The 46,973-nt window shown below is 41.6% G+C and carries 44 protein-coding genes and 1 pseudogene; 19 read left to right on the top strand and 26 right to left on the bottom strand.

What is annotated here, in order from left to right; genetic code table 11:
- Nucleotides 1-140: 140 nt before the first annotated feature.
- Nucleotides 141-377: pseudogene (locus JUI58_RS12000) on the top strand (DUF4343 domain-containing protein); the annotation flags it as partial.
- 83 nt (nt 378-460) lie between these two features.
- Here JUI58_RS12000 and JUI58_RS12005 read toward each other — a convergent pair.
- The 3 genes from JUI58_RS12005 to JUI58_RS12015 form a co-directional block, all read right to left on the bottom strand.
- A complete protein-coding gene (locus tag JUI58_RS12005; RefSeq protein WP_204104025.1) occupies nt 461-778 on the bottom strand; it encodes a hypothetical protein in 318 nt (105 codons plus the stop codon).
- A 144-nt stretch (nt 779-922) separates the two neighbouring features.
- Complete coding sequence (locus JUI58_RS12010; RefSeq protein ID WP_204104026.1) at nt 923-2,020, bottom strand: sodium-dependent bicarbonate transport family permease; 1,098 nt, start codon at nt 2,018-2,020, stop codon at nt 923-925.
- A gap of 115 nt (nt 2,021-2,135) precedes the next feature.
- Nucleotides 2,136-2,306, bottom strand: a complete 171-nt coding sequence (locus tag JUI58_RS12015) for a hypothetical protein (protein ID WP_204104027.1) — start codon at nt 2,304-2,306, stop codon at nt 2,136-2,138.
- A gap of 14 nt (nt 2,307-2,320) precedes the next feature.
- Here JUI58_RS12015 and JUI58_RS12020 point away from each other — a divergent pair, with 14 nt between their 5' ends.
- Nucleotides 2,321-2,983: a glutathione S-transferase family protein gene (locus JUI58_RS12020; RefSeq protein ID WP_204104028.1), complete on the top strand. Its 663-nt coding sequence runs from the start codon at nt 2,321-2,323 to the stop codon at nt 2,981-2,983.
- A 66-nt stretch (nt 2,984-3,049) separates the two neighbouring features.
- On the opposite strand, the gene JUI58_RS12025 is transcribed toward JUI58_RS12020, so the two are convergent.
- Nucleotides 3,050-3,427, bottom strand: a complete 378-nt coding sequence (locus JUI58_RS12025; RefSeq protein WP_204104029.1) for a DUF423 domain-containing protein — start codon at nt 3,425-3,427, stop codon at nt 3,050-3,052.
- A gap of 32 nt (nt 3,428-3,459) precedes the next feature.
- On the bottom strand, nt 3,460-5,082 hold the full coding sequence (locus JUI58_RS12030) for a SpoIID/LytB domain-containing protein (protein WP_239121421.1): 1,623 nt from the start codon (nt 5,080-5,082) through the stop codon (nt 3,460-3,462).
- Nucleotides 5,083-5,328: 246 nt separating this feature from the next.
- Between JUI58_RS12030 and JUI58_RS12035 the strand changes: the two genes are divergently transcribed.
- Both JUI58_RS12035 and JUI58_RS12040 read left to right on the top strand, forming a co-directional pair.
- A complete protein-coding gene (locus JUI58_RS12035; protein WP_204104030.1) occupies nt 5,329-7,197 on the top strand; it encodes a beta-ketoacyl-ACP synthase III in 1,869 nt (622 codons plus the stop codon).
- A 47-nt stretch (nt 7,198-7,244) separates the two neighbouring features.
- Nucleotides 7,245-8,129 carry a hypothetical protein gene (locus JUI58_RS12040; RefSeq protein ID WP_204104031.1) on the top strand — a complete coding sequence of 295 codons (885 nt, stop codon included), beginning with the start codon at nt 7,245-7,247 and terminating at the stop codon, nt 8,127-8,129.
- A gap of 71 nt (nt 8,130-8,200) precedes the next feature.
- On the opposite strand, the gene JUI58_RS12045 is transcribed toward JUI58_RS12040, so the two are convergent.
- The 4 genes from JUI58_RS12045 to JUI58_RS12060 form a co-directional block, all read right to left on the bottom strand.
- Nucleotides 8,201-9,049: an alpha/beta hydrolase gene (locus tag JUI58_RS12045; protein WP_204104065.1), complete on the bottom strand. Its 849-nt coding sequence runs from the start codon at nt 9,047-9,049 to the stop codon at nt 8,201-8,203.
- A gap of 149 nt (nt 9,050-9,198) precedes the next feature.
- Complete coding sequence (locus JUI58_RS12050; protein ID WP_204104032.1) at nt 9,199-9,759, bottom strand: NUDIX hydrolase; 561 nt, start codon at nt 9,757-9,759, stop codon at nt 9,199-9,201.
- Between the two features lie 133 nt (nt 9,760-9,892).
- Nucleotides 9,893-10,465, bottom strand: a complete 573-nt coding sequence (locus JUI58_RS12055) for an STM3941 family protein (RefSeq protein ID WP_204104033.1) — start codon at nt 10,463-10,465, stop codon at nt 9,893-9,895.
- A 15-nt stretch (nt 10,466-10,480) separates the two neighbouring features.
- Entirely contained in the window at nt 10,481-11,692 is a 1,212-nt protein-coding gene (locus JUI58_RS12060; RefSeq protein WP_204104034.1) for a DUF790 family protein, read from the bottom strand.
- A 96-nt stretch (nt 11,693-11,788) separates the two neighbouring features.
- Here JUI58_RS12060 and JUI58_RS12065 point away from each other — a divergent pair, with 96 nt between their 5' ends.
- Nucleotides 11,789-12,667: a tetratricopeptide repeat protein gene (locus tag JUI58_RS12065; RefSeq protein ID WP_204104035.1), complete on the top strand. Its 879-nt coding sequence runs from the start codon at nt 11,789-11,791 to the stop codon at nt 12,665-12,667.
- 105 nt (nt 12,668-12,772) lie between these two features.
- Here JUI58_RS12065 and JUI58_RS12070 read toward each other — a convergent pair whose 3' ends face one another.
- Nucleotides 12,773-13,336, bottom strand: a complete 564-nt coding sequence (locus tag JUI58_RS12070) for a Uma2 family endonuclease (RefSeq protein WP_204104036.1) — start codon at nt 13,334-13,336, stop codon at nt 12,773-12,775.
- Between the two features lie 66 nt (nt 13,337-13,402).
- On the opposite strand from JUI58_RS12070, the gene JUI58_RS12075 reads away from it, so the two are divergent.
- Genes JUI58_RS12075 through JUI58_RS12085 form a run of 3 tightly spaced genes read left to right on the top strand, consistent with a single transcriptional unit; the run spans nt 13,403 to nt 14,428 of the window.
- Nucleotides 13,403-13,603, top strand: a complete 201-nt coding sequence (locus tag JUI58_RS12075; RefSeq protein ID WP_204104037.1) for a hypothetical protein — start codon at nt 13,403-13,405, stop codon at nt 13,601-13,603.
- Nucleotides 13,593-13,799: a hypothetical protein gene (locus tag JUI58_RS12080; protein ID WP_204104038.1), complete on the top strand. Its 207-nt coding sequence runs from the start codon at nt 13,593-13,595 to the stop codon at nt 13,797-13,799. The genes JUI58_RS12075 and JUI58_RS12080 overlap by 11 nt, the downstream gene beginning before the upstream one ends.
- 20 nt (nt 13,800-13,819) lie before the next feature.
- Nucleotides 13,820-14,428 (top strand): 7-carboxy-7-deazaguanine synthase QueE, encoded by a 609-nt coding sequence (locus JUI58_RS12085; protein WP_239121426.1) that lies wholly within the window; start codon nt 13,820-13,822, stop codon nt 14,426-14,428.
- A gap of 14 nt (nt 14,429-14,442) precedes the next feature.
- Here the strand turns inward: JUI58_RS12085 and ylqF are convergent, their stop codons facing one another.
- Nucleotides 14,443-15,282, bottom strand: a complete 840-nt coding sequence (gene ylqF, locus JUI58_RS12090) for a ribosome biogenesis GTPase YlqF (protein WP_204104040.1) — start codon at nt 15,280-15,282, stop codon at nt 14,443-14,445.
- 184 nt (nt 15,283-15,466) lie between these two features.
- Here ylqF and uppS point away from each other — a divergent pair, with 184 nt between their 5' ends.
- The 5 genes from uppS to JUI58_RS12115 all read left to right on the top strand — a co-directional run bounded on the left by uppS (nt 15,467) and on the right by JUI58_RS12115 (nt 23,506).
- On the top strand, nt 15,467-16,231 hold the full coding sequence (gene uppS, locus JUI58_RS12095; protein WP_204104041.1) for a polyprenyl diphosphate synthase: 765 nt from the start codon (nt 15,467-15,469) through the stop codon (nt 16,229-16,231).
- 6 nt (nt 16,232-16,237) lie between these two features.
- Nucleotides 16,238-17,827 carry a mechanosensitive ion channel domain-containing protein gene (locus JUI58_RS12100; protein WP_204104042.1) on the top strand — a complete coding sequence of 530 codons (1,590 nt, stop codon included), beginning with the start codon at nt 16,238-16,240 and terminating at the stop codon, nt 17,825-17,827.
- A gap of 45 nt (nt 17,828-17,872) precedes the next feature.
- Nucleotides 17,873-21,934, top strand: a complete 4,062-nt coding sequence (locus tag JUI58_RS12105; RefSeq protein WP_204104043.1) for a hypothetical protein — start codon at nt 17,873-17,875, stop codon at nt 21,932-21,934.
- Entirely contained in the window at nt 21,931-22,755 is an 825-nt protein-coding gene (locus JUI58_RS12110) for a hypothetical protein (protein WP_204104044.1), read from the top strand. The genes JUI58_RS12105 and JUI58_RS12110 overlap by 4 nt, the downstream gene beginning before the upstream one ends.
- Nucleotides 22,756-22,897: 142 nt before the next feature.
- Entirely contained in the window at nt 22,898-23,506 is a 609-nt protein-coding gene (locus JUI58_RS12115; protein ID WP_204104045.1) for a hypothetical protein, read from the top strand.
- A 63-nt stretch (nt 23,507-23,569) separates the two neighbouring features.
- Here the strand turns inward: JUI58_RS12115 and ppc are convergent, their stop codons facing one another.
- The 5 genes from ppc to JUI58_RS12135 all read right to left on the bottom strand — a co-directional run bounded on the left by ppc (nt 23,570) and on the right by JUI58_RS12135 (nt 27,709).
- Nucleotides 23,570-26,662 carry a phosphoenolpyruvate carboxylase gene (gene ppc / locus JUI58_RS12120; RefSeq protein WP_239121423.1) on the bottom strand — a complete coding sequence of 1,031 codons (3,093 nt, stop codon included), beginning with the start codon at nt 26,660-26,662 and terminating at the stop codon, nt 23,570-23,572.
- A gap of 81 nt (nt 26,663-26,743) precedes the next feature.
- Nucleotides 26,744-26,953, bottom strand: coding sequence for a hypothetical protein (locus tag JUI58_RS12125; RefSeq protein ID WP_204104046.1), 210 nt, complete (start codon nt 26,951-26,953; stop codon nt 26,744-26,746).
- A complete protein-coding gene (locus tag JUI58_RS27015) occupies nt 26,946-27,074 on the bottom strand; it encodes a hypothetical protein (protein WP_275414345.1) in 129 nt (42 codons plus the stop codon). Before JUI58_RS27015 ends, JUI58_RS12125 begins: the two co-directional genes overlap by 8 nt.
- 3 nt (nt 27,075-27,077) lie before the next feature.
- Complete coding sequence (locus tag JUI58_RS12130; RefSeq protein ID WP_204104047.1) at nt 27,078-27,224, bottom strand: hypothetical protein; 147 nt, start codon at nt 27,222-27,224, stop codon at nt 27,078-27,080.
- Between the two features lie 179 nt (nt 27,225-27,403).
- Nucleotides 27,404-27,709: a DUF3419 family protein gene (locus JUI58_RS12135; RefSeq protein WP_204104048.1), complete on the bottom strand. Its 306-nt coding sequence runs from the start codon at nt 27,707-27,709 to the stop codon at nt 27,404-27,406.
- 23 nt (nt 27,710-27,732) lie between these two features.
- Between JUI58_RS12135 and ndhL the strand changes: the two genes are divergently transcribed.
- Both ndhL and JUI58_RS12145 read left to right on the top strand, forming a co-directional pair.
- Nucleotides 27,733-27,951: an NAD(P)H-quinone oxidoreductase subunit L gene (gene ndhL, locus JUI58_RS12140; protein WP_204104049.1), complete on the top strand. Its 219-nt coding sequence runs from the start codon at nt 27,733-27,735 to the stop codon at nt 27,949-27,951.
- A 26-nt stretch (nt 27,952-27,977) separates the two neighbouring features.
- A complete protein-coding gene (locus JUI58_RS12145) occupies nt 27,978-28,277 on the top strand; it encodes a DUF3007 family protein (protein ID WP_204104050.1) in 300 nt (99 codons plus the stop codon).
- A 141-nt stretch (nt 28,278-28,418) separates the two neighbouring features.
- On the opposite strand, the gene JUI58_RS12150 is transcribed toward JUI58_RS12145, so the two are convergent.
- The 3 genes from JUI58_RS12150 to recN all read right to left on the bottom strand — a co-directional run bounded on the left by JUI58_RS12150 (nt 28,419) and on the right by recN (nt 33,656).
- Nucleotides 28,419-28,904, bottom strand: coding sequence for a hypothetical protein (locus JUI58_RS12150; protein WP_204104051.1), 486 nt, complete (start codon nt 28,902-28,904; stop codon nt 28,419-28,421).
- 71 nt (nt 28,905-28,975) lie between these two features.
- Nucleotides 28,976-31,660, bottom strand: a complete 2,685-nt coding sequence (locus JUI58_RS12155) for an adenylate/guanylate cyclase domain-containing protein (protein ID WP_239121424.1) — start codon at nt 31,658-31,660, stop codon at nt 28,976-28,978.
- A 181-nt stretch (nt 31,661-31,841) separates the two neighbouring features.
- Nucleotides 31,842-33,656: a DNA repair protein RecN gene (gene recN / locus JUI58_RS12160; protein ID WP_204104052.1), complete on the bottom strand. Its 1,815-nt coding sequence runs from the start codon at nt 33,654-33,656 to the stop codon at nt 31,842-31,844.
- Between recN and JUI58_RS12165 the strand changes: the two genes are divergently transcribed.
- Entirely contained in the window at nt 33,644-33,907 is a 264-nt protein-coding gene (locus JUI58_RS12165) for a hypothetical protein (protein WP_204104053.1), read from the top strand. The genes recN and JUI58_RS12165 overlap by 13 nt on opposite strands.
- 284 nt (nt 33,908-34,191) lie before the next feature.
- Nucleotides 34,192-34,401 (top strand): hypothetical protein, encoded by a 210-nt coding sequence (locus JUI58_RS12170; RefSeq protein ID WP_204104054.1) that lies wholly within the window; start codon nt 34,192-34,194, stop codon nt 34,399-34,401.
- Nucleotides 34,402-34,434: 33 nt separating this feature from the next.
- On the opposite strand, the gene JUI58_RS12175 is transcribed toward JUI58_RS12170, so the two are convergent.
- Nucleotides 34,435-34,761 carry a hypothetical protein gene (locus tag JUI58_RS12175; RefSeq protein WP_204104055.1) on the bottom strand — a complete coding sequence of 109 codons (327 nt, stop codon included), beginning with the start codon at nt 34,759-34,761 and terminating at the stop codon, nt 34,435-34,437.
- Nucleotides 34,733-35,077, bottom strand: coding sequence for a hypothetical protein (locus JUI58_RS12180; protein WP_204104056.1), 345 nt, complete (start codon nt 35,075-35,077; stop codon nt 34,733-34,735). The genes JUI58_RS12175 and JUI58_RS12180 overlap by 29 nt, the downstream gene beginning before the upstream one ends.
- Before the next feature lie 130 nt (nt 35,078-35,207).
- On the opposite strand from JUI58_RS12180, the gene JUI58_RS12185 reads away from it, so the two are divergent.
- Nucleotides 35,208-37,673 carry a tetratricopeptide repeat protein gene (locus JUI58_RS12185; protein WP_204104057.1) on the top strand — a complete coding sequence of 822 codons (2,466 nt, stop codon included), beginning with the start codon at nt 35,208-35,210 and terminating at the stop codon, nt 37,671-37,673.
- Between the two features lie 249 nt (nt 37,674-37,922).
- Entirely contained in the window at nt 37,923-38,471 is a 549-nt protein-coding gene (locus JUI58_RS12190; RefSeq protein ID WP_204104058.1) for a Dps family protein, read from the top strand.
- Between the two features lie 56 nt (nt 38,472-38,527).
- Here the strand turns inward: JUI58_RS12190 and JUI58_RS12195 are convergent, their stop codons facing one another.
- The 5 genes from JUI58_RS12195 to gatB form a co-directional block, all read right to left on the bottom strand.
- Nucleotides 38,528-41,263, bottom strand: coding sequence for a protein kinase (locus tag JUI58_RS12195; RefSeq protein ID WP_204104059.1), 2,736 nt, complete (start codon nt 41,261-41,263; stop codon nt 38,528-38,530).
- A gap of 193 nt (nt 41,264-41,456) precedes the next feature.
- Nucleotides 41,457-43,325: an FG-GAP-like repeat-containing protein gene (locus JUI58_RS27735; RefSeq protein ID WP_204104060.1), complete on the bottom strand. Its 1,869-nt coding sequence runs from the start codon at nt 43,323-43,325 to the stop codon at nt 41,457-41,459.
- Nucleotides 43,326-43,397: 72 nt separating this feature from the next.
- Complete coding sequence (locus JUI58_RS12205; RefSeq protein ID WP_204104061.1) at nt 43,398-45,299, bottom strand: DUF4114 domain-containing protein; 1,902 nt, start codon at nt 45,297-45,299, stop codon at nt 43,398-43,400.
- A gap of 75 nt (nt 45,300-45,374) precedes the next feature.
- Nucleotides 45,375-45,578 (bottom strand): hypothetical protein, encoded by a 204-nt coding sequence (locus JUI58_RS12210; protein ID WP_204104062.1) that lies wholly within the window; start codon nt 45,576-45,578, stop codon nt 45,375-45,377.
- 141 nt (nt 45,579-45,719) lie between these two features.
- Nucleotides 45,720-46,973: Asp-tRNA(Asn)/Glu-tRNA(Gln) amidotransferase subunit GatB (gatB, locus tag JUI58_RS12215; RefSeq protein ID WP_204104063.1), on the bottom strand; the 1,254-nt coding region annotated here is incomplete at its 5' end.

Below are 46,973 nucleotides of genomic sequence, written 5' to 3' on the forward strand. Positions count from 1 at the left end.
TCCAGACTAGGGAAATATCTGGAAGTCCGTGCCAGATAACGACTCGTAGCGGTAGACAAGACTTGCGTTGGAAACTGATTCTTCCAAGCCGCTATTGACGCAAAGCGTCCAATAGCGGTTCTTGACTTTATCTTCGCGATGGAGAATTGCAAAGAGAAACAGGTTTTCAACATAGCGATCGCGAGGAAATAGAACTGAGACAATTTGTAACAAAATTTCTCTCAGATTCTCGTGTAAATTTGCCTCATGCTGCTTGTTTAGATGTGGGCATTATAAGCGATCGCGGTTGGGCAATAATCGAACAAAATGCAGTTTGGGGATCGGGGATTTATGGCTGCGATCCTGTAGAAGTGTTGCGAGTTCTTACACCAAATTAATCTCAATCCTCGGACACAAAACCGGACACCAAAAAGCCGGGGCATAATCCAGGCTTTTTGGGTTCGATCGGCTGGGTTTTGAGTTAGAACTTGTGGGCGTGCAGTACCTCCATCACGTCACAGAGATAGGCGATACCCGAATAATCGTCGAAAAACTGCGATGCGACCTCATCCGAAATCTTCACGGCCATTTCCCGAGTGGGGACAAGCACCTCGAACTTTATATTCGAGTCAGTTTCGGAAACGGTGGGTCCTCCCGACGAGCGCACGTTGCGACTGCCTTTACCGCCAGCGTCCACCACCGTATAACCGGTAGCCCCGGCTTCCTCAATGATCTTGGCGACTTGTTTCAGCAACAACTTTTCCGTGACGATGACGAGCTTGCTGGCTTGCTGGGTCATTATGTATTACCTCTTGATGTGTGTATTTATTGAACGACATAGAAATTTAGGAAAACGGCAGCACCGTGCGTTATCGCGCCGATCTAGCTGCCGCATTGGTCGCAGGGCTAGGGGAGCGCCGACAGACCTAGACCCGTCTGGGATTTAGCCGCCCAGCGCCTGGGCAAGCCCGACAAAGATCGGTATTCCCAAGGCGATCGCAACTGGCGTGCCGACGGCTGTGGACGCGCCAATGTAGGCGGAGGGATTGGCCGATGGAATACCGGCTCGTAAAGTGGGCGGCCCTGAGATGTCTGAACTAGAGGCAGCGATGACGGCTAGGATCGCGACACCGCCAAGGCTGAATCCCGTGATGTAGTGGGCAATCATGCCAAGACCGAAGGCGATGAACCCATGCAGCAGTGGTGCCACAAAAGCATATATCGCGTACCACTGTCCCACCTTGCGTAGCTCGCCCAGCCTTGAAGCCGCCTCCATACCCATTACCAGCATCAGTACCGAAAGCAGCCCTCGGAAGAGGGGATTGTAGAAGGTGTCATAGACACTTTTCGGTTCGGTTAGCAGGCCGAGAGCGAGGCCGAGCAGCAGTGCTGATAGGGCAGAACCTTGAAGGCTTTCCTTCACGATAGGCCATATCTTGACCCGCTTGCTTGCAGTATCGCGCTTGGGATACCCGCGTGCAGTAATGCGCTGCTCATTGGGATACCCGCCTGCGGTATCGGGCTGCTCATTGGGATACCCGCCTGCGGTATCGCGCTGCTTTTTGGTATAAATGCTGGCCAAGACGATCGCGGTCACGAGGGCTGGGATATCCATGAAGGGATAGAGGGCGGCGGCCCAAGGCTCGTATGAGACACCTTGCACGTCCAGTATCGTTAGGGCGGCGGCGAGGGTAGAGCCACTCACGGCACCGAACAAGCCCGCAGTCGCAATGCCATCCTCGACTTTGACCTTCGGCAGCGCGCATAAAGTGTAGCGCCCGATAAATACGATAAGGATCCCTATTGCCACGGCGAACACTGCGGGCAACAGTATCTCCGCCAGATTGGAGTCGCGGATCCCCTGTCCACCGGTCAGGCCGACTTTCATGAGCAGCATGAAGACAATGAACTTATAGGCTGCATCTGGAATTGATAGTCGGCTACCGAGGGAGGCGACGACTATACCACCAATCAGAAAGCCAAGTGTGGGGGACTGTAACTGCGTCAGGAAACGCATCAGGAAATCGGACAAAAAGTCCACGTTTAATTCCTCCTTGAATTAGATATTAAGGGGTCAAGACAGCAGGCAAGGGTGGCCTCGAATCTTGGGTAGCTGGTTCTACGCACCTAGGTGAGGAACGAGTCAACTTGTCACTCTATTGCATCTGCATCCTAGTGCGTCGTATGCTGGAAGATAAGGTTTCGCTTCGGCGATCGCAAATGATCTCGTTCATCAGTGGCGATTCATTGGCAATGGCTTGTTTAAACCATAGTTTACCAGCAATTGGTTTGTAAAAGTTAAGGCTATAATTAGGAAAAAGCATCATTCAGATTAAAGATAATGATAAGACTCTACAATAGTCATATTTCCTCCAATACTCGCCGCGTTTGGGTTGCACTCCTTGAGAAAAATCTAGAATTTGAGGAGACATTTATCCAACTGAACCAAGGGGAACAATTTACACCGGAATTTCTAAAAATTAATCCTTTTCATCATATTCCTGTTCTGATTGATGATGGTTTTAAAGTGTTTGAATCTCTGGCTATTCTTGACTATCTAGAAGCCAAATATCCTCATCCTCAACTCATGCCAACGGATGCAGAAAGTATTGCTAAAGTTCGCATGATAGAATTGGTTACACTAAACGAACTCATTCCCCCAACTTTTCCCTTAATGCGAAAGGTTTTAGACTTTGAAGTTCCTGACGAACAATTGGAAAAATCCCAAAAGCAAGTTGCAAATGTTTTACAATTTTTTGAAGACCAACTCGACGAAAATCAACCCTATTTTCTAGGCGATCGCCTAACTTTGGCTGATATTGTTGCGGGAACAACTGTTCCGACTTTATTGTTCTTTGGGATTTCTTTGTCAGAATATCCTAAAATTACGAAATGGTGCGAGACATTACAACAGCGAGAAAGTTGGCAAAAAACAACACCTTCTCCGGAAGCAATTGCAGCCGCAAAAGCCGGAATAAAAAAAATACTTCAACAACGTAGTTAATCAGCTAAAATGAAGGAGAAATAATCTAGATTCAGAATTGTGCCGATCGCAATCATTTTCTCCTCTTTATTTCATCTTTAAAGCGGCTACAACTAGACATCCCCAACCCACCAGAAAAGCAACGCCTCCTAATGGCGTAATTGCTCCTAACCATTTAATTCCGGTTAAACTGAGGGTGTATAAACTGCCGGAAAAGATGAATATTCCTACAATAAAAGCAATTCCCGTAGCTGTCAGGAATCCTGGGGACATATCCATGCGACTGAGGAGAATAGCTACCAATAAAAGAGCGAGGGCGTGATACATTTGATACTTGATTCCTGTCTCAAATATAGCTAATGCACTGGTGCTTAATTTGTCTTTAAGGGCGTGGGAAGCAAAAGCTCCTCCTGCGACGGCTAAACCGCCAAAAATTGCCGCGATCGCGATGAAAATTCTCTCCATTTGCTTTTAATTTGCTTGCTTTTATTTAATAACTACGATTCGGGATAAAAAACAATGCCTTCTCGCAGTTGTTGCAGTACAGTTCCAGGATAGTAAAATTGCAGAATGCGATCGTATTTCCAGCCTAAGTTTGCTAAGGTATAAGACCCATATTGATTTAAGCCGACACCGTGACCAAAACCGCCGCCAATAAATTTATAACCTGTTAAATTGCCACTAGCATCAAGAATAGGATCGATGTAAAACAGTGTACTGCGAGGGGGTCCAAAAGCGCTTCGAGCTTCTGTTTTTTGTAATTCTATAATACCGCGATCGGTTTCAATGGTAAAAAGGAGAATTCTTCCCGATGGCGATCGCTCTGTTACAGCCATACGCAGTATTTTTTTGATCCCTGCTAAAGGATGTTTGGTTTTCTCTAAATACTTATTCAAATCCTCAGTGAGTTGAGCAATACTACTTTGCCGATTCCAGCGAAAGACCGCACTTTCTGTCCCATTAAATCCTTGTTTTGAACTAATAAAGCGACGAAAATTAGCTTCATTATCTAAGGGCTGTTGAGCCAGATTCCATTGGGGGTTTGCGCCGTCAATTCTTGCTCGTAAATAAGGTCGAGGTTCCCCATCCCAAATATCTTCAAACTGTGCCGTTACTCCCCCTGTATGGGCGGAATAAAGGGCATCTACTAGCTCATCGTTGTGGGTGAGAACTAATCCTCGTGTGGCTTGAATAGCGCGATCGGCGTTAGCAACTGTTCCGGTTAAACCTTTATAAACCTGACAGTGAACTGTCGCGCAAAGTTCGTAATTATCTGCTTGAAAACGGCGCAAGTTTCTGAGGGCATAAGTACGGGCAATTACGGTTTGTGCTTCAACGGAATTATAAGGGGCATTGGGTCCAATTTCGTGAGGTACAACTCCTCGCAAATAGACTTCGATGGGAACTTCATTGACGAGGGTAAAATTACCGTAAGAATTGGGTTGCACTCGCAAGCGCCCACCAAAAAGAATCGCTTTGTCTCCCTCTTTAACACGGATTAAATTTTTATTACTGGTAATTTCTAGGTTATTGCGATTATAGCGAAAACCATTAATAACAAAAGATACAATCGGAATAGTATTTAAAACTTCCGACTGTAAATAAGGATTAATTTCTCCTCGTTCTTGTAAATTCTCTAACAGCATTCGCCGCAGAATAGGAGTATTATAAGTTTCTCGCTTTGCCCAAACTTGCCAGCGTTCAGGTTGTACAACTTCAACTTCAATGCCTTTTTTTTGCCATTCTAGAGCGCTATTTTCTGCGGTTTCAAAGGTCGCTACATCGCTCAAGACTATCCATTCTTGCAAGAGAGGAGATTCTGTCGATTTAGGCGCAATTTCTAAGACAATATTGCTAACATTTTCTGTTTTTAGCTGTCCGTTTCCGTCCTGAAATTTTACGGTTAAAGTATCTCCTTCGGTACTAGAGAGAGTGAGGCGATCGCCAGCTTCATCACCAAAACGCTGCACAATTCCGACATCAATTTCCATCTCTGGGGAAACTTTTCTTTGGGTTTCAGTCTCGACTTGGGCTTGAATTTGGGCTTGATCGGGAAAAACTAATGCAGGGAGGAAAGAGAGAGTACAAGGGAGAAGTAAAAATAAAGCTGTTTTTTTCATTGTTTTACTGTACTGTATTAACCAATATTGCAAAAATGGACGGATTTACTTATACTGCCCGATTATAAATCCTTTCAACTCAAATATCAAGAATAAACGGAATTTTTGCTATATTATTGATACTTATCGATATTAATGCGATCGCCAAAGCGCAATCTGGACAGTTGAACAACTGTCAAGCATTTTGGAACTATTGCCAAAGTCAGGCTCAGAATAAGATGTAATGAGTAGAGAATTTACAGTTTTATGAATAGCGCTTACATCACCTCTATCGGCAAGTTTTTACCTGGAGAAGCCATTGATAACGACCAAATGGAGGCATACCTTGGACAAGTTAATTCTCGCCCTTCTAAGGTCAGAAAACGCATTCTCAAGAGCAATGGCATTCAACAACGATACTATGCGATCGATCGCGCACAGAATACTCGTTATTCTAACAGTCAGATGGCAGCAAATGCAGTTCGAGATATTTTAAAACAAAACAATTTAGACCCCAAAACTATTGATTTATTAGCCTGTGGAACCACAATTCCCGATCTGCTCGTGCCTGGTTTTGCCAGTATGGTACATGGAGAATTACCGGAATTATCTCCCTTAGAAAGTATCTCAACTCAAGGAGTTTGTTGTGCTGGTGTTTCTGCATTAAACTATGCTGTTTCTCAACTGCAACTCGGGAAACGAAAAACGGCGATCGCGGTGGCTTCAGAATTTCCCTCTCGTTTATTCAAGCATACCAAATTTGCAGACGAAACGGCAATTAAAAACAATAAGTCTCTTGCTTTTGATGTAGAGTTTTTGCGCTGGATGCTATCGGATGGTGCAGGAGCATTTTTAGTTCAAGATCGCCCCAATACAACAGGAATTAGTATTAAAATTGAATGGATAGAACTGGTTTCCCATGCTAATGCTTATCCTCTCTGTATGTATGCAGGAGTTGAGAAAGAAAGCACCAATAAAAGTTGGCTAGATTATTCATCTTATCTTGATGCTGCAAGAGATGGCGCAATGAATTTGCGGCAGAATATTCGCCTGTTGGATAATGTGATTAAATTGGGTGTAGAAGGATGGTTGCGACTAATTGAATTAGGAAAAGTCGATCCTCAAGAAATTGATTGGTTATTGTGTCATTATTCCTCGCATTTCTTTCGCGGTCAAATTGTTGAACTCTTAGAAAAAGCAGATTGCATGATTCCAGAAGAGAAATGGTTTACCAATTTGTACACTCGAGGAAATACGGGATGTGCTTCTATTTATCTCATGTTGGAAGAATTATTTTATTCTGGAAAACTGCGATCGGGACAAAAAATATTCTGTTTTGTTCCAGAAAGTGGACGCTTTACTACTGCATATATGATGCTCAGTGTTGTTGAAAATGAAACCAAAAATACGGTAGAATCTTCTCTTTATTTTAATCAACCCGATACTGTTTCTCCTTTGGCTCAATTACAACCCGATTCAGATCATAACATACAAGCAGAATTGTTGCGTCAATTGGCTTTAGTTTGGCTAGAATTTGAACGAAAATTGCGTTCTGTGCCTATTCTACGAAAACTATATCAGGGAGAATTTACCCTTGAAGATTATAAACTATTGTTGAAAAATTTGCGTCCTCAAGTGGTAGAAGGAGCGAGGTGGATCGCTCGGGCTGCATCAAATATGACAACATTTGAATTACGTTCTTTATTGCTTGGACACGCAGGAGATGAACATCGAGATTTTCAAATGTTAGAGCGAAATTATGTTTCTATTGGAGGGGAATTAATCGAGATTGTAGAAGCAGAAAAAAACATTGGTAGTGAAGCATTATCTGCCTTCATTTTTCACCGGGCTTCTCGTGAAAATCCTATCGATCTTTTGGGTAGTATTTTTATTATTGAAGGACTGGGAAATCAATTAGCTGGTACTTGGGCAAAATACATCCAAGAAACTTTAAGTTTGCGAGACGAACAAGTTTCTTTTTTAGCTTATCATGGCAAAAATGATGAGTCTCATATCGGTAAATTGGAAACTTTAGTGCAAGGAGAATGGATGACAGAGGCGATCGCCAAGCGCGTCGTCAAAACAGCCCGAGTAACCGCACGTTTGTATTTACTCCAATTGGAAGAAATGAATTAAAGCTAATTTTTCTATCGGCTGAGTATAGCCTACTTTTAATCAAGACTATGAACAAAAAAGATAACTCTCTGTACGAATTTAAGCCCTACGATCGCAAAAATCCCGATACTTGGGATGTTCTCTATCTCGATAATGCTATTCCTGTCAATCTGGTGTCAAAAACTTACATGATTCGGGATTTAAAAAGCTGGACGCGCAGTTATTTACTCCTTCCGATCAAAGTGTTTGCTAACCTTGCTCTAGCATTGATTTTGATAGTTAAACGCTTGCTTCCTTTCCAGTTCAAGTTTTACACATTTATGCACCGATCGGCAGCATTTTTTCTGCAAAACTTTGTCACTCCTGAAGCCTGTTATTTAATCGTCCGGCATATTTGTCTCGGTTCTAATCTCATTAACTTTCTGATTGATAATGGTCCCGATCGCAACATTGAAAAAGCAGCCCTTTATCCCAAAACGGTCAGCGATCTGGCGACCCAAATTGCTTTTCTCGAACATGACCTCATCTTGTATAATTTTGTGTGGGACTATCATCAAGCAGAACAAAAGAATCCCAACTGGGTTGCAGAAGTGAAGCAACGAGGAATCAATTTTGAGAGTATTCGAGATGTGTCAGTTGATATTGACTTTACGCGACGCAGTTGGCTGAGAATCCTCGATTTAGAATCCGCGATCGAACTTTTCAAGGTTTTCTATTCTCTCTGTTTGACCTGTGATGAATTTGAACGCGCTGTTTTATCACTGCAATTCGATGAAAATTTTGCAATGTATATGAGTAAAATCTTGGAGAGTTCCGAGTGGAATCATATTATTAGAAATCGTCATCCTCTTGCCCCCAATAGCACTTTTAATGCCGCCCGAGACCTTTTTTTGCATGGTGTGATGACTGAATATATTCATCGCTTGTTAGAAATTTATAAAGAACAAAGTTGAGTGGCGATCGCACTGCAATAACCCAGACAATTTCCTCTCTATTCATTATTTTCAGAGCCTGATAAATTTAGTTACGCATCTGCTAAAATACTGCTTAGAAAGGTTTGTACTGTTCTATTAAAAATTTCTGGTTTACTCAAAAATACCCAATGATGCCCAGGGACTTCGCGAATTTGTAATTGAGTTAAATAGGTTTTATAGGGTTTGAGTTGGATTTCCGTGCGATTAAATCCCGCTTCCGGTTTAATAAATAGGGCAGGAAGATCGAGATAGTGAGTTAATCCTGAAACATTCATCACTTCTGCAAAAATACCATCTCGTGCGGGTATAGTAAATTTGCTGCCCCAAGTTCCGTTGGATTTCTCTTCAATTCCGGCTTGAAATACTTGTTGTTGGAATTTTGTCCAACTTCGATATTGTTTTAATTGTTTGGCCTGTTTTTCGGCTTCCTCATAACTTGAAAAAGGTCCCATTCCTTGCAAAAAAGGAAGAACGCGATATAAAATTGGGAAAGTGAATTTCATCCACCCAGGCATAGAGCCAATAAAAATGGGATCGACTAAGATTAAACTACGAATTTGTTCGGGATTTTGCATTGCCCAAACGCAACTTAGTTTTCCGCCCCAAGAATGCCCTAAAATATGGGTAGAGTTCCAGTCTAAATGTTCGATCAATGCTTGCAGATCGCCAATAATTTCGCTAAAACTATATCCCATTTCTGGTTTGCTAGTTTCTCCGTGTCCCCGCAAATCGGGAGCAATAATATGATAGTCTTCGGCGAGATAATTTCCCAAACTCGACCAAACTAAAGCACAATCAGCTAAACCATGAAGTAATAGTAATGGTTCTTTACCGCGATTCCATTCTAGGTAAGAAAGTTGAATATTATTAGCTAAAGATAATGTTTTACGAGCAAACATAATTAAGATTGGCAAAATTATTGATACTGCTACTCTAGCAGATGCGATCGCCATTAACATACTCTTGCAAAGAGGGAGAGGAATTGGGTGCATCTCAGGTTTGTAAAAATCTCGCTCCCTAGAGTCCTAATTATTTGAGGAAATGTTGTTTATAGCTGAGAAAAATTGCTTTGTTGATAATCCAACAAAAGGGCGCGACATTGCAAACAGGTTAATTGTTGTAAGAGAGAGTGAATTCCTTGAGATGTAACTGGATAAGTAAAGCCGAGTAATTCTGGATCGATCGCAATGTCAGGAGATAAGTTAGCAACAAAACCATACAGTTTTTGATTAGAAAAAGAACTGTTAACGATCCAACCTTCAGTATTAAGGGGAGTTAGTTGTTGAATCGCTTCGGGGAGTATTCCTAGTTCTCGTTTTAGAATCAGTGCGATCGCCTTTTCTGGGTTTTGCTTGTTGGAAATTCGTCCTCCCGGAAAGTCAAGGGTTACTTGTCCGATACCAGGACGATAACTGGGTTTGGGTAACAAAAAGCGATCGCGTTGCAGAGTCAGAATAATCACTGAGTCTGCTTTCTCTACGCGCCAATAATCGAGGCATTTTCCTGTATTATCTTCCAGGCGATCGCAAATTAATTTGACCCAAGGTGAGTTGATTTCGACAAGGCGATCGTGAGTTTGCCAAGGTTGTTGCTCTGCTGAATTAGACATGATATTGTGAGATAACGTAATCGTGAATTATTACAAAAATAGTTCTTAAAAAGATTTATTAGGACTTACGCATTAGCGGGCAAGATGCCCGCACTACCATCACAATAGAATACGGGAACTGTGTAAGTCCTATTTATGTTTCTTTTCCAACTAAATTTTGTATTTCTCTCTCGAATTCTGGATTGTTGGATAAATCCAAATCTCGCAGAAGAATATTAATTGGAGTTTGAGAAATAGGAAAACGAAAAAATGCCGCGATCGCAATTCGTCTAATCTGCCAAGACCAAGGAAATTTTTTCAGAAATACTTGACCTGTTTTAGGAATAATTCCTAGCGATCGCTCTTTTCCTCCGCTTTTCAATTGCAGATCATAGATAAAAATTTCCTCTATATCTTCCCAATCGATCGCACCAATTTGAGAAAAAAAAGTATTGTCCCGAATGCCGCGATCGTCAATTCTTAAAGCCGGTTTATTGTAATATTTTAATAAATAGATTGAGTAATGAAAGGTTAAATAGCCAAAATAACAAGCCAGTAAACTTCCCACTACATAATCTAAAAATCTTGGCTCTTTATTGGCTAAAGACGCAACAACTAACCAAAAAGAAAATACCAGAGAAAGTGAGACTATCAGAAAGGCGATCGCGATTCTTTTCTGGTTGGCATGAATTGTTAACTTTTCTTGCTTATTCTTGACAAAATCCATTTGTGTTTTCCTTTTTTACAATACTTCTAAAACTGCCTTGGGGGACAATTTATCTTTAAACCAAATAACTTTTGCGGGGACATCCTCCATTTTAATGCCAGACTTTTCTAAATTTAAACGCTCGGAAATTGCTAGAATTAAATTATCAACATCAGACTGACGAACTTGGGAAAACTTTTTGCGTAAATACTCAGGTCGCCAATAGCCAACAATTTCTAAAATATAATCTTTTCCGTCAGGATGTACCAAACGAAAATCAGGAATCATCACACTGCCTGGAATAGGAATCAGATTCACTTCTCTCTCTAAAACCCACTCAGTTTTTGTCTTTTCCCACCGTTTCGCAAAAGATTCTTCAATCATGCTATCATAAGGCTTTCCAGGAGGATAATGAGTGACTAAATTACAGCGATCGTCCAATTCAAAAATCCCCTTCTTTTTTGCTCCCGTGTAAAAATCTTTATGTTGCAGGACAGCTTTTAAACTCCATTTCGTGACATGAAGAAGAGCAGGCAACATTTTTGCAAAAGCTAATCCATAGCGCGTGCTAGACTTAAATAAACTGGTGGGTCCATCGAGAGTAATTGTAAATCCATGCTCTACATCTCCTTCAATATAAAACATAAGTTGAAACAGTTTTAAATAGCGAAATAAGAGTTTATATTCTCCAGGAACATTACGATGGGCATTGAGAGTGACTTCGCTGGCACGATAGAAGATACCTTGAACTTGAGACAAATTGTAACGATGCAGTAATGTATCGGGGGCAGGAGTTTCAAATTCAGTTAAAATACGATTTTCTTGTAGATCGGCGTAGAGTCCCTTTTGAATCTCAACCGGTAAAACTTCCCGATTCAGTTCTTTTGATAAAATACTGGATAAAGATTCTAAACTTGGGGTACGATTGTTAGGGAGAGGAGGAGTCCCTGCGGCATGAGAAAAAACACGCTGTCGTAATAATTGGGGTTCGAGAGGACTAACAATTTCAAAAGTTGAAAAACTATTTCTCAGGAGGTGAGCCAGTCCCCGCTTTACGCGATAATCAGGACTATCCCCCTCCAAGTCTCTGAGTTGGCGATCGAGTTCTCCTTGGGTTTTTCCCAGACAATTTTGAAAGCACTCAATTTGTTCTGCTGCAAGGGCGATCGCATTGGCATCTAGGTTTAAGCGTTTGGGGGCGATCGCTTCCCCATTCATGCGATAACTAAGAAGGTCACTTGGTAACATTGCTAACGGATTTTTAAAACAAGATCGGGTATCAACGATTAATTAGGATACTGCTTAAGGACTGCGATCGCGAATAAATCTTAAATAACGTGAATTATGATGAATTATCCTGGCGAACGATTATTAGAAGCACAATTAGAACACTATCAACAGTGGTACGAACAGGCACGAGAACTGCACGATCGCGGTTATTATGACGAGGCTTTAATTTATTATGATAAGGCCTTAGAATATCAACCCGATGATTATTGGGTATGGTATCATCGTGGCGGGGTTTTGGAGAAAATGCGGTGTTATGGAGAGGCCTTGGAGAGTTATCATAAAGCCTTGCAAATTAATTCTCATTCTTATTGGCCTTGGTATGAAATGGGCTGTATTGCTTTAGAGGAATTACAAGAATACGAACGGGCGATCGCTTATTTTCAGAGTGCCTTAGAAATTAGACCGGAAGATTATTGGAGTTATTATAAACAAGGAGAAGCCTGGCGCAAAAGCAAGCATTATGAAGATGCGATCGCCTGTTTTGAGAAAGCATTAACTATTCGTAGTGATGATTTTTGGTCGATTTATCGACAAGGAGATGTCTATCAAGAAATTGGTAATTTAGAGCAAGCATTGTGCTTCTATGAACGTGCATTACACATTAAACCCAATGATTGTTGGTCATGGTATCAACGGGGAAATATTTTGCAAAAACAAGGATATTTATATGCTGCTATATCGAGTTACCGTCGCGCTTTAGAGTTTGACTTTGAAAATGATATATTTTGGTACGAACAAGCAGTTTGTTATACTCTACTAGGAGATATTAATGGTGCGATCAGAACTTTAGAACAAGCAATTTTTCTGATTCCAGATAAATACATTACTTTAGTTGAATCCAAAATTATCTTTGCAAAAATGAGAGAAAAAGAAGAGTTTAAAAATTTCTTGCAAACAGCAAAAAATCTCTTATCATCGCCTAAGAATCAATAACAATCAATGAATTTTTAATATGAAACTGCTCTGTAATTATTCATGTACTGGGGTTGACAAAACCCTCGGTTTATGTATTCTGTAGGGGCGTTTCATGCAACGCCCCTACTCTTTCAACCAAGCAAATATCTCACCCAGCTTAAGCTGAAACACTCCAGCAAACTCTGGCATTGGTAACACTACATTTACATCTTCAAATACGCGCACCGATCGATCGATCCCATAGACAAAGATTAATGATTCTGCTGGGTCCAACAACCACCCCATTTCAGTCCCATGATCGAGACAATAGAGAATATTGCGAATAACCTTGCTTTGGCTCTGCTGAGGCGATAAAATCTCAATAGTCCAATCTGGATGGAGATGGAATAAATTGGCCACTTGTCCATCGCGATCGCGGGGAATTCTTTCTGTACGAAAAACGGAAACATCTGGAACAATCGATCGCCCACCAAATGTACACCGTAATTCGGGGAATGCTTGGGCAATTTTTTCGGTTTTCAAGGCAAGTGTTAGCGCAAAACTCAATTCCCGTTGCAGAATACTGTGCTTTCCTTGAGGCATTGGTTTTTGAATGATTTCTCCGTTAATATATTCATTCGCAGGTTTTGTCTCTGGTATGTGCAAAAATTCTTCCAGTGACAATAATTTTGTTGGTATTTTCAACATGGAATTATCCTTTACTTTTAGAATTTTATGGGTTTCGGGTTGGGATAGTTTTATAATTGTATAATTGTGAAAGAGGTAAAATACTTGCCAACGACTCAACAGGCGTTCCAATGCTTTCAATTGTGCCAGAACCTCACCAATATGTATCTTTCTGTGGATATGGTTCGTTTGGATGCCAGAACGGGGAATGCTATCATTCTAACAGGAGAAGAAATTTTAATCGAGATTTATCCAAACGGAAATTGGAGGTTTGTCAATGAAATCTGACTTTCAAATAATGACAATGAAAGAACTAAAAAAGTATGTTCTAGACCATCGACACGATCAAACTGCATTTCAGGTATTAATGGAGCGTATTGATTGCCAACCTCAAGACAAAGTTTATGGGGAGGTAAATACCGAACAGTTTTCCGCACTACTCGAACAACATCGCCGTTTTCAGAAAGAGCGATATTATGAGTGAAAAATCGCCAAATTATTTTGATGCCATTCCTCCTAATTCACGAAACTTTTCAACAAACTATCCAAGGTGAAGGCTATTGGATCGGAACACCTTGCGACTTTATTCGCCTTTATGGATGTCCCGTAAAATGTCCTTGGTGCGATACGGGTTATGCTGATGGAGGAGGGGCGATCGCAGCCCAAAAAGTAGAAATTACCGATTTAATTGCCGAACTCAAAAGCGATCGCGTGGTTATTTCCGGAGGCGAACCTTTTTTTCAAACCAATCTTAAACCTTTAACCGAGGCAATTCTGAAAACTGGCAAAAAAATCTCCATCGAAACCTCTGGATCTCGCTGGCAGTTACTATCAGAAACAGTGTGGATAACCCTAAGCCCTAAAGAACATCTTAACCCTGAATTTCCTGTAATTCCTGAATTTTGGCAGCGTGCCAATGAAATTAAAATTGTCATTAGTGACGGCAAAGAACCTTATTTTTATCAACAGTATTTGCAAGCAGAATCTCCTCTCTTTTTTCAACCCGAATGGAACGATCGCGATCGCACCATCCCTCTCACCTTAAATCTATTAAGAGAATTTCCCCACGCTCGCTTATCCCCCCAACTGCACAAATACTTGCAGATTCCCTAAGTTAATTCCATCTTTTAAATGTAAGGCATTTCTAAAGGAATTTGTCCCATAATACCCTTGCGAAAATCATTTAAAAGCAGAACAGCCACCCTTTCTACGTCACCGTGATAGCGATCGCCCCCCAACTGATGAATATATTCTTCTCCTGTCCTATCCGTCGGATCGAGGCCGTAGCGAGAAGTCAGCACTTCACTATAATCACCCGCCTTTAAAAGATCGACTAAAGTTGCAGCAACCCATTGATTCTCATAAGATGCCTCGCCAATATCCTCACAAATGGCTAATTTTAGCGCATCTTCTTGATTATCCAAACGCCAAGGAATAATTCCAGGTGCGTCTAGAAGCTCGATTTCTTCGGAAATTCGCACCCATTGTAACTGCCTAGTCACCCCCGCACGCCTGGCACTTTTCACCGCTTTACGCCCCACCAAACGGTTAATGAGAGCAGATTTGCCCACATTGGGAAAGCCGATCACCACCGCCCGCACAGGACGAGGCTTCATGCCGCGATCGCGCCGTCGTTGGTTAACCCCCGTCTCCATTTTTTGGGCAGCTTTGGCGATCGCATTAACACCTTTTCCCTGTTTGGCATCCGTAAGATAAAGAGTTTCGCCCCGCTCCTCAAACCACTTGCGCCAAGTATGATGTAAGGAAGCAGGAATCATATCCATACGATTGAGAATGAGGAGACGGGGTTTATGCTGAATCCATTCTTTCACCTGGGGATGTTGCGTCGCTAAGGGAATTCTCGCATCGAGGACTTCTAAAACCACATCCACACGCTTGAGATTTTCTTTCAGTTGTCGCTCCGCTTTAGCGATATGACCGGGATACCATTGAATAGCAGGACTCATTTTTTTTTCAATTATCAATTATCAATTACCAATTATCAATGTTTCTTGTTCTTGACTCTTCCGAGAACAACAATCAAGCTATAATTATTAAGATTTGTTGCAAAAACGAACAAATAATCCGAAAAGTAGCCTCTCCTACTGAGGTTCCACCGATATATGGCTGGGTCTTCAACGAAAAAATTCCATGATTCTCAAACAAAAAACGTTGTTAGAAGTATTGCCTCCCGATCTTGATCGCGATCGCCTGCCCAAGCACGTTGCTGCCATTATGGACGGCAATGGGCGCTGGGCGAAACGTCAGGGAATGCCGCGCATTATGGGACATCGACAAGGGGTCTATGCCTTGAAAGATTTATTGCGGTGTTGCAAAGACTGGGGCATTCCCGCCCTAACAGTGTATGCGTTTTCTACGGAAAATTGGGGTCGTCCTCTTGAAGAAGTAGAATTCCTCATGACCCTATTTGAGAAGGTTTTGCGGCGAGAATTGGCGGAAATGATGGCGGAAAACGTTCGCATTCGTTTTGTGGGGAATTTGGAGGCATTACCCACTTCCCTGCAAGAAGAAATTGCGAGATCGATGGAAGATACAAAGAACAATCAAGATGTTGAATTTACCGTCGCGACTAATTATGGGGGACGACAAGAAATTATTCAAGCCTGTCGGGAGATCGCCAAAAAGATCAAGACAGGAGAGATCGAACCCGAGGCGATCGACGAGCAAATATTCGAGGAACACCTTTATACCCACGATATATCTAATCCCGATTTACTGATTCGTACCAGTGGAGAAATGCGGATCAGTAATTTTCTCCTCTGGCAAATGGCCTATGCTGAAATTTACGTGACGGAAACTCCCTGGCCGGCTTTCGATCGAGAAGCATTTCATCAAGCCTTAATTGATTATCAGCAAAGAGAACGGCGTTTTGGTAAGGTTGGCAAAAAGATTTAAAAAAGAATGTTCAGACCTTCAATTAATCGGAGGATCGCCGTTTTCTGGAAAAGAATGATCCTGGCGATCGCACTGGTCCTTTGTCTTTCAATTCTTCCAGTTTGGGCCAATGGGGAAACTAAAGTTCCCGTCGTCCTCAATGGCCGCGTGGTCTTTGAAGTAGGCGCATTTGAAGAGTTCAAAGCTGGCGATCGCGCTCAGTCTATCAGCGATCGCTTACAAGAAATTTCTGAATCTCAAAAGACCCCCAAAATTGTGATTGAGAACCAAAATAAATCAATCGTCGTCCGAGTCAACGATCTTTATCTCCTAACAGTAACAGAGCAAGATTTACGAGAAGGAAGAACCCCTCGAGAACAAGCAGAATTTTGGACGCAGCGACTCCGACAAGTTCTGCGGGAAGCACAGAAGGAAAAACAACCGGAATATTTGCGAAATCGTGGCCTTTTCGGGGGGGCGATCTTGTTAGTCGCGATCGCTCTGCACTGGGTAATTGGCCGAGTATGGTATTACCTTCGCGATCGGTTTATCGAGAAACGAGAAGAGGAAGAAATACCTCCAGATACTCTTTCCAATTCAACTTTATTTTTTAAATTAATGCTCCTCCTAGCTCGAACTTGGTTATGGGGGAGCGTTGTTTTTTTTATTGCCGATTTATTTCCCCTTTCCCGTCAGTGGAGTTATGAAATTCGCGAGATTCTGCGGGTTAGTTTTACTTCTTCTTTCGTGACATTAGGCGATCGGGCTTATTCTATTATCGATCTGGCACTCTTATTATTGATGCTTTGGGGGACATTTGTTGCAGTTGGCATCGCAATGAAATTTTTGCGAACGCGCCTACTGCAATTAACACAAATTGAACGAGGAGCCCAAGAGGTTATTTCGGTTCTCCTGCGCTATAGTTTTCTCCTTATTGGTACAATCATCGTTTTACAAATTTGGGGCATTAATTTGAGTTCTTTAGCTCTATTTGGTAGTGTCGTTGGGGTCGGTATCGGCTTAGGTTTTCAAGATATCGCCAAGAACTTTGCCAGCGGCCTTGTCTTACTATTTGAAGGTTCAATTCAAGTCGGGGATTTTATTGAACTGAAAGAGCAAATGGGAACAGTCGAGAAAGTTGGCGCTCGCAGTATTATTTTACAAACCTTGGACAAAATTTCGATTATTGTTCCTAACTATCGCTTACTGGAAGATAAAGTGATTAATTGGACGCATTCTAATCCCATATCTCGCTTGCATCTTCCCGTTGGTATTGCTTATGGTAGTAATCTAAGCACGGTTAAAAATATTTTATTACAAGCAGCACGAGAAAATCTAGAAGTTCTTTCTTCCCCACCACCAAACGTTATTTTTATTGGCTTTGGTGATAGTTCTTTGGATTTTGAATTATTAGTCTGGAGTGCTAATCCCAGTCGCCAAGTTCCACTTAAAAGCGATTTATATTTTCGCATTGAAGAATTATTGACTCAAGAAGGGATTGAAATTCCTTTTCCGCAACGAGATTTGAATTTGCGATCGCAGCATATTCCGATTCAATTATCTCCTCAACTCGAAGCAGGAATTTTGAAGTTTTTGGAAGGGCAACAGAAAGAGTAAATTGAAATTGAGCTATAATAGTTGCGATCGCATCATCTCAAAGCCATGTCTGAAATTAACTGGGGCTATATCCGAAGCGGTGCAACGTTTGAATCTCTCGTTCACAGTCTTGTTTTATTTGAAGATCCCAACGCTTTTCTATTTAGTCGTCCCGGAAAGGATCGGGGACAGGATGCGCGATCGGGAGATGGTCGCATTGTTTATCAAGCGAAGTTTCATCAAAATGGTTCGGCTGCTGATGTGCGGAGGGATGCGAAGAAAGAAGCCTCAAAAATCGCAGAATATCGCTCTGAACCTATTTGGAAAGATGTGACGGAATGGATTCTCGTTACTAATGTTGGTTTTAATCCTCAGACTGACGATCGAGCATGGAATGAGGAAATTGACCCTCTGTTTCAAGAACTTGGACTCATTGCATCCTATTGGGAAAAAGCCGAATTAGAAACCCGTTTGCACCAATATCCCGATTTAAAACAGGCTTATTTTGGTGGAGAAAATCGCGTCTTTTTAAGTTTGTCAGAAGCACGAGAAATGCTGAGAAAACAAGACTTTCATCCTGTAACATTGGATGCAGACTATCAAGGAAGAGCGGAAGCAATTGAGACATTTGAAAACTTTTTTGAGGAAGAAGATCGAGCGATTGCGATCGTTCACGGTGCGGGAGGAGTAGGAAAAACTCGCTTTTTACTTGAAAGTGCCGAACATTATCTTCGGAAAGAAAAGCCAGATAATACGCTCAACAAAAAATGGCAAATTTTCTGGGCTAATACTGCCACAATGGAAAGGAGCAATTCATGGTTTGCAGGAGTTATTCCAGAACGTCCTACTTTATTATTGATAGATGAACCAGAAGATCGAAAATTATTTGATATGCTCCTCGAACAATTAAATATTCGAGGAAATCAATGGAAAGTGCTGATTGCGATTCGTTCTCCTAAAGATATTGTACTGGGGTATTTGCAGCAAAGTCGTCAGCGAAAGCAGATTGAAGAGATACAATTAGAACCTCTGAGGGAAGACCCAGCAAAAGCCTTTTGTTTAAATCTCTTTGAGTTGGGGAATTTGCGATCGCAAGATGAAAAATGGAAAGAGGATACAGCAAATTGGATTGTTAATTACTACGATCGCTATCCAGCTTTTATTGCTCTTGCAGTTAATCTATTAGAGAAAACAGGAGAACTCAAAGATTTCCCCCAAAAATCCAAGCATCTACTCCGTCAATATCTCAAAGAAATAACATCTGTACAAAGTCACAATTACTCCGCAGAACAAGTTTTCAATACTCTTCGCTGGATTGCTCTATTTAGGAAAATCAATACAGAAGACAAGGAAATAATTAACTTTATTCAATCCCAAGTTCAATATAAAAGTTCTTCTACACTGTTGCACTGCTTGCGAGATTTAGCTAAAAGAAATGTTTTGTTTAAGAGTGGGAGTTACGATCGCTTCTTGGAAATCAAACCAGATATTTTCAGAGATTATATCCTCAAAGAATGGTTTATTGTTTCTGTAGATTTTGGTCGCGATCGCCAGCAAATTTCTGAGGAAGCGCTAGAACTATGCCAGTATCTATCGCAAGAACCATTAGAAGCTAAAGAAATTAAAAAGGCTATCTTACAGGAAATTGCACGCTTTGAATTCAGACAAAGGCAATATGGAGAAAAAATAGATATATTAGCTCGCTTTTTTGCAGCTATTCGTACTAATCTATCAGGTTGGTCAGTTCGCGAAAAATTAGCTGTAATTAATTTATTACATGAAGTCGCTTTTAATCGCGTTGAGGATATTTTAAATCTTTGCGATCGTTTGTTAGAATCATCTTCTGAAAAAGAACAAATAGAAACAATTTTTGGCAAACAAACTTTAACTCACGATAATGTAATTTTGGCTCTACCTTGGTTAATTTATCAGGCTGTACCTTGTGCGGAACAGAAAACAGACCAAGATCGGATTGTCGATATTCTTTGCAAACTCGCGATTCGAGAAAATGAGATTGCTTCTCGTTTAAATAAAGATTTATCTTTAAGCGATCACCATGCAAAAGACATTCTCTCAAAAATCATTAAAGAAGAAGAAAGTTTTCTGGGTAGTTTTTCGCGATCGGCTTTTAAAAAAGCTCAACAAATACTCGGAGAAATTCGCAAGAATCAAAATATTCAAGAACAGAAATTATTTCTCGATATTTTGCTAAAACCATTGCTCAGTCTTGATAGAGAATACACTTTCTTTGATGGAAAAACTGTAACATTTAATAGATCGGTTATTCTTCCGGATAGTGATAGATGGAATGAGCGAAATCAATTGCAAACAACGATCGAAACAATTCTAGAAGAACGGTCTTTAAATTCATCTCAATCCGTCCATTTATGGGATTTACTAAATGAAGCTCACGACTCTGCAAATTGTGCATTCCGAGAAGCTGAAAAACACCAAAATTTAAAAAATTATTCTCAGGATTTTTATAAGCAAGTAAAGCAAGATTTGACATGGGTTCTAAAATTTTTGACATCCAATCAAGTTGACATTTCAGAACTTCAAGCAGCGCGTAAAATTTGGGATTGGCATTTTCGATTTGAACAAAAATGCAACTTAAAAGAACTTGCTAATCAATGCGAATCAATTTTTACCCAAAATAAACTTTATTCAGAACTTTATTCAGAATATGAACCCCTTGTTCGTATGGGTTCTTTTCAAGAGCGCATAGAAAAAGCTGAAGATAAAGCTGAAGAACTTTCCAAATCGCAAAATACGAAAATCATAAAAAACTTTGTTCAAAATGGTGTACTCTATCTAGTAGGTAGTTCTCAAAATATTTCTATACTTTTCCCTGTTGCTTATAGATTAGGACTAAAAGCGAATAACTCTGAAATTGTTAGAGATTTTGTTCGAGAATCTCTACAATTAGAAACAGGCGATCCAATCTTTCAGTTTTCTCTTCAAATTTGTATAAATTGGTTAGAAGACACGAGAACCAGAAGCAATCTGAACAATCCACAAGAAGCAGCTTTAGTATTTCAACAATTGCTTGATACAATTCAAGATAATGAGGGAAAAATAGTGTATTTGACTTACAATATATACCAAAATGCTTGGAGTAGCCAAAGTTCTGTCACAGAACAAGAATTAAATGTGATTCTAGACAAAGAGCAATCTTTTATTCAGCATAGTCAAATAGATTGGTTTATAGAAATTCTTAGCGGAATCATTTTTACTGATATATCTCGAATCAAAAAAATTATAGAACAAAATCTAGATCGATTAGATGAAAAAAGTTTTGTAGCTGGAATACGAATATTGTTATTTAACTTATACCATGCAATAATGAGTAATTCAGAACACTCAGATCGATATTCCCTAGGCCAATGGGTTCTCGAACAAATACTGAAACTTCCTCAAATTGAAGATATTGGTGGGAATCGTATTCATTTCCTTAAAGATATCATAAAGTTAACAGAAAAACCAGACTTACAATGGCTTGTAGACGCTGTAAAAAAACGATTACAACAGTTTAACAAATCAGAATCATCTTATGTTAGAATCTTACCGAATCTGGATCGTTTATCCCTATTCATTAAACAACTTTCTGAAGAGGAGTTGATGAGCGAACACGCAAAAAGCCTAATTTTAGAATTACTTTCTTTAGGACAACAAAATTATCCAATATTCCGATCGCTTCCACAATATCTCCAAGATATCGATCCAAAGGGTATAATTGTTCCGTCTTTGGTTGTTCAAAAACTTTCAGATTCCAAAATTGAAGATAATTTAAAACAAATTTATTTATGGTCGAGAATCGCTGCTGTTTATCCAGAAAATTCATCTGCTTGGCGAACAATTGCTCATCAATCTTGTGCTTTAGCTAATAATTTTGATGATCGCGATCGCAATGATATTTTCAATGCTCTCGCGAACTCTAATCCTAAAATTGGGTTTCGCAATATCGGTGAAGTTCTTGAAATTTATGAAATAGAATTTAATTTAGCTCACCAGCGTTTAAAAGAAGAAAGCGATCCAGTCCTTGTACCCTTTCGAGAATGGGTGTTGAAGATAGCTGAAGCAGAGTTGAAAGATCAAAGAGAAAGAGTTAAAGAGGAGCTTTGGGAATGACAACAGAACAATTGAAAAACCGCATACAAAATGCAGTTAACGATCTTCGTTTGAGTGCTAATGCTCTCGACTCTCCATCTTCAATTTCTCTGCCTACAATCTGCCAAAATCGAATTCGAGAATTTCAAAATATTGCCGATCGCTTAGACCAAATACCTCCTATAATTGATGCCAGAGAATATGCTCGACAAATTTTACAAAACTTACGAGATTCATCAAGTTCTGATATAACCTCCGATCTTGTCGAATTTCAAGGAATGCAACTCCCTTTTAGCGTTGCGCGTTTGCTAGGATTTCAAAGTTATCTCCCAATTACTTGGTCAATCTGCGATCTAGTCACAAAAGAAATTGGTAAATTTGTATGTATAAGCTCAGATACATGGAAGACTAATAAACCTGCAAAATTATGGGAGCATTTCGTTCGAGATAATAAAGCGTCTGCATTTCAAAGTCATTTCTTCCTGAAAGAAAGTTATGGATTTCCCATAGGAATATCTTATGCGATTCGCAATCATTTTGTACATGATGCTGCTTTATATGACGGAAACAGTTTGTTTGAAAGTGAAAGCATTTCTAATGGTTTTCAAATATCGAATACAGGAAAAAAATATCTTCAAGACAAGATGCAACAATATAAAATCAATCAAAATCAAATTCGTGGTGTTAATCTTTCCCACAATTGGTATGATGAGCATGAAGATTTACTCGAACTTCTAGAACTATGCCATCGAGAACTGGATGATGCACTGGGATGTTTAATTGGTTGGTCTGTCGGAACGGCAAAACTACAAGTAAAATTTCTTTTAGAACGAGATATTTAATTCGTATTTCTCGATCCTCTTGTCTGCCATCGTTTATCGTAGATAAATTCGATCGCGAATTTTTTCAACAGTATCCCTTTCTATCTCCCCCTACCAAGAGATCGCGCTATAATTGGCATAGCCGAAGAAAGAGACGATCGCCATGCTAAATCGCAAAATCTTACAGGAAGATCGATCCTATACTTTTCGATCCTACTTTGAACTTGCCTACGAAACCGATGAGATATTAGCAGAATTCGGTTACTCCCTGCTGAAAACCGAACTGACTCTCCCCCAATGCGATCGTGAAATCGTACAACTCCAACCTCTCAAACAAAAACTAAAAACATTATTATCTTTTGTTAATTTAAGTAACGAGACAGCACGCAGAGAAACTCTTGTCTCCCCTATTTTATTGGAAATTGTCTGCTATTGTAGCTGTCAGTTAAGAATTGAATATACTTTAAATGTCAATAACTGGTTAAAAGGAAATCTAGATTACTTATTACTCTCAAAAAACAAATTATTAGTCATTGAAGCAAAAAACGACGATCTAACCCGAGGGTTTACTCAATTAGCGGTTGAACTCATCGCCTTATCTCAAGTTGAAGAAAGTCCCGAATTATATGGTGTTGTCACAATGGGCGATATTTGGCGCTTTGCTAAACTCGATCGCCAACAAAAACAAATCCTACAAGATATTACCTTATTTAACATTCCCAACGATCTAGAAATTTTAGGAAAAATTTTAGTGGGTATTCTACAAACATAATAAAAATCGGGCGAGAAAACCCACCCGATCGCGCTATATTTCTCCCACTGAAAACCGAAAAAATCAGCCTGTATTCCGCATTCCCGCAGCAATACCGTTAATCGTTAATAGCGCACCTCGCAACAATTCCTCCTTACTATATCGGTAGTGAATTAATCCCGCCGTCGCCGCATTGCTATACTGACGCAAGCGTTTCAATAAAGCGACCTGCAAGAAACCCAGAGGAACAATATTGCCATTTCGCAACTGAACCGATCGCTGGAGATCCTCATCGCTATCTAATAAGGTTTTATGTCCCGTAATCGTTAAAATCATGTCTCGCGTGCGATAATATTCCGCTTCAATTTGCGTAAGAACCACTTCAAATCGTTCTAAATCTTCCCGAGGAGAAAGTTCCTGTACATAATGTCGCGCCATGAGTAAATCTGCCTTTGATAAGGTCATTTCTACCTTAGAAGCCACCATTTTAAAGAACGGCCATTTCACGTAAAAATAGCGTAACAATTTGAGATTTTCTTCAGGTTCTTCCTCAATAAAACTCTCCAATGCTGCTCCAACTCCATACCAAGAAGGAAGTAAAAATCGGCTTTGCGTCCAACTAAACACCCAAGGAATCGCCCGCAAACTGCTCAAACCTTTCTTTCCGTTCTTCCGTCGTGCGGGACGAGAACTAATCTGTAATTGGCTAATTTCAGGAATAGGAGTAACAGAAAGGAAGAAATCGATAAAATCCGGTTGTTCGTAAACTAAAGACCGATAAGCGCGGCGCGATCGCCCGGACAAATCTTCCATAATTTCATTCCAAGGTTGGATATCATCAAAGCCGCTTCCTAACAAACTTGCCTGGATTACTGCCGTAGAAGCAGTTTCCAAATGATATAATGCTAAATCCGGTAAAGAATACTTGGAAGCCAAAACTTCCCCTTGTTCGGTAATTTTAATTCGTCCGTTAATGGTAGCATTGGGTTGAGCTAAAATCGCCTCATAAGCGGGTCCTCCTCCTCGTCCCACGGAGCCGCCGCGACCGTGGAACAATCGCAAAGCGATACCATATTTTTGAGACAGAGTTTGTAGTGCTTTTTGGGCTTTGTGAATCTCCCAATTGCTGCTCAGAAAACCTGAATCCTTATTACTATCGGAATAGCCCAACATGATTTCTTGTAAAGGCTGAGAATGAGGTAAATGAGAGTGGGGTGCGTCAACAATTGTTATCTCTGCTTGGGTTTTTAGGGCTTCGTAGCCCCCTGCTAAAGCTGCTCGATAGGATTCTAACTCGAACAGCGATCGCATGATTTCCGGCGCTCGTTTTAAATCGTTCACGGTTTCAAATAGCGGCACGATTTTAATACTGCAAATTCCTGTTACGGGGTCGTAAAGTCCGGCTTCTTCTGCCAGTAAAAGCACCTCCAAAATATCACTCACATCATTACTCATACTAATGATATAAGTTTGACAAATTTCTGCACCAAATTCCTTTTGCAAGCGTCGGATCGTGCGAAAAGTTTCGATGGTTTCGGCGGTTTTTGCGGAAAAAGGCGCTTCTGAGGGGATGAGGGGACGACGAGTCGGTAACTCAGTAATCAACCAATTGCGGCGATCGTTTTCGTGGAGTTCATCGTAAGGTTGAGAAAGTGCTTGGATGTATTCGCCGATTTCTGTTAGTGCATCGGAATGACGGGAAGAGTCTTGACGTACATCTAATTGAGTTAAATGAAACCCGTAAATTTCAATCTGACAGACGAGTTTATCTAAATCGCGACAAGTTAACCCTGTTTCTTCTAAGTTACGCTGAATTAGTTTTAATTCCTCTAAAAACTCTTCTCCAGATTGATAAATTGTTTTAGGGTCAATCTTTTCGAGGATTTGTTGTTGCCGGGGATCGCCACTGGAGAGCAAAGAATTGCGATCGCGGGTATTTTCTAATCGCTTTTGAATGTAAGCTAATTTGAGGCGATAGGGTTCCTGGCGATAGCGAATCGAGAGGAGATCGTAGACATCTCCTAAATGGGCGCGATCGCGTTCTAAAGAGTCCAATAATTCCGGCAGAACATTGCTCCAATGTAATGACAAACTCAATAAATTGGTCAGGGCATCTACAGAATGAATGTATTTTTCAAGGACAATATCTCGCTGATAACAAGCAGTTTTCCAAGTTACTTCCGGTGTAACCGAAGGATTTCCATCGCGATCTGAGCCTACCCAAGAACCAAAATAACAAAAGCGATTTTGGGGTGGACGCAAATGGGGAAAGGTACTTTGCAGGGCTTGTTTGAGACGAACAGAAAGCTCGGGTAATGTGTCAAAAAGAACTTCTTGGAAATAGTGGAGGGTGTAATCAACCTCATCTAAAACCGTGGGTTTAAACTGGTGTAGTTCGTCAGTACGCCACCAGAGGCGAATCTCTTCATGAAGTTGTTCTGTAGCGCTTTCTGCTTCCCAAGAGGTGGTTAATCCTACGCCGCGATAGGCTTCTTCGGCTCGATCTAATTGATGTAAAATATCGGCAATGCGTCTCTGTTTGCGTCGAATTGTATGACGAACAATTTCCGTCGGGTGAGCCGTAAAAACGAGACGAATATCGAGATTATCCAACAGGTTTTGAATCTTTCTGGGTGGCATATTCTGCTGTTGCAGATGAGGAAACAACCAATAAAATGTTCCCGCTCGAGGTTTAGGATTTGCGTTTTCTTCTTGCCAACTTTTTTCTAATTGTTTTGCGCCCATAGGAACGCCGTTTTGTCCTACTTTAGCATTGCCATTTTCAAGGTTTTTTTGTTGCGTATCGGATAGGGCTTCACTTTGGGCTTTATAAGTCGCACTGCGGGATAATTGACGCTCTCGCTGTTCGTAATGTTGTTCGACAATGTTAATCAGTTGAAAATAGAGCGCAAAGGCACGAGCCGCACGAATGGCTTCATTTAAGTCTAGTTTTTCAACAAGTTCGAGGGCTGCAGATTTATCGAGATCTGTGGTTTGTCCTTCTGGGGAACAAAGCGATCGCAGTTGTCCGAGTAAATTCACTAAATCTTGACCGCATTCGGAACGCAAAACTGATTCCCACAAGTCTTCTACTAACTTCAGGCGATGGTGCAACAGTAGCATCGAAGTAGAAGGCACTTGAACGGTCGGCTGGGATGATTGGAGAAGTGAACTCATAATCTCTTTTTTGCTATGGGTTTAAGATAAATTTTAAAAGCAAGGGTCAACAATTGTAGTTTTTGCCACTACGGTTATGGGTTATTCATTGTTCATTTCTTCTTTTGGCTCGGGAAAGGGTAAAATCGGCAGCCGATCGCCGCGAAAAATTTCTTCGCTGGTGGTACCCGATTCTTGTATTTCTCGTATAACGTTTTCCACGACAACAATGCCAACCATAATCGGGAATGTCAAGAAACTTAACAAAACTTTGGCAGGTGGGATGAGAATTTCGAGGGGATTTTCATTCATCAGAAAAATGGGTAGAAACCCCGTCCCGATCGCGATAGCGGAGGACGGCTTTTGGGGGAGCGGTAATGGATGATAGATGCTGGATAATGGCAAACCTTAAATCTGTTAAAAATAATATCATCTTTTAGATAACTTCTTCAACGATAAATGATTGATAAAAGAAGGCTTTATCCTCTAGATGGAGTTTATTGGCTAAGTTGGAGAGAAGACGCAGCTTTTGCGAGAGGCGATCGCCATGACTACGTTTGACAAATAAATTCCCATAAGCCAAACGACTTCTGGGGGGACTTCTGTTAACAATACGAGTTAGTAAGTTTTCGTAATTCTCTGGGGAGATATACTCAAAAATGTTGCTTAAGTTGTAACAATTAATACAGTTTTCTAAGCATATGGTAAAGCAGTAGGATATCCCGAGAGAAAAAGAGGCGAAATAAAAAGCGCTAAGGCCAATTATTCCAATAATGTTGATAGAATGTTTCTCGGTTTTGACGAGATTTGGGTTGGGGGAGTTGGTAAATGCGATCGCCTGGGTGAATTAAGGGCAGAATATAATTGCAATCCTTCTGCTGTCATTGCAGACATAGAGCCGATGAGTTTTAACAATTGTGGGTGAGTTAAGGTACGATAGGCAGCAACCCGCAATTCTAAACAGGCAATTTGCGCGGGGTTGATATCAATTGCGATAATCAATGGAAGATGGAGGGCAAAAGGTTGTAAGATGAACTGGAGGCATTGCCGCCTGAATTGTTCGGTCATTGGTCAACACCTAAGTAAATTTTATGGAAACTACTCTTTTTGTTGCCTTCCTCTATTTATCCCTGAGTGGACTTTACCTCGTTGCTTTACCCGTGTTTATGTATTTTTACCTCAATCAACGTTGGTATGTTGCCAGTTCGATTGAGCGAATGTTGATGTATTTTGGCGTGTTTTTCTTCTTTCCGGGGTTACTCCTATTAAGTCCCTTTTTGAATTTTCGCCCCAAACGTCGCGCAATTTAGGCAAAATTTAACAAGCAGGAGAGATTATGCGAAGAATTGACGCGATCGCGATTAGTTTTGGGGTTTTCCTTGCCGGGGGTATCGCTTATCTCGTTTTACGAGGGGCTGGACTTGATAACTTTTCGGCGGGAATCTGGAGTCAGGTACTCTTGGTGGGGGGATTATTGGGTTGGATTTCAACCTATCTTTTCCGCGCTTTTACTCACAATATGACCTATCACCAGCAGCGCAGAGAATATGAGGATAGGGTTTTGCAAAAGCGGTTGGATGAGATGACCCCAGAAGAGTTGGCTAACTTACAAGCAGATTTACAAGCAGAAAAATAAACATCTTACCATGAATGACTACACTTGACTATATATTTAGTTAAACTTTACAATACCGAACATGATGCTTGCGCGTCCCAAGCAGAAATGTTTAATTGGTTAGTTTTTTAAGAAAAGTATGGCCAAGCCAATTTGTTAAATTTATGAGTCTCTCTTATTATCCCGTTCGGCGGACAGTTCTTGCAAAATTGTGAATATATCTTTCTGCATTTTCGCGAAATTCTCTTGTAGTGACATCACCTCCTTAACAATTGTTTCAATTTGACGACAGGTTTCTTGTTGATAGCGATCGCTTTTCTGCAAAATAGTATCGATAATATCGCGAAAATCTTTGAGAATCGCTTGTTTTTCATAGATGATTTGAGTCATAGACATTTGCCCTGCTTGTAGCTTATCCAATGTCGAAATCAAACTTGACATCGCCATTGTATTTGCTTGAATTAATTCTAATTCAGCTTTTTGGTCATCTTGAAACTTATCCGCTAGTGCCGCGATCGCGCGACCATTAGATTTTTGTAATTGTTCATTAACCTTACAAGTTTGCTCTAGTTTTTCCGTTAAAGCAGCCAACATCCATTGCGTTGAATTGACTCTTGAATGGTTCTTGTCTTCCTCTAAATGGCTCATGAAGCTAGGGAAATAAACATTACTCCCTATTTTATCATTCTACTGAGGAATCGGAAATCTTTACTCCCTTTTTACTTGGTTGTCATCGTCCACACCCCATCCCAATCTTCCTCGGGGGGTTTGTCGATAAAGTAATTACATCGCTCCATGTGCAATCGCGCTGCTTTATCAGTACGATTAAGTTCTAGAATCATAGCAAAGTAATTGTGAGCTAACCCAAAATTCCCTCCTAAATAAACTTCTCGCCCCTTGTTATAAAGTTCGATAACTTGTTCCTGTTCTGGGGAAAGTGAATCGACCCCTAATTCTGCAATTAACTCATAAACAGAGACAGGTTGTGTTTTTCCTTTGACACGAATGCAGTCTAATTCTCGCACTACTAACCGACCTTCACACTGTCGATAAGTGTTCTCACTAATAACAATATCGCAACCATATTGTTTACTTGCGCCTTCTAAGCGAGAACTTAAGTTCACACCATCCCCAATTGCCGTAAATTCCATCCGTTTGCTCGAACCAATATTACCGCTAATTACATAGTCGGAGTTAATGCCAATCCCAATCTTAATAGTTTGCTTGCCTTCTCCGCCGCGTTTCTCATTAAATGCAGCGAGGCGCTTTCGCATATCTAAAGCTGCTTTTACCGATTGCATGGCATGATCTGGTAAATGGTTGGGGGTTCCAAATACCGCCATCATGGCATCCCCAATATACTTATCGAGAATCCCTTTATGGTCAAATACAGCATCCACCATACTCTCAAAATATTCATTTAGCATTTGCACCACCTCTTCTGCTTGTAGTTTTTCCGTCAGGGAGGTGTAACTGCGAATATCTGAGAAGAGTACCGAAACTTCCTTGCGATCGCCTCCTAAACCAATATTACCGCCACCATCGAGTAACTGTTCCGCTAACTCTTGGTTCATATAACGATACATGGTACTCTTGAGGCGTTTTTCGTCGCTGATGTCATCCATAACCACCAACGCCCCATAAACATTACTGGCATCAGCCGCATCAGAAATGGAGTTAATGGAGAGATTAACGCTGTGTTCTTCTCCCTCAGCAGACATAATAATTTTATCAGGGTAATACTGTTCGCTATCTTTCTCTTCCCCAGGATGTAAAGCACGATTAAACCACTCGGAAAAATCACCCTTTTTCGCAACATCGCTTTTATCGGTAATATCCTTACCTTTAATCTCCACCAATTCGCTCATAATTCTGCCTTCAATGGGGTTATTCTCGTCAAACCCGAGCAATTCTTTCGCTTTTTCATTGGCGGCCAAAACAACCCCATTTTTATCCGTAGAAATGACCCCGTTGGTCAAACTCCGCAAGATATCTCGCTGCATTTGTTCTTGCTGCTGAACTTTCGCGAAGAGGGTGGCATTTTGCAGGGCGACTCCCGCTTGGATGTTAAATGCCTTCATAAACTCCTGATCGCTGCGATTAAAGCTGGCTTTCCACCGTTCCGGAGGCTCTGGCCAAGTCGAGGCATCGTAGTCGGGATGTTCTCCTTGTTTCAGTTTGTTGACCAGTTGCGTTACGCCGATCAATTCGTTATCGGAGTTATAAACCGGCATACAGAGCATACTGCAAGTCCGATAGCCGTTAGTGGGGTCAAATTTTTGTGAGGTTTCCGAGTCGGGATGATTGTAAAGGTCAAAACCAATGTTAAGAATATGTCCAGTTTCCGCCACTTGTCCGGCAAATCCGACTCCAATGGGAACTCTTAATTGTCTCAAACTGCCATCGGGAAGGAGGATTTTGGTCCAAAGGTCATTTTTATCGTGATCGATGAGCCAGAGGGTGCTGCGATCGGCGTTCATGAGCTTTTTCGCCGCATCCATGACCGTTCTCAGGGTGGTATCTAGGTCTAAATTCCCCTTACTCAAGGAATTGGTGGCTTCAATGAGGGCATTCGCTGCCCTTTGTTTTTGGGTAGCTTTGTAGAACGATCGCGAGGATTCGAGAATGAGGCGAATAGAGGGGGCAAAATTAGCAAAAACCCGTAAATCTTCTTCGGCAAATCCCTCATGGGAAATGCGATCGCTCAGGGAGCCATCGGGATTATAACCTGGTTTTAATTTGTTAATTAACTGGACGACTGCTACTAATTCCGGTTGTTCTCCCTCTTCCTGTGCTTCTTTTAAGAGGGGCAGTGCCAACATGGAATAGGTGCGATATTTATTCTTTTTATCAAATTGTTTGGCGGAGGCCGAGCGCGGATCGTCGTAAAAATCAAAGGGAATATTAATTACTTCTTTAAATTGCGCTACTTCTCCGGCAATGCCTTGTCCTACGGGAATGCGAATCTCGATCGGTTTACCATCGCTACCTTTGGCGACAATTGACCAAAGTTCGTCTTGATCGTCGTCGAGTAAATAAATGGTCGTGCGATCGGCGGCCAATAATTCTCCGGTTTTGAGGGTAATCGATCGCAACATTTCATCAAGAATTGCGTCAAATCCCTCGCTGTCTAAAACACTATCGAGGAGAGATAGGGTTTGATTGACAACTTTGAGTTTATCTTCAACATCAACAACAACTTTTTGGAACGACTCTTTGTTGAGAGGGGCGAGAAAGCTAGAGAATGTCCCTTTTGCCGTTACTAGGGCGCTACCAGCGCCATTACTGGGACCGGGGGACGGACTCGCACCATTTTGCTCTCCACCATCAGAGGCAACAATATCGATATCGATGGTTTGCCCGGTGTGTTCTAATATGGTTGGTTCAGGAGATGCAGCAGTCATATTCGTTTTGTTGTATAAGTTTGGGAATATTAAGGGGTTGGTTGGGTTTGGTTGAATGTATTCTAGCGGTTAAATTCTCAGCGATCGCAATCCTGCCAACACAATAGCAATTTTTTCTCTAGTTTACTGCTCGGCTCGAGTTTATACATTAATGGAACTTTAATAAATCTTTATTGTTTTTTCAATTGTTTTTGGCGCGATCAGCCCCATCCGATCGCTGACGGCGGTTCGCAGCCCTTGCCAGGAGGGAATCAGCGAAGGTAGAAGCCTCTTGGGAGGAGTGACCTCCGGCTAATTGAGCCAGTTCATCGCGACGGCTATCGCGGTGGTCTAAGCGGGTTACTCCCACTAGGGTACGTGGTTCAGGCTGGGATACTGATAGTTTATCGTTATTTTCTCCATTTTTCTCTGAGGAGAGGGTACTTATTTTTGATTTTTCTACCCGCTTATCGACGCGAAAATGGCGATCGGCGAGGGCGGCAATTAAGGGCTGGTGGGTGACACAGAGGATTTGGTGGGGGGTGCTGAGTTGATGCAGTTTTTCGGCGATCGCCTCGGCGACTTTCCCGGAAACTCCGGCATCGATTTCATCAAATATTAAGGTTTTCTGACTTTTGAAGATAGTCTCGGTTTGGGAAAAACAGGCTTTCAAGGAGAGGAGAAAGCGGCTCATTTCTCCTCCCGAAGCGGTTTCAGAGAGGGGTTGCAAGGGTTCGCCAGGGTTGGGGGAAAAGTAAAATTGGACGCGATCGCCTCCGGTTGCGGTGGGAGTTATCGGGGTGAGGCGACATTCAAAGCGGACTTTATCCATTGCGAGGGGTTTTAATTCGCCGATCAGTTGTTGGGCGAGGCGTTGGGCGGCGGTTTGGCGCTGTTGGGTCAGGGTTTCGCAAGCTATGATTAGGGCTTGATAGCGTTCTTGATAAGTTTGTTCTAAGTTTTCGAGGGATTGACCGCGATCGGTGAGTTGTGCGAGTTCAATTTGCAGATTTTCGTAATAGGCGATCGCATCTTTGAGATCGGGACCATATTTGCGGCACAATTGTTTGAGGTTGCGAATCCGTTCTTCAACTTCTGCTAAACGTTGGGGGTCTGACTCCAAACTATCCCCATAACTGCTCAATTGCTGTCCTGCTTCCACCACTTGAGCGACGGCACTGCGAACCATCTCCAGGATAGATTCTAACTGCCCATCGTAGCCCTGCATTTCTTCCAGCAAACTTTCTGCTTTTCCCAACCGATCGGCGATCGCTTCTTCTTCGCCATCGCTTTGATAAAGGAGTTGGTAGCCTTCGTAACTGAGGTTTTGCAGTTCAACTACGTGGGAGAGGCGATCGCTTTCTTGTTCGAGGTTGTTTAATTCTTCGGGATCTTCGATTTCTGCGGCTTCAAGGTCTTGGAGTTGAAATTTAAGCCAATCAATCCGTTGCAGGCGTTCCTGTTCGGACTTCTGACGTTGTTCTAAGGCATCTTTGGCAGCCTTGGCAGCCTCATAAACCCGTGTAACGACCTTACGGGTGGGCAAGAGAGTATCCCCCCCGTAAGCGTCTAATAACTCCCTTTGACGGTTAGGGAGCAAAAGCTGTACGGTTTGCCCTTGGGCGGTAATTTCTACGAGGCGATCGCGCAGTTGTGCCATGATGTTACGATTAACAAGAACGCCATTAATGCGCGATCGAGAGCGAAAATGCTTGGCCGTGACGGCTAATTCCCGAGCGCAAATGACGCAGCCTTCTTCAAGGGGTTCAATTTCTTGTTCCATCAGCCAGTTGGCGATCGCCTCATCCAGTAAAAATGTTCCTTCCACAACGGCTTTTTGGCTTCCCGTGCGAATAAAACGACTGGATATTTTGCCCCCCAACGTAGCATCAATAGCATCGAGAATAATCGATTTTCCCGCCCCCGTTTCCCCCGTCAACACATTCAAACCTTGTCCGAATTCCAATTCGAGGCGATCGATGAGGGCAAAATTTTCAATTCTGAGTGACAATAACATTCTATTTTTCTCAATCCTTGCAGAAGCATCGGCGACTTCTTCCTACTTTACGAAAAAATTGGCGATCGCGATCGCTAGACAGTCCTTGCTACAATGACCCAAGACAAGAACAGATTACCGTATTGAGTTTGGTCGCGGGACTTTATGAGGAAACTGTATTTTCGGGGGAAATGGCGATCGCTTCTCCTCTTTTATTAGAATTAGGTCAAGAGTCACCGTTAACAGCAACACAGATATTACAGTTAGGGTAAAATCCAATAGTGAGATAAAAATAAAGTAGAAAACTTGAGATAATATCTGGAATTGAGATATTATCTCGTGTAATTCTTATAGTGGGAAACAAAGCCAAATTTGCTTGCGTCATGGGTTCTCAGAACCAAAAAATCTAAGAACTCGTTTTTTTCCAATTAACTCTGATATTTTTTCCATCGCCTTCTTTCTCAAAAAAGAACAGATTGGGGAACATCTACAACATCTACATCTACAGCTACAAAGCTCTGTAATTTAGCTTGAATCTCCTGTGGAGCCAAAATCGATGAACCCGAAATGCTTGGTTATTGCTATTTCTATCCTTCTCGTGCTGACAACGCCTTTGCTGGCTCGAGCAAAAAATTTTCCGCAAACCCGCGATCTAGCTAAAGCGACTCTTCGCAATCGCACCTCAAACTTGTTCTCAGAACGAGTATCTTGCGATACAGTTGTTACTGTTAGTGGTAAGTTTAGCAAACTGTGCCGTCGTCGTTGAATACCCAGGGAGATCGCTCCATACAGCGATCGATTATGCAACGCGCTCCGATTTTTCCTCAAGGGGCTTTAAGGAGTTGAAATAACCTTGTTTCCATAATTGTAAAATAGCTTTTTCCATTGCTGCTTTGGTTAATTCGGGGACGATGATTAATCCGGGAAACGCTAAAAAAGGAGAGCCTAATTCAAGCTCCTCATCTAAATCTTGTTGCAATCGAATGGGATCGATAAAATAAACGGAGTAAGATTGTCCATTGGGTTCTTTGACAATTCCATCATTTCTACATCCTTTCATTGGTGTTTCGATATCATCTTGCTCATTCCAGCCGTATTTAAAGATTAGTGTCGGTTTGGTTTCCATTGTTTTCTTCCTCTAGAATTGCTTGAATTTTGCTCAGTTCTGTTTGATATTGTTCAAAGGTTAAAAGATTGGCTTCTCTGGGGACAATTTCATAATGTTGCCGATCGCGACCCCGTTGAATCATAGTTAGGGTTTCGGGGAAAAACACGATTTTGTACGCTCCCCCAAAACGCCGCATGAGATCGCCGTCTAAATGGACGGATATACCGTGAGTGGGTTTGACATAACCTGTTTCTGGGTCTATTCTAACTTCATTCTGTTTGGCTTGAAAGTTGTTTCCTCCTCGATAAAATTCTTTCTTTTCTTCGTTGTCCATGAATCGTATTTTTATGAGTTGTTTAGCGATCGCGCTCCCGAGCCTATTTAACCAGAAACGCGTTGTCGAATTCGATCGCGGAAATTTTCAGTAAGATATCGAAAGGAAAATCAGGAATTGGGGAAGAATCGTGATACGACGAAATTTGAGTCTCTTGCTACTGACGGGTTCCCTTGCATTAACTCCGCAATGGGCGCTTGCACAGACGCTGCAACAGTTACAAGACCAAGGAAACGCCGCTTTTGCCTCGGGAAACTACTCCCGCGCTCAACAAATTTGGCAAAAAATTATTGACAGCGATCGCACCAATGCTTTTGCCTATTATCATTTAGCCAATGCTCTGCGAGAACAAGAGAAATACGCAGAAGCGATCGCCACTTATAACCGCTCCCTAGAACTCAATCCGAATGCCCCAGAAACCTATACAGGGCTGGGGATTGCCCTGATGGGTAATCGACAGTTAGAAAGTGCTTTAGGAGCCTATCGCAACGCTATTCAACTCGATGCTGAATTTGCCCTAGCTTACATTGGTTTGGGGTTTGCTCTCACGGAAAGCGGCGATTTCCCCCAAGCGACGGCACTTTTCGATCGCGTCTTGACGCTACCGGATATCCCCGTCACGGATTTACCTGGAGTGGCTGCCAATAGCCATGCCGTGGCTCATAATGGTTTGGGCTATATTCACGTTAAACAAGGACAGTGGCAAGAAGCGATCGCGCAATACCAAAAAGCCATTGCTCTCGATCCCAACGACGCTCAATCTTACCTTGAATTGGGGAGTGCTTTGGGGAAAGAGGAACGCTATGAAGAGGCGATCGCCGCGTTGGAAAAATCCCTTTCCCTCGCTCCCGACAATGCTTGGACTTACTCGACTTTGGGGCTAGTTTTCCGGGAGCAAGGAAACTATCCTGACGCGATCGCCGCTTATCAAAAAGCGATCCAACTTAAGCCCAAAGCTGCCATCCTTTACGTTAATTTGGGCAATGTCTTCAAACAACAAGGTCAGGGTATTGAAGCGATCGCCGCCTATAATCGAGCATTAGAAATCGAGCCAGACTTTCCTCTCGCTTATGTGGGCTTGGGCTATGTCGTCGCCGAAACAGGGGACCTCTACGAAGCCTTGGATTATTTCCAACAAGCTACCCAAATCGATCCTAATGCGGGGGTGGCTTTCTTCCGGTTGGGCAGTCTATTGGCGGAACAACAGCGTTTTGAGGAGGCGATCGCCGTCTTCCAAGCAGCAACTCATACCTATGACAATCTCGCCCGACAATTCGAGGAGCAGAATCAACCCGAAAACGCCCGACAAGCCGCCCAAGGCAGTTCGACGGCTTATCTTGCCCTCAGTAAGTTACAACGCCGCCAGGAGCAACCTAATGCCGCTATTGCATCCTTGCAAGAGGCGATCGATCTGACGGACAATCCTACTGCATATATTGACCTCGGTAAGCTCCTCATGGCTCGCGGGGATAGTGAGGAAGCAGAACGAGTGTATCGCGACGCGCTAGAGCGCCTTCCTAACGATCCGAAGATTTATTTATATCTGAGTTCTCTGCTGCAACAGCAGGGAAATTGGCAAGAGGCGATCGAATTGACCTTTCAAGGGGTGAAAATTGCGCCAGAATTTACAGTTTTTCACAGTAATTTGGGCTATTTACTCGAACGTCAAGGGAAGCTCGATCAAGCGTCGATCGCTTACGAACAGGCGATCGTCCTCGATCCCGAATACGCTCTTGCTCATAACAATCTTGCTATTATTCGCGAACAACAGGGACGCTGGGAGGAAGCATTACGCCATTATCGACAGGCGATCGCCATCGAGCCTGGCAATGCAGGGGCATATAATGCCATCGGTACGATTTTGACCCAGCAAGACCAACTTGAGGAAGCTGAGGCAATTTTCCGCCAAGGAATTGAGGTACAGCCGGATTTTGCTTGGAGTTATTACAATTTGGGGGCGGTGTTGGAAAAACAACAAGATTGGGAGGGGGCGATCGCGGCTTATCGTCGTGCTATTCAACTCGATCTTGACGATCCCAAGGTCTATCTTAAGTTAGGGAATGCCCTCGAACAACAGGGCGATCGCGTTGGGGCTGCGGCTTTATTTCAAGAGGCGATCGAGATGAGTCCTGATTCTGTGGAAACTCGCTTCTTTTTAGGAATGACCCGCAAAAATCAAGGACAACTCGAGGAAGCTGAAAGAATTTTTCAAGAAGCCTTGCGACTCGCTCCCGAGGCTAGTGGAATTTATTATCAATTGGGTTTGACACAGTTGGAGTTAGAAAATTTGGAAAAAGCGGAAAACTCCTTCCGTCAAGCTGTTCAACTCGATGCCAGTAATATTCCTTCTTGGGTGCTGTTGGGAACTGTCCTACACCGTCAGGGTAATTTAGAGGAGGCGATCGCCACCTATCGGGAAGCCTTACAGCGAGATCCCGACAATGCTTATACTTACAATGCTTTGGGTTTAGTTCTGCGGGAACAAGGACAGTTTAATGCGGCTTTAGACCAGTTCCGACGGGCGATCGAACTTAATCCCGACTATGATGCGGCTCGGGATAATCTCCAACAAACCGAACGGTTTTTGCGAGAATAAGTCCTAAAGAATCTGGAATATTCCAGATTCTTTTTTGACCTTTTGAAGAACAATTGAGAATCTTTCTTAGAAAAAAATTGAATCATGCCCAAGATTGATATCTAGTGCGATCGCCGTTAAAAATAGATATAATCTCGGTTTTCAACTCTATCTAACGACAGACAAAGGAAAAATTGCTTGTCAATAATTGAGGCTTTTTGCTATTGTGGGATTATCAACAAAATTATTTAATGAGAGGTAAAGGGTATTATGGTCATAACTCAAGGTTTATTACGTTCTTTAACCGACATCGAAGAGAACGTGATTGGTTTGGACAAAAGCATTACCGTTCCTGTTTGTGAGGGCTTAAATATTGTCTTGGCAAGTTTTCAGGCGCTATATCTGCAATACCAAAAGCATCATTTTGTAGTTGAAGGTTCTGAATTCTACTCCTTGCACAATACTTTTGATGAGTATCGCACGGATGTACAAGGTCACGTTCACGAGATTGGCGAACGCTTGAACGGTTTGGGGGGAATTCCCGTGGCGAGTTTCGGTAAACTTGCTGAATTATGCTGTTTCTCTCCAGAAGAAGACGGTGCTTACGATATGCGAAAAATGGTGGAACACGATTTGACTGCGGAACAAGCAATAATTAAGATATTACGCAGCCAAGCCGCACAAGCTGAAAGTTTAGGCGATCGCGCGACTCGCTATCTGTATGAAAAAATGTTGCTTGATACTGAAGAACGAGCTTATCATTTAAGTCACTTCCTTGCTTCTGATAGTTTAACGATGTCTTTTGTAGGACAAAGTTAGGATTGAAGGGATGGCGATCGCCATCCCTCTCAATTTTAAAATGAGAATAGTAAGATTTAATCAATTTTCATGGCTGCAAAATGTTCCAATAATAAACGGTGAATAAAAATATAACCTCCCCCTACCTTCTGCATGAAAATCAACTGAGTTGCATAATCCAAAAAACGAGCATAATTCCAAGGAATTGACTTATCAAAATATAAAATAATCCGTAAGGTAAAATGTTGCAAACAGGCAATTCCCGCAGGAGAAGCCATCCCAAAAACTAGCCCAATGATTGCACCAAAAAGTAAAGGCAATCCTGTTAATTCTACCACAATTGAGAGAGAAATAACACCAATTAAAGCAAAAAATGCCATATTTTTTGCAGATTGCCAGATGCCTTGATTGGGAATAGTTCGCTGTTGAATTCCTCCTCCCCCTAACCCGCGCAATAAGATAAAAACGACTCCGCTTCCCCAACCACTCAACCCATAAAGACAGCCTTCCCACCAGAATCGACTCCAACCGAAAAACAAACCAAAACAAAGATAAGCAATCAGAGAAATGATCGCCACGATCACCCCAATTCGCATCCCTGGTAAAAATGCTTCTTTAGCTTTCAGAGAAGACCATTTTACCATCTCTACGGGTTCGATCTTGGCGATCGCTAACCCAAAAATTGAACCGACAATAATTCCACCTGCTATTCCTAAAATCATTCCGGCAGTAATGCCGCTATTAATTCCTCGTGTCATGGTCAAATTAATGCTTGCACCAATCCCAGAAATCAATCCTCCTAATATCCCAACCCCTAACGCATAACTCCACTGTTTCTTTTTCGTTTCCAACCAACTTGGCTGCATTCTTTCAATTAAAAACACGGTTTGCGATTCCTTGACCATTTGTTTAGCCAAACGAATTAACCATCGACGCGCCCATTTTTTAGGATATATTTGTTCGGAAAAGCGGCGATCGAACATTCTTTTGATATAGGTATCAAAAAGATGATTGCGAAGTACAGTTAACTCTTGACTGGGTAATTCTTGCATATTCATACCGCGATAAGCAAGGGTCATAATACTTAACATCAATGGCGATCGCGCTAATTCTTGTAAAGATTCATCAATATCTAAGGCTTGATGAAAAGCGGTCAATCCCGAACCAATTCCATCTAAATACAAGCGAATTTGTTCTAAAGTTAAAGGTTGTAAATAAATTGCCGCTTGAAAGGATAATTGCGAAGAAAGTCGTTCATAATCTTTAATTCTGCTACAAACAATAATTTCCGTTTGTCCGTTATCCTGACAAAATTGATTTAAGACTTTGACGCAACTTTGTTGTTGTTCGGAACTGACTTCATCTAAGCCATCAAGTAACAGCAAAAGTTGTTGTTCTTTCACCCAAACTTTCCCTAATTCTGGAGAAACTTGATATTTGCGATGCAATTCTGCAATCAACCAATCTTGTATTGATTGTTGTTCTCCCAACCATGAAGAAAGATTAAAAATAACAGGTAAAGGTTGACTTAAATCGACTTCTATGCGGGCAATAATATCCCGGGCAAGTTCGAGAAGTGTTGTGGTTTTTCCCGAACCGGGTTCTCCTAAAATTAAGAGAGTTCTACCGATCCCAAGTTCGTCAAATTTATCAATCACTCGCATTCGAGAAGAGAGATTTTCGCGATCGCTTTCGGCATTTTCCCACACCATTCCCCAGGGTTTGGCGATCGCTTCGGGACGTTCTTCAATACCCAATTCTAGCAAAACTCGACCGTGTAAGGAGTTTTCTAAAACCCCTTTAATCCAATAATTTTTCACTTTATTGAGTAAAATTTTACGGTTGCGATACTCTTCTCGTGACAAAGTTTTTGGGGTAGAAAGTTCTGGGGGAATTTGCGTGCGATCGGGAGATTGAAAAGGGGTATTTATTTCAGGATTTGAGATTGATAATGGTTGAGTTATGATATTCGTTTGGCTTTCATAATTCTCATTAAATAATTCTTCTAATGTTTGTAAAGAAAGAGAAGCATTTTGATAGCGTTGGTGATGATCGTAGTGGATCATTTTACCCAAAAAATCCTTAAAATCATCACTAATAGGAATAGGAGTTTGGAGAAGATCGCAGCTTAATTCATCATGGCGATCGCGGGGAAGTTGGGCAGCATTTAAACCCGTTAATGCCTGCATTGCAACGATTCCTACGGCATAAAGATCGCTGCTAAATTTAGGTTTTGCTGCTCGTTGTTCGCTGGGCATATAGAGAGGAGAACCCACGACAACAGTATAACTTGTTTCCCCTGTTATTGTCGTGACTTGGCTGACTTCTTTAACTGCACCAAAATCGATTAAAATAATGGCGCGATCGCCTTCTCTGCGAATTAAATTTGCAGGTTTAATATCTCGGTGAATCGTATGGCGATCGTGAACAAATGCTAATACTTTTAAGATATCTTTCACTAAGGCGATCGTTTTAGTTTCAGACCAAGGTTTTCCGATAATGAGTTCTTGGTCTAATGTTTCTCCTTGAATATATTCTTGGACTAAATAAAACTCTTCTTCTTGCTCAAAATGCGCCAATAAACGCGGAATTTGGGGATGATCGCCTAATTGATAGAGAGTTTCTGCTTCGCGATCGAAGAGATTTTTCGCAATTTGTAAACTATGAGTATCATTAAATTTAGGTTGGAGTTTCTTCACTACACAGATAGGATTTCCGGGTAAATGAATATCTTGCGCGAGGAAAGTTTGCCCAAATCCTCCCCCACCTAAATGTCGAATTACCTGATAGCGATTAGCTAAAATAGTTTCCATAGTCACCCTTTGTTATATTCAATTTTATAGCAAAATATCCCAATAAATGAGATCCCAAGGGCGATCGCTTTCCTGAAAAAATCAAGGGGTGACAAGAGGGCTATAATACAGATTGTATAAGGGATAGATAGAGATTTCAAGCCTTTCTGAAAATAGAGGTGTATCTGGTTTAAGATTTATTCAATGAGGTGTCTTAAGCAAAATTAACTTGAAAAATAATGTCGTTGTAATCGCGATCGCCACCTCCCGATAGATCCTCAAAGCCAAAAGTATTATTCCCCAATAAGCGAACATGATCGACACCATCAGGATTTGCGCTAATATAAGCAAAGTAGGAGACAACACTACCCCCTGCGGCATTATCTGCATTGAAGGAGAGGAAGTCATCAATTGTCCCGTTAGCAATGAGAAAGGGTGCATAAAGAGAGTTTCCATCTAAGGTACCATTAAACGCTGTAGTTGAACCATTTCCTATCCTGAGACTGATATCGGTGACGCGGTTTTCTAGGGCTGCTTTAGCATACCCAGAATCTTCAGGAGAAAATCCTCCCACGTTTCCTCTCACATCATCAATGCGGTAAAAACCCACGGTATTATTGAAACGAGCTTCTCGATACACGGTAAATGTTCCTTGCAGAGTATTGGCGATCGCTTGTAGATCGATTAATTCTTGTCCTTGCTGTTGCTCGTTTCCTACTCCAATCGGGACACCCTCCCTTGTTTGTTCGATATTTAAAGTTATACCATTGATAAAGGCGATCGCAAATTTTCCCGAGGCAATTTCCGTGACTGAAATCTGTTGATCTATATTTCCTCCAGCGAGGGTTTTGAGGTCAATGAGAAAAGTTTGATTTGCACTGACAGGTTGAGAAATTAAACTTTGCTGACTAATATCAAATCCCGTTGGACGGAAATTTGCAGGAAGAAGAGAAAACAGTTCTAAGTCTGTCTTTCCTGCTGACAAAAAGTTGAGATTGACTTCTGTAATCTTTGATGAATTATCTCCTGCTAGGGTTATTTTTAAGCGATCGCCTCCTTGAGAACCAACAATAAAATTCCCGTTTTCAAATTTTAATAATTCACTGATTTGCATACTACTGGGAGGAGTTGAGGGAGTTGGTGTTGGTGTTGGTGTTGGTGTTGGTGTTGTTATACTTTCTTGAATAAAATAATGAATAGTATTGTTTCCTAAGTTTACTTCTCTTGTACCTACAAATGCTTCTAATTGACCATCACCATCAAAATCGACAAGATCGGGGGCAGCTTGCTCTAATATATCGGCTTGGGATGTATTAATATCATTAAAAGGATTGTCTGTTGCTGACTTTTCGACAAAGATTGGATTTAAAAGAGAGCCTTGATTTTCAAAATACCGAATTGTTCCGACAAAACTATTAATAACTGATTGTCCGATAAACGCATCTAAGTCGCCATCGCCATCAAAATCAACAAAATTGGGAACGGTTTTCAGTTCCTCTGTTGCTGTTGTTGTGGGTAGGGTGATATTATCAAAAGGGTTGTCTGTTGCTGACTTTTCGACAAAAGTAGGGTCTCCTTTATTCGTATTCGTATTTTCATAAACTTTAATAACATCATTTCCTCGGGTTGGATTTGTATTTCTAACACCAATATAGGCAAATTCAAAAACGCCATCACCATCTCCATCAACAAAGGCGGGAGAAGCATAATAACCTACATTTGTCAATCCAAAAGGATTGATTCCTTCGTCGTTAAAAGTATTAGTCCCATTGTTGCGATAGAAGCGCGTATTTCCGTAATAATCGCCAATAAAAACATCAAGATCGCCATCTCCATCAATATCAATAATATCAAGTTTTCCCACTCCCGTTGGTGTTGCTGTTTCAAAACCAAAAGGATTTCCGTTGGCGATCGGTTCAGTAAAAGTATTGTTCCCTTGGTTTTGAAAATAGAAAATATCTTTACTATTTGTACCCACGAAAACATCCAGATCGCCATCCCCGTCAAAGTCAATCGCTAGAGGATAGGTGAAATAGCGATTAGTAACAGATAAAGGAGAGTTAACCTGTTGGAATTGAGACACGATTACTCCTAGGAGTCAAAAAAACACGCACTCTTCTATTTCACTAGAATTCTTTTGCTTTCTAACGCAGTCTTAACCAAAATTAACTTGAAAAATAATATCGTTGTAATCGCGATCGCCACCTCCCGAGAGATCCTCAAAGCCAAAAGTATTATTCCCCAATAAGCGAACATGATCGACACCATCAGGATTTGCGCCAATATAAGCAAAGTAGGAGACAACACTACCCCCTGCGGCATTATCTGCATTGAAGGAGAGGAAGTCATCAATTGTCCCGTTAGCAATGAGAAAAGGTGCATAAAGAGAGTTTCCATCTAAGGTACCATTAAACCCAGTTGTTGAACCATTTCCGGTACTGAGACTGATATTGGTGACGCGGTTTTCTATCGCTGCTTTAGCATAGCCAGAATCCCCAGGAGAAAAACCACCTACTGTTCCATTAATGTTATCAATTTTATAGAAGCCGACGACATTATCAAAGCGAGCTTCTCGATAAACTGTAAAGTTTCCTTGCAACGATCCGCTAACAGTTTGTAAATCGATTAGTTCTTGTCCTTGTTTTTGTGTGCTTCCTACTCCGATGGGTACGCCAGCAGTGGTTTGTTCGATATTTAAAGTTATACCATTGGAGAAGGCGATCGAAAATTTTCCTGTTGATATTTCGGTCGCAGAAACTTGCGATACAGAACTACTTCCATCGATGTTTTTTAGTTCAATCAGAAATGTTTGATTGGCACTAATATTCTCAAAAATTGCATTCTGGAAGCTAATATCAAATCCTGCGGGGCGAAAACTAGAAGGTAAAATGGAGAAGATTTGCGAATCAGTTCCTCCTCCTGACAAAAAGTTGATATTGATTTCAGCAATACTTGATGAACTGTCTCCTGTTAGGGTCAGTTTTAAATTATTTCCCCCTTGAGAACCGACAACAAAAGTTCCATTTTCAAATCTTAAGAATTCACTGGTTGAAGTAGGATCGGTGGGGGTTGGATCTACAGGAATATCAACCTCTGAACTTTCTAAAAATACAATTCCCGCTAGACCTGAAGCATCAGTTTCCTTCGATTGCGCGCCAATAAAGGCTTCGGAAAAACCATCTCCATCAATATCGACAAATGTAGGAGAGGGAACTTGACGAAAGGGAGTATTTGATGCAGAAGATATATTGTAATCATTGAAGGGATTACTTGTTCCAGTTAGTTGAACAAAATTTGCACTGGTAGAAGTTCCTTGATTTTCATAGTATAAAATATTTCCGTCACCCTGACCAATAAATGCGTCTAAGTCACCGTCTGAATCAGCATCGAGAAAGGCTTGATCGAATCTTTTTTCTGCTGGATTGGTAAAGGAACTAGAAACAGCATTCAAAGGGTTGCTTGTTCCTGTTTGTTGAACAAAACTTGCGGCTGTAGAAGTTCCTTGATTTTCATAATAGACGATTGAATCATACTGGCCAATAAATGCGTCGAAATCCCCATCTCCATCAATATCAGTAAATATTGGGGTAGCATACTGACCGACAGCAGAAATATTGAATACAGTCCCAGTTTTTGTAGAGCTAGTTGCTGTTGTAGAGAATGTTGGGCTTGTTTTACTTCCCGTATTTTCATAAAAATAAATATCGCCAAAAGCATTACCTACAAATAAATCAAAATCGCCATCTCCATCAATATCAACAAGATCGGGATGGCTGACCCCAAAATCTCCAGAACTAGGGCTTCCAACAGTTTTATTATCTTCAACTGATATACCATTAAATGGATTACTCGATCCTGTTTGTTCAGTTAAGACTGGGGTAGTAATCGAACCTGTATTTTTAAAAAACTTAATCGTCCCATCGGCAACTCCAACAATAGCATCTTGCAAATCGTCACCATCAATATCGGCAAAAACTGGTGCAGTTTGAGAATCACTTTCGACGGAAAGACCATCAAAAATACTGGTAGATTGTTGGGAAAAAACTCGAGTTACCATAGGACAAATAAATGAATAGTTTTTAACAGTAATGTTTAGAGAGATTTTTAGTTGCTTTCTGTTTTGCCGATCGCGCTAGGCCATCGTCGCGATCGCATTTCCTTGGGAGGCGATCGCCGATGACCATAGTATATTTTTTCTCTCCAGTTTAATCAAGGGACAAAAGGCTGTTTTCAAGATGAGGTTAGGAATATGCTCTATTTTACCGCGATCGCCTTGAATCAGAACATTGAATCCAAAGAAAAGGGGGAAGTCACTCGGGTGGCTTCCCCCTATCATCAGGGTGCATCTACTATGCAAACTATACCAGCTTAATGTGGGGGGCAAAACCCCTTATCCGTATTGTTTTGGTAAAGTTTTCCGCATAATTGATGAAGTTTTGATGAAGTTTACCGAAATTTAACGGTTGACAAAGTAATTTTAACCATTCAACTTTTTCCCTAAGAGTTGATTGGCCAGTTTCGGATCTGCACGTCCGCTTGTTTTCTTCATGATTTGACCGACAAAAAAGCCTTGCAGTTTCTTTTTACCGTTGCGGAATTGTTCGACTTTATCGGGATTTTCTGCGAGAATCTCATCAATAATTTTTTCTAGTTCTCCTGTATCGGAAATTTGGCTCATTCCTTTGCTTTCAACGAATGTTGCAAGGGAATCAATTTTTTCCGTTAGGAGTTCGGGGAGAATTTCCTTGGCAATTTTGCCGCTAATGGTGCCTTTCTCAATTAACTCTACTAATTCCGCTAAAATCTTGGGCTGTAGAGCAATTTCGCCAATGGTGAGTTTCTCGCTGTTGAGATAACCAGCAATATCTCCCATAACCCAGTTGGCAACCTGTTTGGGGTTGGCACCGTCGGCGATCGCCGCTTCAAAATATTGGCTAACATCGCGATCGTCGGTGATAACACGGGCATCATAGGCAGATAATCCCAGTTCCGTCTCATAGCGACGGCGTTTTTGGGCAGGAAGTTCCGGGAGTTGGGATTTCCATGACTCTAATTGTGCCGGGGAGACTTCGATGGGGGGTAAATCGGGTTCTGGGAAGTAGCGATAGTCGTTGGCTCCTTCTTTACTCCGCATACTAATAGTACGCTGGCTACCTTCTTCCCAAAGGCGAGTTTCTTGGAAAATGGGTTCTCCTTTTTCAAGGGCTTTAATCTGGCGATCGATTTCATGGTCTATCGCCTTTTGGATAGCACTAAAGGAGTTCATGTTTTTGATTTCCACTTTTGTGCCAAATTCTTTTTGTCCGACGGGACGAATGGAAATATTGACATCACAACGCAGAGAACCTTCCTGCATATTGCCGTCACTAATGCCAAGATAGCGGACAATGCGGCGCAATTCTTGACCGTATTCAGCCGCTTCTACCCCGGAACGAATGTCAGGTTCTGAGACAATTTCTAAGAGGGGAACCCCTGCGCGGTTAAAATCTACAAGGGAGTGGGTAGAACCGGAAAGGCGATCGCTACCCCCATGAACCAGTTTTCCCGCATCTTCTTCCATGTGTAACCGAGTAATGCCGATCTTTTTGCGAATGGGTTCATCACCAGGTTTTTCAATGATTTCAATGTCTAAGTACCCATGTTCGGCGATCGGGAGATCGTATTGAGAAATCTGATAGTTTTTGGGCAGATCGGGATAGAAATATTGCTTGCGATCGAATTTACTATAGGG

The organism is Spirulina sp. CCY15215 (assembly GCF_016888125.1).
Classification (GTDB): Bacteria; Cyanobacteriota; Cyanobacteriia; order Cyanobacteriales; family Spirulinaceae; genus CCY15215.

What these genes read in the sequence shown, in the direction of transcription:
- JUI58_RS12005 (WP_204104025.1), bottom strand. Translation starts at nt 778, where the DNA reads ATGACCCAGCAAGCCAGCAAGCTCGTCATCGTCACGGAAAAGTTGTTG.
- JUI58_RS12015 (WP_204104027.1), bottom strand. Translation starts at nt 2,306, where the DNA reads ATGATGCTTTTTCCTAATTATAGCCTTAACTTTTACAAACCAATTGCT.
- JUI58_RS12020 (WP_204104028.1), top strand. Translation starts at nt 2,321, where the DNA reads ATGATAAGACTCTACAATAGTCATATTTCCTCCAATACTCGCCGCGTT.
- JUI58_RS12025 (WP_204104029.1), bottom strand. Translation starts at nt 3,427, where the DNA reads ATGGAGAGAATTTTCATCGCGATCGCGGCAATTTTTGGCGGTTTAGCC.
- JUI58_RS12030 (WP_239121421.1), bottom strand. Translation starts at nt 5,082, where the DNA reads ATGAAAAAAACAGCTTTATTTTTACTTCTCCCTTGTACTCTCTCTTTC.
- JUI58_RS12035 (WP_204104030.1), top strand. Translation starts at nt 5,329, where the DNA reads ATGAATAGCGCTTACATCACCTCTATCGGCAAGTTTTTACCTGGAGAA.
- JUI58_RS12040 (WP_204104031.1), top strand. Translation starts at nt 7,245, where the DNA reads ATGAACAAAAAAGATAACTCTCTGTACGAATTTAAGCCCTACGATCGC.
- JUI58_RS12045 (WP_204104065.1), bottom strand. Translation starts at nt 9,049, where the DNA reads ATGTTTGCTCGTAAAACATTATCTTTAGCTAATAATATTCAACTTTCT.
- JUI58_RS12050 (WP_204104032.1), bottom strand. Translation starts at nt 9,759, where the DNA reads ATGTCTAATTCAGCAGAGCAACAACCTTGGCAAACTCACGATCGCCTT.
- JUI58_RS12055 (WP_204104033.1), bottom strand. Translation starts at nt 10,465, where the DNA reads ATGGATTTTGTCAAGAATAAGCAAGAAAAGTTAACAATTCATGCCAAC.
- JUI58_RS12060 (WP_204104034.1), bottom strand. Translation starts at nt 11,692, where the DNA reads ATGTTACCAAGTGACCTTCTTAGTTATCGCATGAATGGGGAAGCGATC.
- JUI58_RS12065 (WP_204104035.1), top strand. Translation starts at nt 11,789, where the DNA reads ATGATGAATTATCCTGGCGAACGATTATTAGAAGCACAATTAGAACAC.
- JUI58_RS12070 (WP_204104036.1), bottom strand. Translation starts at nt 13,336, where the DNA reads ATGTTGAAAATACCAACAAAATTATTGTCACTGGAAGAATTTTTGCAC.
- JUI58_RS12080 (WP_204104038.1), top strand. Translation starts at nt 13,593, where the DNA reads ATGAAATCTGACTTTCAAATAATGACAATGAAAGAACTAAAAAAGTAT.
- JUI58_RS12085 (WP_239121426.1), top strand. Translation starts at nt 13,820, where the DNA reads ATGCCATTCCTCCTAATTCACGAAACTTTTCAACAAACTATCCAAGGT.
- ylqF (WP_204104040.1), bottom strand. Translation starts at nt 15,282, where the DNA reads ATGAGTCCTGCTATTCAATGGTATCCCGGTCATATCGCTAAAGCGGAG.
- uppS (WP_204104041.1), top strand. Translation starts at nt 15,467, where the DNA reads ATGATTCTCAAACAAAAAACGTTGTTAGAAGTATTGCCTCCCGATCTT.
- JUI58_RS12100 (WP_204104042.1), top strand. Translation starts at nt 16,238, where the DNA reads ATGTTCAGACCTTCAATTAATCGGAGGATCGCCGTTTTCTGGAAAAGA.
- JUI58_RS12105 (WP_204104043.1), top strand. Translation starts at nt 17,873, where the DNA reads ATGTCTGAAATTAACTGGGGCTATATCCGAAGCGGTGCAACGTTTGAA.
- JUI58_RS12110 (WP_204104044.1), top strand. Translation starts at nt 21,931, where the DNA reads ATGACAACAGAACAATTGAAAAACCGCATACAAAATGCAGTTAACGAT.
- JUI58_RS12115 (WP_204104045.1), top strand. Translation starts at nt 22,898, where the DNA reads ATGCTAAATCGCAAAATCTTACAGGAAGATCGATCCTATACTTTTCGA.
- ppc (WP_239121423.1), bottom strand. Translation starts at nt 26,662, where the DNA reads ATGAGTTCACTTCTCCAATCATCCCAGCCGACCGTTCAAGTGCCTTCT.
- JUI58_RS12125 (WP_204104046.1), bottom strand. Translation starts at nt 26,953, where the DNA reads ATGAATGAAAATCCCCTCGAAATTCTCATCCCACCTGCCAAAGTTTTG.
- JUI58_RS27015 (WP_275414345.1), bottom strand. Translation starts at nt 27,074, where the DNA reads ATGATATTATTTTTAACAGATTTAAGGTTTGCCATTATCCAGCATCTA.
- JUI58_RS12135 (WP_204104048.1), bottom strand. Translation starts at nt 27,709, where the DNA reads ATGACCGAACAATTCAGGCGGCAATGCCTCCAGTTCATCTTACAACCT.
- ndhL (WP_204104049.1), top strand. Translation starts at nt 27,733, where the DNA reads ATGGAAACTACTCTTTTTGTTGCCTTCCTCTATTTATCCCTGAGTGGA.
- JUI58_RS12145 (WP_204104050.1), top strand. Translation starts at nt 27,978, where the DNA reads ATGCGAAGAATTGACGCGATCGCGATTAGTTTTGGGGTTTTCCTTGCC.
- JUI58_RS12150 (WP_204104051.1), bottom strand. Translation starts at nt 28,904, where the DNA reads ATGAGCCATTTAGAGGAAGACAAGAACCATTCAAGAGTCAATTCAACG.
- JUI58_RS12155 (WP_239121424.1), bottom strand. Translation starts at nt 31,660, where the DNA reads ATGACTGCTGCATCTCCTGAACCAACCATATTAGAACACACCGGGCAA.
- recN (WP_204104052.1), bottom strand. Translation starts at nt 33,656, where the DNA reads ATGTTATTGTCACTCAGAATTGAAAATTTTGCCCTCATCGATCGCCTC.
- JUI58_RS12170 (WP_204104054.1), top strand. Translation starts at nt 34,192, where the DNA reads ATGAACCCGAAATGCTTGGTTATTGCTATTTCTATCCTTCTCGTGCTG.
- JUI58_RS12175 (WP_204104055.1), bottom strand. Translation starts at nt 34,761, where the DNA reads ATGGAAACCAAACCGACACTAATCTTTAAATACGGCTGGAATGAGCAA.
- JUI58_RS12180 (WP_204104056.1), bottom strand. Translation starts at nt 35,077, where the DNA reads ATGGACAACGAAGAAAAGAAAGAATTTTATCGAGGAGGAAACAACTTT.
- JUI58_RS12190 (WP_204104058.1), top strand. Translation starts at nt 37,923, where the DNA reads ATGGTCATAACTCAAGGTTTATTACGTTCTTTAACCGACATCGAAGAG.
- JUI58_RS12195 (WP_204104059.1), bottom strand. Translation starts at nt 41,263, where the DNA reads ATGGAAACTATTTTAGCTAATCGCTATCAGGTAATTCGACATTTAGGT.
- JUI58_RS12205 (WP_204104061.1), bottom strand. Translation starts at nt 45,299, where the DNA reads ATGGTAACTCGAGTTTTTTCCCAACAATCTACCAGTATTTTTGATGGT.
- JUI58_RS12210 (WP_204104062.1), bottom strand. Translation starts at nt 45,578, where the DNA reads ATGATAGGGGGAAGCCACCCGAGTGACTTCCCCCTTTTCTTTGGATTC.